The following is a 57,086-nucleotide window of genomic DNA, read 5'->3' on the forward strand; positions in this document are numbered from 1 at the left end:
GTAGAACTTTTCGACGGTGGAGAGGGGGGTGAGGCGGTCCTTCTTGCCGTGAAAGAGGATCATCGGCGGGGCCTTGCGGCGGACCGACTTGAGCGGGCTCATGCGCTTGGCCGTGGCGTGGTCGGGGAAGCGATCTAGGAGCGGGCGTACGATCGGATCGAGCAGGCTGCTGAAAAGCAGGAATGCCGCGGGGGTGTAGGCTGGAGGCTCCGCGTTCTTGGCCGGCTTCGGCAGCGTCATGGCCAGAATGGTGAAGGCGCCACCGGCGGCACCCGCGAAGATCACCTTCGAGGGATCCACGCCGAAGTGCGGTTCGTAGGTCTTCACCCACTTGAGGAACTCCTTCAGGTCTTCCAGCGCTTCGACCGGTCCAGTGCGGTGGACCGAGCCGACCCGCGTTTCCACGGTCACGGTCACCGCGCCGCGTTGGGCGAAGTGCAGGCAGTGCGGCACGAACTGGGTTGCCATCGGCGTGTCCCAGAATCCGCCGTGGAGGAAAATGATCAGTGGCCGCTTGTCGCCGGGCTCAAAGCCTTCGGGCGTGAAAAAGTGGGCCTGCAGCGGGCCTTCCGGCGTTTCCGAATACGTGAACGTGGTGGCCGACTTCAGCATCTCCCGCTGCCGGGCCTGGCCGATCAGCGGGGTTTTTTGGAGCAGACTCATCGAGGGGCGGAAAAGGGAGGGGGGATCGGCGTGCGAAAAGATTTGTTATGTCCGCGGACGGCTTGTCCAATCCATTTCACCGATGAGACGCATCCTCGCCCTTTTTGCCGCGCTGCTGATGCCCGCCGCGGCGCCCGCCCAGGCTCCTGCCGCGGCCGATATCAGCAAGGCGCTCGTGGCCAACTACGGCACGTGGCGCAACGCCATGCTGCGCAAGGACTACCCGGCGTGGCAGCGGACCACGGCCCAGTACCGGCAGGTGGAGACGCGCAATCGCATCGTGTCCGAGAAGCGTCCGTTTCCCGGATCGATCTTCGAGGTTCCCGCGCCGCCGCCGCCGCTCGACGGGCTGAAAATGATCCATCTCTCGCAAAAGGGTGCGACCGCCAAGGCGGCTTTTTTCGGGAAGATCAATTTCGACATCGGCGGTGAGCCGACTGAGAACGTGCTGGTGCTTTCCTTCATCAACGAAGGTGCCTGGCACTACGATCGCGCGGATTTCGTCAATCTAGCGGGGCTGCCGGAAGTCCGGAAGGAACTTGCCGCCGGGGACCTGAAGTATGTCGCGGAGACGATCGACTTCCAGGCAACCGGCGCGGTGCCGGCGACGCCGCCCGCAGTGAATCCCGCGAAATACATCGCGAAGGTGTATGTCTTCAGCCCGGGCCGGGAGGTGCAGGTGCAGGTGAACCAGTTCAGCCGTCACCGTTTCGCGAATGCGAAGGAGGCGGAGATCGTGGTGGGGGGGGCAGTGGATGGCTCGAACTCGGTGGCGTATACGATCAAGGGCCTGGAAGGGGGCACCGGAAAGGAAGCGCTGACGATCCGGGTCTACCTGATGTCGGAGATCGAAGGGACCAAGCCGCTCAAAGCCTTTGAGTATCAGGTGAACGAGGGGGAGCCGGTGCAGGGGTTTGGCAAGGGAACCTTTACGGTGGACCAGGCGACGGCGGCGAAATTGGTTAATTCTTCCCGATAATTTATCGGGATTTGCAAATTTTTTTTATTTCGGGGCGCTTTGGCGGTGCCTTGATCCCTTATTAACAAAAGGAAATTGGCGGCGACAGCTGTTAATCAGGGACGTTCAAAACTTATTCACAGATTTGCTTGTTAAGATTTCCGGATCTTTTAGGATGCCGCAAAGGTCAAACCTTCTAACGGGATTTGACCCAATGGAACGGTTCCATGAAAAGCCCCGGCATCATCGCCAGCAACCCCGTGATTTTCCAAGGAACGAAGCCATCTAACACCCGCACGGGTGGTGGCTTCGCGATCGCGCGGGGTGTGGTGGTGCCAATGAAACGGGCGGGAACCCCCGAAGCTTTCAGAGATCGCAACCGGAATACTCCGATTCCCCCGGAGTGGACGGCTACCTGCCCGGCAGGAGCCTCCAGCAGGTTGTGTTTCGCCTGCCCCCCGCGGCCACGTCGAGGGCCGCGCCACGTGAAACCGAACCCCTATCGCCAGAACGATGAACCATTTGGTCGCCGCCAATAAAAAACCCCCACTACCCCTCGCCCAGAAACTCCCCAAGATCCTCGCCGCCGTCTTTGCCGCGGCCCTCAGTTTCGCCGGAAGCGCTTCCGCTGCCGGGACGAATTCCGTGTCTTTGGCCTGGGACCCGAATCCCGAGACGGACCTTGCCGGCTACCGCCTGCAATATGGGCTGACTCCGGGGAGCTACCCGAATGTCATCGACGCTGGCAAAACGACCTCGGCGACGGCCACCGGCCTGAACCAGGGGACGACGTACTATTTCACGGTGGTGGCCTACAACACCGCCGGGCAGACCGGGACCGCCTCTTCGGAGGTTAGCTACACGGTTCCAGGCACGCCGAACACGGCGCCCGCTGCGAGTGACTTCTCGCTCACGGTGGCGGAGGACGGCCAGGCGACGGCGACGCTTTCCGGCACGGACGGGGAAGGTGATCTGCTGACTTACAGCATTGTTTCGGCTCCAACGAAGGGCACGCTGACCGGCACGGCACCGAACCTGACTTACAAGCCGGCTGCCAACGCCACGGGCAGCGATAGCTTCACTTATCGCGCAAACGACGGCGCGCTGAATTCCGCCAATGCGACTGTCAGCATCACGATCACGCCGGTGAACGACCTCCCGGTGGCGAGCGCGAAAAGCGCCACGGTTGCGGAAGACGGGCAGGTGGCGATCACGCTTTCCGGCAGCGATGTGGATGGCGATGTGCTCACCTATGAGATCGTCACCGCCCCGACGAAGGGCACACTCAGCGGCACCGCGCCGAACCTGACCTACAAGCCGGCGGCCAACCTCAATGGCAGCGACAGCTTCACCTATCGGGTGAACGACGGCACGGCCAACTCGGCCGCGGCGACGGTCAGCATCACGATTTCAGCCGTCAATGACGTCCCGGTCGCGGATGCGCAGACACTTAGCGTGGCGGAAGACACGCCGCTCACGATCAAGCTCACGGGATCGGACGTGGAGAACAGTTCGCTCACGTATTCCATCGTCACCCAGCCGACCGGCGGGACGCTTTCGGGAACGGCTCCCAATCTCACTTATACGCCGAAGGCAAATTTCAACGGAGCAGACAGCTTCGCGTTCAAGGTGAACGATGGCAGCGCCAACTCGGCGGCTGCGTGGATTTCCCTCACGGTCACGCCGGTCAATGACGCTCCGGTGGCTACGCCGATTACCTTGGGCACGGCGCCGAACACGGCACTGGCGGTCACCCTGGCGGGCACCGATGTCGAGGGCAGTCCGCTTACCTATGAAGTCGTTACTTCGCCGGTGAATGGCACGCTCAGCGGCACGGCACCGGCTCTGACCTACACGCCGAATCTCAACTACACCGGCAGCGACAGCTTCACCTACCGGGTGAACGACGGCACGATCAACTCGGCCACGGCGACGGTCAGCATCACGATCGCGGCTGGCAACATCGCTCCGGTGGCGAATTCGCAAAGCCTGACCGTGGAGGAGGACTCGACGCTTTCGATCAAGCTCACTGGTTCCGATCCGGAAGCAAAGCCGATCACGTATTTCGTGATCACCCAGCCGACGGGCGGGACGCTTTCGGGAACGGTTCCCAATCTTACCTACACGCCGGCGGCGAATTTCAGCGGCGCGGACAGCTTCGCCTTCCGGGTGAACGACGGGAACTCGAACTCACCGGCGGCTTGGATTTCGATCACGGTCACACCGGTCAATGATGCGCCGGTGGCGACTGCGCGCACCATTTCCACGACACCGGGAGTGGCTGTGGGGGTTACCCTGGCGGGCACCGATGTCGAAGGCAGCGCTCTGACCTATGTGATCGTCAATGCTCCGGCGAATGGCACGCTCAGCGGCACGGCGCCGAATCTGACCTATACGCCCAATACGAATTTCAGCGGCAACGACAACTTCACCTACCGGGTGAATGACGGGACGCTGAACTCGGCGAATGCCACGGTGGCGATCAGCGTGGGTGTCTCGAACCGGGTTCCCCAGGCTCACACGAAATCGGCAACGACGATGAAGGGCAAGGCGGTGAAGGTGACGCTCAGCGGCACCGACCCCGATGCCGACACGCTGTCCTATCGCATCGTCAGCGCTCCCGAAGACGGCACGCTGACGGGCACGCCGCCCAACGTGACTTACACGCCGGTGGCCAAGTGGACTGGCAATGACAAGTTCACCTACGTGGTGAACGACGGAAAGGCGGATTCGCCGGTTGCGACGGTCAACGTGAAGGTGAAAGACGCCAATCAGAAGCCGACGGCAACCTCGCGGAGCGTGGCCGTGAATCAGAACACCACGGTGACGATTTCCGTATCGGGAACCGATGCGGACGGTGACAGCCTGACCTATGCGATGGCCGCGGCTCCCAAGTTTGGGACGATCGTCGGCAACGGGGTGGATTTCCGCTACACGCCCAACACCGGCTTCAAGGGCAAGGACAAGTTCACCTTCGTGGCCAATGACGGGACCATCAATTCCGCGGTCGCCACGGTTGAGATCAACGTCGTCAATCCCAACAACAAGGCTCCGTCCGCGCTCTCCCAAAATCTGGGCGCACCGGCCAAGAAGGCGGTGGCGATTTTCCTCCAGGGCACCGATCCCGACAGTGATCCGCTGACCTTCCGGGTGGTCACTCCGCCTGCCAATGGCACGATCACGGGCAAGGGAGCGAACCTCAAGTTCAAGCCTGTGGCCACGTTCTCCGGCACGGTCAGCTTCACGTATGTGGCCAATGACGGCAGCCTTGATTCGGCGCCGGCGACGGTGACCATCACGATTGCTCCGCCAGCTCCGGCGGTGCGCAGCATTGCGGCCAAGTCGAAGGCAGCCGCCGTGGGAGAAGCGGGGCCGGTTCCGGGATTGGTCGTCAACAGCACGCCAACCGGCGGGATGATACTCACGGTGACCGGCGTGCCGGGCCAGCGCTACGCGCTCGAGCACTCTGAGAATTTGACCGGCTGGTCGAACCTCCAGGAGGTGGATATTCCGGAGACGGGTGCGGTCGACCTGGAGATGACCGTGCCGCCCGGAGCGGTGCGTGTTTTCTTCCGCCTGCAGACACCGGATTGATGCTTCGCCTTGGCAGATACGGCTTTCATCGGCAGGATTGCATCGATGAAAGCCGTGATTGTCCTCTCCCTGGTGCCGCTGGTCCTGACCGCAGGGCCGTTTGATGTTTCGCTGTTGCAAGTGCAGGCGGGGCGACCTCTGGGTGAGGATGTGCCGTTCGAAGTGAAGCCGATGGGCTATGAGCCCGGGGCGAAGCTATCATTCCTGGTGCGCGGGGAGAACCTGGTGGCGTTCAAGGACGACTCGGTGGAGATCAAGTCGTTCAAGCTCGGCGACGGCCGCGAGTGGTCGCGGACTCGCAGCGGGAAGGCGAATTGGAAGCAGGAGAGCTTTTCCAAGGTGGGCGAGGACGGGAAGGTGGGGAGTTTCACGGTGGGGTTTCCCGGCGATCTGTTCGGATCGCTTGAGGGGGCGTCGCTTGATGGGACGATCACGGCGGTCACGGCTTCCAAGGCGGAGGAGAAGAAGATCGAGCTGACGGCCGGGGATAAGACCAAGAAGCCATTGGGACCATTTGAGATCTCTGCTGCGGAGGGCGGGGGATTCTTGGGTGGTGGTGGCGATGGGACTTCCATCACGATCACGGGTGATCACAAGGCGGTGGTGGAGATCACCGTCATGGATGGTGGGACGAAGCTCGATGGCAATGGCAGTTCCTCGATGAACGATGCGAAGACGTATCACTTCGACAAGGCGAAGGGCGAGAAGCTGGCGGTGACGGTGCGTTATTGGACGGACCTGAAGGAGGAGGCGGTGCCGTTCAAGATGGAGCCGGTGAAGAAGTAGGGGCGGGTGGTTTGTGTCCCGTGGCGATGGAATTGTTAGACGCCGCGGTGGTGCTTCAGGCGTGGCTGGAGTCCCTCCGGGATTCCTTTCGCGTTCCATGGGGTCCGGTGGTCTTTGCCGCTGCGCGGCTGTGACCACCGGCTACTCGCTTTGATCCCTCCGGGATCGTGGGGCTGCGTTTAAAAGAGAGGGTGGCGCGAAGGCGGCTCAATTATTGATAGAGAAATCAATTTCGGTTCTCTGCTTTTCAAACCGAGTGAATGCTCCGATCCCGAAGGCCTTCACGTCATTTTCAGGAGCAGCTACCGACCATTTCTTCTCGCCTCCTTGGAAGACCGCAAAGGTGATCTGTCCGTCCTTTTTCGCGACACTCCAATTGTAGTCCACGCCCTTCTTGAGATCCATTGAATCGGTCTTCAGCTTGTCGTCAGCGACTTCGAGAACGATGATGTAACGGACGCTGCCCTCGATGGCAGGCTCGCCTACCTTCAGGGCGCCAGCGCGCTCCGAGATGGGAATCATGGCAATTTTTCCGAGGTGAAGAACCGGAGCTCCTTCGATTTTCCCGTCGGGATTTTTCATTTCTCCCTTGATGCGGATTCTCGTCTGTTCCTTGGCAGCGGTAACGGTCACTTTATGCTCATCGAAGATGCCTTTGGTCTTCGGATCAATTTTGACGTTAGGGCGGTTATTGCTGTAAGGATAAATGCTCACATCCTTCGCCAGTATTGGAGCGAGCTTTTCAGTCTTAGCTTCTTGGGCTGACGAAGGCAGGCACGACAGGAAAAGTGCCGCTACTGCTGTCAATCTGAGAAGGGATCCATTGACCATGGGATAACCTTATTTCCTACCTGCGAGCAGCGAAACTAAAATCCTGTCAGTAGCCAGCCTCCCGGACGTGGCTTCTCATTTCCCCGAGTGGAGAACGTACGGGCGGTCCAAGGTGGCTGGATCACCTATAAAGCTCCTAAAGTGCGACCACGTTAAAGACGTATCAGCCGAGCGCTAGCTCCTCGCAGCCCTTGAGGTCGAGCTTGCCGGAGGCGAGGACGGGGATCTCTTGGACGGGGACGATGATCTTGGGGCACCAGAGGGATGGGAAGCCTGCGTCCATGAGCTTGTAGCGGAGGTCGATGCATTCCTGTTCCAAGGCCGGGCCGGCGATGGTGGAGAGGAGGACGATGGCTTCGCCCTTGGCTTCGTCGGGGATGCCGACGATGGCGATCTTGCGTTCGGCTTCGGCGTCGAGGCCGAGGGCCTTGTTGATCGCGGCTTCGACGGTCTCGTGCGGGACCATTTCGCCGGCGATCTTCGAGAAGCGGGAGATGCGGCCTTCGATGTAGAGGAAGCCATCATCATCGATGCGGCCGACGTCACCGGTGCGGAACCAGCCGTCCTTGGTGAGGACTTCTTCCGACTTTGTGACGTTGTTGAGATAGCCGTTGAAGATGTTGGCACCCTTCATCCAGATCACGCCTTGCTTGTCGGCGGGCTGGGGTTTTTCGGTGGCGGGATCGGTGAGGCGCACCGCGATGCCGGGAAGGAGTTGTCCGACCGAGCCACGGCGATGTGAGGGCACGACGATGGCTTCACCGGATGGAGAAGGATCGGGCAGATTGACGTTGGTGGCAGGCGAAGTCTCGGTGAGGCCGTAGCCTTCCTGCGGTGCGATGCCGAAGCGCTCCTGGAACGATTGCGAGAGGTTCTCCGGCAGCTTCTCGGCACCGGTGACGACGAGTTGAAGGGAGCGGAGTTGTTCAGGCTCCACGCGCTTCATGTAGCCGCGGAGGAAGGTCGGCGTGGCGAGCAGGACATTGACGCCCTTCTGCGCGATGAGCTCGGCGAGGCGCTTCGTTTCGAGCGGATTCGGATAGGTCACGAGGTCGATGCCCTCGATGATGGGATACCACAGCGTGACGGTACAGCCGAAGGAGTGGAAGAGTGGCAGGCAGCCGAGGATGGCGGAGGATCCGGGGACGAGATCGAGGCGAGTGCCGAACTGGCAGACATTGCCCAGCACGTTGCGATGGGTGAGCGGCACGCCCTTCGGTTCGCCGGAGGAGCCGGAGGTGAAGAGCAGGATGCACTCGTCATTGCCGCGCTTCTTGCCGATGCCGAACAGCGTCGCGATCACCGACGAGGGCAGGAGCTTTCCGAGGATGGTCCAGGTGACGACCTTCTTCTTCAGGGCGGGCAGGGCGCGCTCGATGAAGATCATGTCGCGGTTCGGCGGCCATGGGAACGAGGCGAGCTTTCTAACAAACGGGTCCGCGGTGATGTAGCGATCGAGCTTCGACTGGCGCATCGCCGAGCGGACGGCTTCGTGGCCGGCGGTGAAGTTGAAGTTCACCGGGGTCTTGCCGGCGAAGACCGCGGCGAGGTTGGCGATGAGGCCGGCCTTGCCCGGCGGCAGGATGATGCCGATGCGGGGATTGTCGGTGGACTCCTTGAGATACTTGGAGAAAACGAGGGCGGCGCCGAGGATGCGGTCGAAGCCGATCGAGGAATCATCCGAGCCGTCGTGGACCTTGTTGCGCGAGTGCTTCTTGAGGCCTTGGAGCAGGGCAATGCCGAGCGAGGACTTGAGCAGCGGGCGGCGGGAAAAGGATTCTTCCACCAGCTCCATCAAACTCTCGCGGTAGGTCGCGGGGCTGGCGGTGCCGGGGGCGAGCAGGGTGCCGATGCCGATCACGGCCTGCGGCATGGAGCTGGTGCGCTCGATCGACAGGGCGGCATCGCGCGGGTAGTCCACCATGACCGGCAGCACCGGCAGGCCGAACGAGCACAGGGCGCGCAGGGTCTTGCCGGGAATGGTGCAGGGGATGGCCTTGCGGGAGACGGCGCGGCCGGGGATGTAGATGATCACGCCGCCGTTTTCGAGCGCGCCGCGGAGTTCCTCGCCCATCGCGTGGGCATCGTCATCGTCCGCGAAGGCGGCGGCAGCGCCGGAGCGCTCCAGATTTGCCTGGGTGGTGGGGTCCAGCTTCGACTTTTCCTCGACCAGCCAGGTGATGCGGCGGCCGGCGAAAAGCTTCTCGATCTGTGGCAGCTCGTGGGTGCCGATGCGGCCGGGAACGACAAGGCATCCGGTGGGTGGAACCCGGTCGGCGTGAAGAATCTGGATGGACATGGGCGCTGGAAAGACGTGGCGGAATCGCTCGCGGCGTATTGAAGCGCATCAGCCGGGGCAGGCACGGATTTTTTGCGCGCTCCGGTGAATCCGTTGTCGTCCGGCGTGTCTTTTCGGGCGTTCTCCTTCGGGTTGGTTGGGGATTTCAACCGCAGATGGACGCGAATGAGGGGATTTGACCGCGGATTTCGCGGATGGCGCGGATGAAAGGCGAAGAAGATCGGGACCGGGATAGATGGGATATGAAAAAGAAGAAGCAGCCGGACCCTGAGATCCGGCTGCTATCTGTGATCACTGTCTGTCTGCGGCTGCGCGGCCGTCCCGGGGGCAACTGAAAAGCTGGCCGGGGCGGGCCCCTTTTAGTGATTCAGCTTCAGCTTTTCGAGCTTGGGCGAGATCACCATGCGGCAGTAGCCGTTCTTGTTCTTGTTCTGGAAGTAGTAGTCCTGGTGGTAATTCTCGGCAGGGTAGAATTCACCGGCCTTGGTGATCTCGGTCACGATGGGGGACTTGAATTCCGACTGGGCCTCTTTCTTCGACTTTTCGGCGACGGCCTTTTGGGCGTCGGTGTGGTAGAAGATGGCGGAACGGTATTGGGGGCCTTCGTCGGCACCCTGCTTGTTCAGGGTGGTGGGGTCGTGGAGGTGCCAGAACCACTCGAGGAGCTTCTCCGTGGAGAGTTTCTTGGGGTCGTAGACGACCTGGACCACTTCGGCGTGGCCGGTGGAGCCGGTGCAGACCTGCTCGTAGGTCGGCTTGGCGACGGTGCCGCCCATGTAGCCGGAGACGGCGGCTTCCACGCCCGGGATCTGGCGGTAGACGGCCTCGACGCACCAGAAGCAGCCGGCACCGAGGGTGATGACTTCGGAACCTTCGGGGACCTTCGGGAGGGGGGCGGGCTTTTTGGCTTCTTCGGGCATGGCGTCTTTCGGTTCGCAGGAGGCAATGATGGGGAGGGAAAGCAGGAGCGCGAGCAAGTTGCGGCGGTTCATGGCGTTGTGAGCCGCTTCCCGCGGCAATATTCCGCACCCTAGGCGTGCTCCGCGGGAGGTAAAGTGAGGATTCCGGCGGATCTGCGGACGGCGATATGCTCGGGGAATGCAGAATTCTCCGACAACTTTTGGATCGCGCGGTGTTTTCCGAGTCGTAAGGGTTCGCCCAGCAACCCAAGTGAATCACTCATGAAATACCAAAACGTTATCCGCCGACGGGCGGCCGCCGGTTTCACCCTCCTGGAAATGGTTATCGTGCTCGGGATCATCGCCGTTCTGCTCGGCGGTTCGATCGCCCTGATCGGTGGCGTGGGTGAGAGCGCCAAGGTGCAGCGGGTGGAGCAGGATTTCCTGGCCATCGGCAATGCCCTGAAGTCGTACAAGATCAACGCCGGCACGTATCCGAGCACCTCCCAGGGCCTGAAGGCGCTGGTAGAGAAGCCGGGTGGCCAGCCCGCGCCGCGCCGCTGGGTGCAGGTCATGAAGAAGCTGCCGACCGATCCATGGCAGCACGAGTACGGCTACATTTTCCCGGGCCGCAAGGACCCGAGCGAACCCGAGATCATCTCCAAGGGCAAAGACGGGGTTGAAGGCGGGGACCAGGATTTCAGCAGCCAGGACGAATAAACCAGCGGCCCGTCCAAGCCAAGCGGTCCGCGTAAGACTTCATCATGAAATACAAGAATGTCATTCGCGGCCGCGTCGCCGCCGGTTTTACACTGCTTGAGATGGTGATCGTGCTCGGGATCATTGCGGTCCTGCTCGGTGGCTCGATCGCCCTGATCACGGGAATCCCCGACGTGGCGAAGACGCAACGCGTGGAGGCGGATTTCCGAGCCCTCAGCAGCGCGCTGAAGGCCTACAAGATGAGCGCCGGAAACTACCCGACCACGACCCAGGGCCTCGCGGCGCTGGTGGCCAAGCCGGGTGCTCCGCCGCCGCCGACGCGCTGGACGCAGGTCATGAAGAAGGTGCCGACCGACCCATGGGGTCACGAGTACGGCTACATTTTCCCGGGCCGCAAGGACCCGAGCGAATTCGAAATCATTTCAAAGGGGAAAGACGGAACCGAAGGTGGAGAACAGGATTTCAGCAGCCAGGACGCTTAAGCGGTCCCAAGCAGGATTCACCTTGCTGGAGATCGTGGTGGTCCTCGTGATCGTCGCGATCGTCATCGGAGGTGCATTCGGCCTGATGGTCGCATCCAATGACGAGCGGGCGCTGAACCGTGACTCGACGGAAATCGAGGTCATGGCAAAGCGGGCACGGGCGATCTCGTCCCTCCAGCAGAAGCCGTATGTCCTGGAATTCAACGAGCAGACCGTGACGCTGATGCCTCTGGCGGAAGCCCTGATCGATCCCCGGGATCGTGAAGAGGCGGCAGCCGCGCAAGAGGCCCGGGAGGCCAAGGCGGCCGCGGGAGGTGAATCGGCGAGCAAGGGATTCGCGGCGATGCATGCCAGCTACACCGTGGACCCGGACATCCGGATCTTCATCCGCCGCTGGGCGAGCGATACCTGGCTGCCGGTGAACGCGAAGAACCGGCACCTGTGGCGCTTCGATCCCCAAGGCTTCTGCGAACCCGTCGGGGTCCGCCTGGAATTCGGCCGCAGCTGGATTGAAAACGAGTTTCATCCCCTGACCGGAGGCATCCGGGATACGGCCAAGGAAATCTACTGACCGATCCGATCTCACTCTCATGAAGTCCCCGCAACGCCGCAACCGGCACCAGCGCCGCCACGCCGCTGGCTTCCTGCTCATGGAAGTCATCCTGGCGATCGGCGTGTTCGCCATCGCGGTGACCGGCTTCACGCTGGCACTCAGCCGCACCGCCGACCTGGCGGAACAAGGGCGGCGCGAACTGACCATCACCCGGCTGCTGCAAAGCTCGCTGGCGGAAGCGATGTCCTATCCGGTGCTGGAAGAGGGCAAGACCTCGGTGGCGGTGGACGAGATGAAGGAGGCGGGGATGGAGATCGAGACGATCGTGGAACTGCTGCCGGAAATGGAGAACGAGGACGGCCAGCTTTTGCAGGAGATGTATCGCATCGAGGTGGCGGCCCACTGGGTGGAGAACGGGGTGCCGCAGGAACAAACGGCCGAAACCTGGCGGTACTCGCGCCTTTACCAGCCATGAAGAATTCCACCGTCCAGCGCCCGGCCAATCGTGGCGGCTTCACCTTGCTAGAGGTGGTGCTGGCGATGGGGCTGCTCGCCCTCTTGAGCGGGATGATTTTCTACGCGGCGAATGCGAATCTCCAGCTCGGCAATGCCGTGGTGGAGCGCCAGAACGAGGAGGCTGAAAAGCACGCCTTCATCGAGCTGATGTCGCAGCAATTTGCGTCCCTGCCGGGCAACACCCGGATGGAGCTGCTATCGAAGGATGCGGGCACCCACTATACTTCCGACCTGACGCTTCAGAACGTGCCGATGACTTTCACGTGGGCGGGGGCGGAGAAGGTGGCGAAGGCGGTCCAGCTCTCCACCGTGCTGAAGCGGGACGGCTATCTGGACATCGTGCTGCGCTACTATGAGGAAGAGATCCTCGAGGACAGCGACAACGCGCAGAACAACAAGAAGGTGGATCCCTTCGCGGAAGTGGTGCTGCTGCAGGACGTCCGCACCTTCGAGTGGCGGGTGCTGGATGGCCGCACGATGGAGTGGAACTACGACTGGGATCTGGTGGGGCGCTTGCCGCTGCAGATGGAGCTGACGATTGCCTTCGGCAAGGAAGGCGAGCCGATGCGGCAGATTTTCTGGATCACGCCGAAGCAGGACCCCGAGGTGGCGATGCGCACGCTGCAGCAGCAGGCGATGACGGGTGGGATTGGCGGAGCGGGTGGCTTGGGTGGTGGTAACGGTATTCAAATAGGCGGTCCTGGAGGTCAGGGCGGTGGAGGCAGGGGACCTAATGGAGGCGGCGGTGGTCGCGGTCCTGGCGGCGGAGGTGGTGGCGGTGGCCGCGGTCCGGGTGGTGGAGGCGGCGGCGGCGGTGGTCGTGGCCCTGGAGGTGGTGGTGGCCCTGGAGGTGGTGGTGGTCCATTACAAGGAGGTGGCCGATGAAAAATTCTCGAACCAAGTCCAGGGGCTCGGCCCTTGTCGCGGTGCTGTGCCTGATCGCAATCCTTGGGATTGCCTCGATCGCTGCGATCCGGGTGGTGGCCTTTGATTCGGACGTGGCCACGTCGCAGATTCACGGTTTCCGCGCGGAGCAGCTGGCGGAGATGGGGATCGCGGTGGCGTCGAATCCGGCGGTGAAGCGCACGGATCCCTTGCTGAAGCAGTTTTCCGGAGAGAGTGGCGAGGGCTTCGAGGCCCGCATCATCTCCGAAGGGGAGAAGTTCAACATCAACGCGATCCTGCTCCGCAAGGACGAGCAGTTCCTGAAATCGCTCTTCAGCGACTGGGGGCTAACCCTCGAAGAGTCGCAGATGATGGTGGACGGGCTGATGGACTGGGTGGACCAGGACGACGAGGTGGGCCTCAATGGCGCCGAGTCGAAGTGGTATCTGGACCAAAAGCGGCTCAACCAGCCCTTCAACCGGCCCTTCTACAATCTCGACGAAATGCGGCTGGTGCGCGGCATGGACTACGTCGAAGCCGTCCGGCCGGACTGGCGGAATTGGTTCACGATCTGGAGTGGTGGCGCGCTCGACCTGAACGAGGCCTCCGCCGAATTGATCGCCGCGGCGTGCGAGATCACGCCGGAGGACGCGAATGTGATTCCCGAGACCGTCCGCGGTCCGGATGGGATCCGCGATACCGATGACGACGCACCGTTTCAATCCGTCGAACAAGCGCTTGCGCTTCTAGGCGTGGACGCCAGCCTGCGCCCTGAAATTTCCGCCCGCGTGACTGTGAACGATTCAACCACCCGCTTGGAAAGCATCGGCACCGTGGCCGGGGCGAAGCGGAAAATAACAGTCATCGTGCGCAACCGAACCGGAAGACCGGCGGTTTTGGAACGAACCGAGGAGGTGATGCCTTGAGCAAACAACAGGAAATGTCGCTGCTAGTCCCGGGTGCCCGGGGCTGGGAAATCTGGAAGCAAGCTACGACCGGCGGCTTTGTGCTGCAATCGGCCGACGGTCCTGCGCGTGCCTCGGAGCTGAGCAGCCTGCCCACGGGCAATCTGGCGATGCTGTTCCCGGTGCGCGGCTATCACGCGCTGCCCTTCAAGGCGTCCAGCACGGATGACTCGCTCTTCGACGACCTGGCGGCGATGCATGCGGAGCGGCTGGGCGTGCGCGCCGATCCGATGGCGGGCCAGCTTTCCGATACTTTCGTTGTCACCAAGGAGGAAGAGTCCGCGACCTTGCTCGGGGTGGTGCTGAAGTCACCGGGCGATGGCGACTTGCCGCCGCGCAGCCCGAAGGAGTTCGATATTTCCGCGCGTGCCTATGAGGTCCGCGGCGAGGCGGTGGCGGTGTGGATGGAATTCAGCCGCTGGGTCTTCGCCTTCTACCGGAATGGCAAGCTGCTCTACTCGCAGGCCACCTCAAGCGGTGGTGCCGCGCCGGATGCGGGGTGCCTGAAGGATATTCACCTCGCGCTCGGGCAGATGGCCATCCAAGGCCTCCAGCTCAAGCCCGAGGCGGTGCATGTCTGGTCGCCGGAAGGCGATGCGGGCAGCGCCGGCAGTCTGGCGGGCGGCTTCAATGTCCCGATCAAGGTAACGCCGCGCCCGGATCCGGTGCTGCCGGAGCCGCGCAGCAAGCTGCTGCCGGCCGACGTCCGTGCGGCCCGCCGCGCGGCCAAGTCCCGCCAGCAGAAGACGCTGGCGGTGGCCGCGGTGGTGATCGCCTACCTCGGCGCGGCAGGCTGGTTCGGCTACGGGCTGTGGAAGGATCAAAGCCAGATCAAGAAGCTCAAGGCGCAAGCCGAGTCGATCGCCCCGGCGGCGGACCGGCTGGCCTACGAGCAGCATCTGGCGATGTGGACCGAGCTCGATCTGGTGGTGGATGGCAACAAGGCGCCGGTGGAAATCATGTCCCGGATCGCGAAGGCGATCCCGCCGAATTCGGGCCTGCGCCTCAAGGTGGCCGATATTTCCGCCAACGAAATCAAGATCAACGGTGAAGCGCAGCAGGCCCAGCCGGTCAGCCAGTTCAGCGTGAACCTGATGAAGAACATGTCCGAGTTCAAATGGGAGAACCCGCCGCCCTCCAACTCCAACAAGGGCTGGACTTTCACCTTCACCGGGACCCGTCCCGATCCCAACGCCACCAAGTGATGTCGATTTACCGACAAGATTCCCTTCCGGCGGCATTTTCCTCCCGTTCCGACCTTTCATGAGCGACCGCGAAAGAAAACTGGTGCTATTCTTCGGCCTTGCGGCGTTCCTGCTGGTCAATTTCTTCGTCATCTCCTGGTTCCAGAAGCAGAAGCTGAAGATTTCCAACAATCTGATCGCTGCGGAAGCTGAGGTGCAGCACGCCGAGGCGGCGGCTGGCAACTACGAGACCGTGGGGGAGGAAATGACCTGGCTGAACAACAAGATGCCGAGCCCGAAGGCCGGCCAGCTTGTGGCGACGGAACTGGAGACCTACGCGACGAATCAGGCGGGTACCCACCAGCTGACGGTCGAGAAGAAGGATTTCAAGCCGAACGACGAGACGGGGGCGCATTTCCACCGTGCGAAGTTGCAGTACAAGGTGAGCGGCCGTGAGGACTCGCTCTACCGCTGGCTGGATCGCCTGCAGATGCCGGATCAATTCAAGGCGGTGACCGCCCTGCGCCTCCAGCCGGATGCAAAGGACGACACGCTGATCGATGCCACCGTCGATGTGGAACAATGGTATGTGCCCGTGACCGAGGGCTCCGATGCCACGCCTTCCGATACGCCTGAGCCAAGCCCGGATGCCGCCCCGGCACCGGAAGCAGCTCCCGCGCCCGAGTCCGATACCGATTCGGCCCCCGAAGCCATCAAACCGCCGACCCAATGAAAACGATCGCTTTTCTGACGCTCCTTCTTGCTGGGACGACCGCCTTTGCCGCGGGACCGCCGGTGAAAAAGCCGGTGACCAGCTATCTGCACCTTTCCCAGAACTCGCCCTTCACGACCAAGCCGGTCGTCACGGCGGAGCATCGGGAAGATACCACATTCGAAGACTGGGCGCTCGGTGGCGTCTCGGAGGTCGAGGGCGGTTACATGGTGACCCTGGTGAACAAGAAGAACCAGGGTGAGACCCAGGTGATCAAGCCGCGCGGTACCGTCCACAGCACGAAGGACGAGATGAAGTGGATCAACCCCGGCGCGCCCGGCAGCTTCAAGGTCGACAAGGTCGAGTTCGGCAAGAAGAGCTGGAAAGACACCATCGTGATGGTCTCGGTCGGCGACAAGAAGGGGACGATGAAATTTGACGACAAGCAAATGGCTCCGACCGCCGCGGCGGCCGCGCCGGGCGGAAACCGTCCGCCAGGTCAGCCCGGTCAACCGGGGCAGCCCCAACCCGGCCAGCAAGTGCCGCAAGTCCAGCAGCCCGGTCAGCCGGTGCTGCCGCCCAATCCTGCCGTGGTGGCTCCCCAGCAGCAAGGTGGTGGCAACAACCAGCAAGGAAACCGCCCGCCTCGCCAGCGCGTGCTGCCGCCCGCTCCGAACTCCTCGGGCCGTCAAAATCGCTAACTTTCTCCCATGTTGTCGAAATCGCATTTCCTCTTGGTCGGCGTGATCGCGTCCGGGACCGTGCTTGCCGAGCCGCCGGCGGACAAAGGGCATTCGCACCTTTGGTTGAAGTCGCCGTTCACCAATCCACCGCTTCCGCCCGTCCATGACGCCCCCGATCCCCTCAATGATTGGGCGCTCGGTGGCGTTTCCGAGGTCGAGGGCGGCTACATGGTCACGCTGGTGAACACGAAGAACCAAGGCGAGACCCAGGTCATCAAGCCACGCGGCACCGTCCACAGCACGAAGGACGAGATGAAGTGGCTCAATCCCGGCGCGCCCGGCAGTTTCAAGGTCGAGAAGGTTGAATTCGACAAGACGAACTGGAAGGACACCACCGTGCTGATCTCGTCCGGTAGCAATAGCGCGACGATGAAGTTCAGCGACACGTTGCTCGCTCCAACCGCCCCGGCAGCGCCGGCCGGCGGAAACCGTCCATCAGGCCAGCCCGTGCTGCCTCCCAATCCTGCAGTTGTTCCGCCCGCCCCACAGCCGGGCAATCCAGTCAAACGCCCGTCGCACCCACCTGTTCTGCCTCCCGCTCCGCACTCCTCAGGCCGTTCCAACCGCTAAGTTTCTCCAATGTTGTCCAAATCGCATTTCCTCCTCGCCGGCCTGATCGCTACCGGGACCGCGCTAGCCCAAGTGCCACCGCCGCCACCGGCCGGGGCTCCCGTGCAACCGGGTGCCATCCCGGCCGCCCAGCAAGCGGGTTTGAAAACGCCTGATCCGAGGTCGATCAAACAGGAAGGCTATCTCGAACCAAAGATCAATGGCGAGCGTCTGGCGGAAATCTACTCCGAGCTGACCGGCCGCCGCGTGACCGTGAGCAACGCCGCGATCACGGCCGAGTTCCGGTTCGTGCAGCAGGGTCCGATCACCTACGGGGAAGCCGCGGAACTGCTCAAGGTGGCCGCGGTGATGGAAGGATTCGTTTTCATCCCGTCCGGCGAGAATCACGACCGGCTGGTTTATTCGCAGAACGTCGCTACCCCGGGTGGCGAGCACCTGCGCACCGTGACCGATGCCGCGGACCTGCCGGAGGGTGAGGAGGTCGTCACCTATGTGATGCAGCTGAAGCACATCAAGCCGGATGAGGTGGTGCGAACCTTCACTGCGGTCGTGAAGCAGTTCGGAAACTTCGGCTCGGTGGCCGCGGTGCCGAATGCGGCGTGCGTCCTCATCACGGAGAAGTCCTCGCTGATCCGCCGCCTGATCGAGCTTCAGGACGTGATCGACGTGCCGAAGAGCGATGTCGGCACGAAGTTCATCAAGGTCCAGTACGCGGACGTGCAGGAGCTTTCCGAGATCCTCAACGAGATTCTCAACACCAACAACCAGCAGCAGAGCACGGCCGGCGTGCAGCGCGTCCAGAACGGGGCTCCTGCACCGGTGGTAGCACCGGGCGGCGCCGTTCCAGCAGCGGTGCCGGGGGTGACGGGTGGTGAAGGCGGCGGGGCGGGGGAAGATGTGCCGATCCAGATCGTGCCGAGCCCGCGGACCAACCAGATCTTCGCGATGGGACGACCGGTGGACATCGTCTTCGTGGAAAGCCTCGTGGCAGGCTTTGACACGCCGACCGACACGCGCAACTACCTGCGCCGCAAGCTGAAGTTCCTGGCCGTGGCGGACTTCCTGCCGGTGGCCGAGCAGGCCCTGCAGCGTGCGTTCGGTGGTTCGAATAACCAAGGCGGCGCTACCGGTGGCACGCAGGGCGGCGGTCGCTCCGGCGCGAACTTCGGCGGCGGTGGTGGTGGCAACAATTCCCGCACCAACCAGGCTTCCTCTTCTCGCAGCAGTGGTAGCAGCCGCTCGGGAAGCAGCGGCAGCAGCAACGGCTTCGGTAGCAGTCAAAGCGGCAGTGGCAGCAACGGCTTCGGCGGTAGTGGCGGTGGCAGTGGTGGCGGTAGTGCCGGTGGCGGTGCCAGCGGTGACACCCTCGTCAACAACGCCCCGACTGCCCAGCTTGTCGGACGCACCTTGCTGGTGGCGGACAACATTACCAACTCACTGGTGGTCCAAGGTCCGCCAGCGAGCCTGGAGGTGATTGGCCAACTGCTCGACGAGATCGACGTGAAGGCCGAGCAGGTGATGATTTCCTGCATCTTCGGACAGCTCCAACTGAACGATGACCTGAACTACGGTCTGGATTTCCTCCGCGAAGTGGAAAGCCGCGGCGACAACAAGATCGGCGGTCGCGGGGGCAGTGGCGCGGGTCCGACCCTGCCGCTCGATGGCAGCGCCTTCGATCCCGGCGACCTTGCCGCGACGGCTGGCCTCGGCCTCTACGGGAAGATCGGTCCTTACCTGAATCTTTACCTTCAAGCGCTGCAGGCGACCACCAAGTTCAACATCGTTGCCCGTCCGACCGTGTTCATGGCGAACAACCAGACGGGCCGGATCCGCAGCGGTCAACAGATCGCAGTGCCGACCAACAGCTTCAACAGCGGCACCACCGGCCAGAGCACCAACATCGACTACCGCGACGTGGTGCTCGATCTGGAAGTGACCCCGCTGGTGAACTCGCCGGATGAAGTCACGCTCCAGATCTCGGTGCTGAATGACGAAGTCGTGGGCAGCCAGGTGATCGAAGGGGTCGGCGAGGTGCCGACCATTTCCACCCGCGAGTTGCTGACGACGGTCACCGTGCCGAACAACGAGACGATCGTGCTCGGTGGCTTGATCACCACACGCAACAACCAGAAGCGCTCGGGGATCCCGCTGCTCAGCCAGATCCCTTACATCGGGGGGATTTTTGGTTCGACGACGAACGAGACCGACCGCGAGGAGCTGCTCGTCTTCATCCAGCCGAAGATCATCAACGACAAGGGCACGCTCTATGACGGTCAGGCGGACGTTGACTCCCGCTACAAGTTCGACGACGAAAACCGCGAATTCATCGATGGTCCAGGCGTGCTGCCGACCAAGGAAGCGCTGGGCAAGCCGGCTACCTCTGGCAAGGCGAAGAACGCTGCGCCGGTGCCGGTGGTGGAAGAGCAGGTGCAGGCTCCGCATCGCGTTTCCAGCCGTCCGAAGGGCTTCGTTAAGAATCGCTGAATAACGGCGAAAAATCGATTCACAGGGGCCGCAGAGATGCATTCTGCGGCCCTTTGTATTCCGGGACTTGCCAAAATCCGGGAACGGGTCTCAGTTTGTCGCGCAGAACTCCGGAGACGCCCGGAAACTATCAAAAACCTCGCAATTTTAGCTCCATGCCTGAAATGAACGAAGCGGACCTTCCACCGAACGTGAAGGCCCTGTATCTGAAGGCCCGCAGTGCCGTTCAGACCAATAATTACGGCTACGCCATCAAGCTGCTGCAAAGCATCCTGAAGGATGCTCCAACCTTCCTTGTCGGGCGCCAGGCGCTCCGGCATTGCGAGCACCTCCACACCGGCGGCCCGAAGAAGACTGCCAAGGTCTTCGGTTTCAAGACCGGTGGCGTGGGCCTCATGAAGGTCGCCAGCCAAGTGAAGAAGGATCCCGCCGCCTCCCTCGTGATGATCGAGGAGGAACTGGAGAAGGATCCCTACAACCCGGAAGCCAACGATTTGCTTTTCGAAGCCTTCAACGCAATGGGGCTGCCGGATAGTGCCGCCTTCGCGCTGGAGACCGTTCGCAAGGGCCATCCGGAGGAATCCAAGCTGCTTCACAAGCTCGCCGAATTCTACCTTCACCGTGAGGATCCGGCGAAGGCTGCCGAGGTCTACCGCGACATCATCAAGCATCACCCGACCGACTCGGTCGCGATCAAGGGTGAGAAGGACTGCACCGCCCGTGCCTCGATGCAAAAGGGCGGCTGGAGTGAAACCGCCAGCATGGCGGACCTTGCGCGCAACAAGGGTGAGGCTGCCGAGCTCGATGCCGCCGGCAAGACCGGTCTGACCCGCGATCAGCTCGAAGATCGCCGCGATCGTCTCATCCTGAAGTACAACGAGGATCCGAACCAGCTTCCGATCGTCAAGGATCTGGCCAGCATCTTCGAGCAGCTCGAAGACTGGTCCAACTCGCATACCTTCTACTCGTGGGGCTTCAGCCTCAGCAACGGTGACGTGGCGCTGCAGACCAAGGCCGGCCACATGAAGGACAAGATGGAGGAGCAGCAGCTCAAGGATCTGGAAGCGCGTGCCGCTTCCAATCCCGACGACCCGGAAGTCCAGGCCATGCTTGCCGAGCGCAAGTCGTCCCGCGTCGCCGAAATGGTTGAGGAAGCCAAGGCTCGCGTCGACGCCAACCCGACCGACCCGACGCTCCGCTATCAGCTGGGTCAGGCTTATTTCAATGCCGGCGACTACAGCAATGCCATCCCTCACCTCCAGCAGGCCAAGCGCAACCCGCACATCCAGTCGAAGGTGCTGCTGCTGCTCGGCCGGACCTTCAAGGAGAAGGGCATGCTCGACATGGCTGCCAAGCAGCTCGCCGACGCGCTCGGCGACCTTGTCGGCATGGACAACGTGAAGAAGGAAGTCCTTTACGAGAAGGGCCTGATTCACGAGCAGATGGGCGACAAGCAAGGCGCGCTCGATGCCTTCAAGCAGATCTACGAAGTCGACTACGGCTATCGTGACGTGGCCCAACGCGTCGAGTCGTCGTACGGCGGCTGATCGCTTCTGAATTCAAATTTGAAAGGGCGCGGAGGTGAGAGCCTCCGCGCCTTTTTTTGTGGGATGGGGAGGTGCTCCGCTGTCGACTAACAGCTCTGCAATGCTGGAAGGCCTCAGGCTTTTCGCGGCCTGCGATCATGAGCTCGTCGAACCGGGAGAATATGAGCGTTACGAGTGTGATGGGATTCTGTTCAGTGGTGGCCAGTGAAGAGGGTCGACATTGAAGACTGCGAATTAGGTGACGACATGGTCCTTTTTGAGGGGGTGCCCTTCAGCGGCATTCTCTTCGCGTTGCATGACGATGGAATCATTGCCTATGAACATGAATTCCGAGACGGCTTTCCAGACGGCATCTCCAAGGATTGGCATCAGAATGGAGTGCTGCGGAGAGAGGCGTGCTTCAAATGGGGGCGCGTGGATGGGTTGGTAAAAGAGTACTACCCGAACGGAGAAAGGATGCTGGAAAAGGAAGTCGAGTTTGGTGCGACAGTCGCCCTGCAGCGATGGGGTGAGGAGGGCCGGTTGGTGGAAGATTGGGTCGTGGATCTGGACTCGGCCACGGGGAGATACGTGGAAAGATGCCGGAGGGAAGTTGCCGAGCTTGGCTCGCGCTTGAACGTTGGTTCAAGGCCGGGGGAGGATTGATCCGCTGCATCCGAGATCCGGGAAGGATGCCGAGGCGATCCTTTCCCGGCAGCTGATCACTTTTGGATTCAAATTTGAAAGGCGCGGAGGGGGATGCCTCCGCGCCTTTCTGTTGGGACGGGGAAAGCAGTCAAAATCACTGCGCTTGATAGCGGAAGGGATCCTGAAATTTCTCGTCGGTGGTCACCGTGGTATCGGTGAGGGTCTTGAGGAAGGCGACGAGGGCGGCCTTCTGGGCGTTGGTCAGGTTGAGGCGGCGGGGTTGTCCGCCGTTGGGGCCGCCGGGGGGATTGCGGAGCGGGGCGGAGAGGTTCGGGTGGTTCACCACGCCGCTGTTATAGAATTCGACGACTTGCTCGAGCGTGGCGAAGCGACCGTCGTGCATGTAGGGCGCGGTGAGTTCGATATTTCGCAGCGACGGCACCTTGAAGAGTCCTTCATCCTGGATCCGGCCACTGATCGCGCCAACGCCCTTGTCGATGTAGGGGTTCTCGAGGCCGTTGTTGAAGATGAGGTTGCCGGGCACGAAGTTATCGCTGCCGTGGCAGGCGTTGCAGTTGCCGGCGCCATTGAAGATGGCGCGCCCCTGGTTCTCCTGGGCGGTGAAGTTGTTGAAGTTGGGGACCCCCAGGTCATACTTCGAGCGGCTGGAAATGATCGAGCGGACGAACTGTGCGAGCGCCTTCGAGATGCGGTCGCTGGTCACGGCGGGTGTTCCGAAGGCGTCGGCGAACAGCTCGGCGTAGAAGGGTTCGGCTGACAGTCGTGTGACCAACAGATCGAGGGTCATGCCCATCTCGACGCTGTTTTGAATCGGCTGGAGTACTTGGTCTTCGAGCGTCGCGGCGCGCTCGTCCCAGAAGTAGTGTTCGCGGAGGTAGTACTTCGCGCTGGTGAGTCCCATCGAGTTGCGACCGGTCAGGCCGCCGGCGAAGCCGACGCTGAATGTCTTCGGATCCGAGAAGCCGTGGGCGGCCTGATGGCATGAGGCGCAGGAGATGGTCTGATTGGCCGAGAGCCGCTTGTCGTAGAAGAGTGCGCGGCCGAGGGTGGCACCGGCGTTGGTGGTGGCGTTGTTGGCCGGGGTATTGTCCTGGGCCACGATGGGCGGTGCCAGCAGGTGGGCGGGCAGGGTGGGATTCGCGTAGTTGAAGAAGGTCGCCGGCAGGAGCAGGGCTGAGTCCGCATCCGAGGAAACGGTGCCGGCTTCGTCGGAGTTCAGGCGGAAAAAGCGCCGCGAGCCATTGAGGGGCATGGGAATGCTCAGGGAGCCATTGAAGACCCGGTAGGTGGCTCCATTGGTCCAGTCGCCAAGGTGATCCGAAGTCTGGACGCGCCAGGCGTGATTGCCCGGGTCCTGGACATCGAGAACGAGCTGATTGCCCGCCCTGCGCGTTTGCACGGTGGCCGCTTCGGCGGGGGCCTGCACGGGCACCTGGGCTGCGGCGGGGAGGGCGGTGACAGCGAGAAGGAGGAGCTTTTTCACGGTGTCACCGAAGCCCCAATCCCGCCTCAAGGGCGAGGAACTTTACCTTTCCTTCACATCCGGGCGGCGACTTTTACTTTCGCCTAACGGGAGAGCCCGCGGACTACTTCGCCAGCCGCTTTTCGAGGGCGAGATCCGGTGCCGCGCCGCGCTCGAGGGCATTGTGGTAGAACTCAAGTCCCTGCTTCTTCTTGCCCTGCTTGGCGTAGAGGAAGGCGAGGTTGAAGTAGGGATCAGGCATGGCGTCGTTGAAATCGATCGCCGCCTTGAATTCCTTTTCAGCTTCGTCTTCCTGACCCATGTCGAAGCAGAGCTTGCCGAGCACGACCCGGCCTTCGGCATGGGTCGGGGCGAGTGTCACGCTGCGCTTGAGGGCTTCCTGAGCCTCCGCGTAGTCGCCGGTCTGCATCAGCGAGTAACCGAGCATGCGGTGGGCGTACGGGTTGTTGCTGTCGATGACGGTGGCGTTGCGGAAGGCCTTGGCGGCTTCGGCAGGGTCGCTGAGTTTCAGCTGGACCACGCCTTGCATGCACATGGTGCCGGTGTCGCCCGGGTTGTGATCGAGCACCATTTCGAAGAGCTCGCGACAGGATTGATAGCGGCCGGCCACGAAGGCGCGGGTGGCAGCGTCGATGTAGGGACGGTTGCCGCCTTCGAGTTCGGCGATGCTGGCATCGACTTCCGACTGCGGGCGACTGCCTGAGAAGACGAACTCATCATCGACGCGATGGCCGCGGTCCTTCACGAGTTCCATTTCCTGCGGGCTGAGCGCCAACTCGGAGCCCTTGAAGAGGTCGAGGGCTTCCTTGATCTTCTCATCCTTCTCGGCCTTGTCGCCCACGACGTCGACCAAGAGCTCGGCGGATTGACGGCGACGCTCTTGAATCCGGAGCTGCTTTTGGATGATGCCCCGTAGCATTTCCGACTCCGCGGGATCGGCACCCTTGGCGGAAAGGGCGGCCGTTTCGGTACGCAGGCGGCGTTCAAGTTCCTCGATCCGCTGGTCCTGGGCGGCCTTGTCGCGCTTGAAGGCGTTGATGTTGTCCTTCGCCAGGGCAAGGTCGCGCATGGCCTCGATCAGCTCGTCCTGGGTGGCGTTGTGATCCTTGTTGAGGCGCTCGATGGCTTCCTTGGCATCCCGCAACTGGTGGGCGAGATCCATGTTCTGATCGATGACCTTTTGAATCCGGTCGCCATCCTCGCTGGCGAGCAGGGCTTTCATCTGATCGCGCTCGCGAAGCAGGCCATCGCGTTCTTCGCGCAGCGCATCGACGTCCTTCTTCAAGGAAGCGAGGCTGCTTTCGAGGCCGGCGATCTTCTGATTGGCGCGGGCGAGTTCGTCGTTCTTGGCGCGAAGTTCGTCCTGCATCGCGCGAAGCTGCTTCTGCTGGCCGGCGATGACGTCGTTCTGGACCTTGCGCTCCTGTTCCAAGTTGCGTTCCAGGTCGGCGGCCTTTTGGGCGAGGCGACCACGCTCGACATTCAGGGCGTCGGTCTGGGCACGGGCATCGCGCGTTTCCTTTTGGCTTTGGGAGAGCGCCTGGGTCACGGCTGCGCGTTGGCGTTCGGACTCCTGCAGCTTGCCGTTGATGCTTTTCAACTCGTCCTGCATCGGCTGCTCGGCGAAGCGGGAGCGGAGCTGCGCGAGTTCATCCAAGGCGCGCTTGCGTTCGGCTTGGGCGAGATCGCGCTGCCTCGCCATATCGCGGGCGGCGGATGCTTCGCGGTCGGCTGCATTCGGGTTCGGAGTTTGGTTCTGATTCTGACCCTGGCTCTTGTTCGAGTCGGCCAAGTCGGACTCCAGCTCCTTCACACGGCTTTCAAGCTCGGCGATTCTCCGGGTCTCCAGAGTCTCGACTTCACGAGCAGGCTGCACGGGAGCGGCCGGGATGCCATTGTTCAGCGGGCGGGGGGCTTCGCCCTCGATCACGCCGGTCTTGGCTCCGCCTTCGAGTTCGGCGATTGCTTGGTTCTTGCGTTTGTTTTCCTCAAGCGCGAGGGGGCCGACGCTATCGATGGTCTCCTGGGTCTGGGTGCGGCGTCCGGTGACCATCTCCGGCTTCCAGAGCGGGTAGTAGGAGGAGACCTTGCCAAAGAGCTCGCGGGCACGAAGCAGCTTCTCCAAGGCGTCCGCATACTTCTTCTCGCCCTGCAATTTCTCGGCATCGCGAGATAGCAGCCAGCCTTGGAAATAGACGTCGGAGGGGTCGAAATTCGACGGTGCTTCCTTGCTCGGCGTGAGTGGGCCGGGCTGGATCGGGCCGGGCTGTTCCTGTGCGGTCGCGGAGAGTCCGGCCATGCCGATGGCACAGGCTAACAATCCGGCGCGGCCGGGAAAACGGAAGCGGCTCCGACTCATAGGGCGCGCACGCTAGGAAAGCCCGCGCTCCGCAGCAAGGGGGAAATCCGGACCGTTAGAGGGTTTCCGGGGGCTTGCAAATCCCTCGTAATCACATGGTCATCCCGGGTCGCGCGCAATGCCCGATGGCTTTGGGATTCAAATGCTTCCGAGGGCGAGTCTGACGGACTCGGAAAGCGGGGTGGTGGGGCGTCCGAGCAGCGTGCCGAGCTGGCGATCGTCATCAAAGAGAGCCCCGCGAGATGCGGCTGCATCGCTGTCTGCGAGGAGTGCTGCGAAGTGCTCTGGCAAACCGGCTTTCAGGAGGAATTCGCGATAGTCCGCTTCCGGCAGATCGCGGTAGGGGATCTCCTTGCCGCTTTGCCGGGAGAGCTCCGCGGCGAGCCCGGCGAGGGTGTAGGCCTCGTCTCCCGCCAGCTCGAAAATCTGGCCCGGCTCGACGGGGCTGGCGAGAACGACGGCCGCGGCTTCCGCATAGTCCGCCCGTGCTGCGGAGGAGATGCGGCCACTACCCGCGCCGCCCACCAAGGCTCCGTGGGCGAGTGCCGAGGGAATCGAGGCGGTGTAGTTTTCCGTGTACCAGCCATTGCGGAGGAGCGCGAAGGGGAGGCCGGAGGCTGACAGGTAGTCCTCCGTCTGCCGGTGCTCGTCGGCGAGGCCGAGCAGCGAGCGATCCGCGTGGAGCACGCTGGTGTAGGTCAGGAACTTCACTCCTGCGGCTTTGGCGGCATCGATGACGTTGCGGTGCTGGCTGAGGCGCTTGCCGACCTCGTTGGATGAAATCAGGAGGAGTTTCTCCACGCCGGACAGCGCGGCTTCAAGCGTGGCGGGGTCATCGTAGTCTGCCTGACGCACCGTGATGCCGAGGCCGGCGAGGTCGGTTGCCTTCACCGGGTCGCGGACGAGGGCGACCACCTGGTCGGGACGCAGGCGGTTCAAGAGGTGGTCGATGACGAGGCGGCCGAGCTGGCCGGTGGCTCCGGTGATGGCAATCATGGTGGGTAGGATTCGGGTTGATGTAGCATCGCTGGGATGCTTGGTTCCTATTCGATACCGAGTTCCCGAGGTGCCGCAAGAGGGGCTTTTTTTGGAACCCGGTTACTTTGGAGTAACTGCCATGAGCCTGCCTTTTCCACCTGTGGCCCCGGGGTCGGACCTCGCGTGCAAGTGTCCGGTCCGGGATGTGCTGGATCGTATCGGCGATCGATGGAGCCTGCTTGTCCTGCTCGTGATCGCGCCAAAGACGCTGCGGTTCACGGAAGTGAAGCGGGCGATCGGCGATATTTCGCAGCGGATGCTTTCCCAGACGCTGAGGACTCTGGAGAAGGATGGCTACGTCTTGAGGACGGTCTATCCGACCGTGCCGCCGAAGGTGGAATACTGCCTGACGGATCTGGGCCGGTCGTTGCTGGCAAGGATCGATCCACTGGTGGAGTGGGCGAATGCCCACCACGACCAAGTCCGCCAGGCACGCGAGTCGTACGTCCCGCCGCCGGCGGCCACGCCTTTGTGAGGCTCAATTGTCTTTTTGAGGAAGCGAAGAAAGGACCTCTTTCGTTTGCTTGAGCCGCCCTTTCACCATCTCCGGCTTCCAGTCAGGGTTGTTGCTGGCGACCTGCTCGAAAAGCTTAAGCGCCCGCTCTAGCTTCTGACGACTGTCTGTGACCTTGCCTTCCGTTTTCAACTTCTCGGCATCGCGAGAAAGCAGCCAGCCTTCGAAGTAGAGGTTCGACGGATCTGCCAGAAGTTCGCTGTCGGCATCCTGAGGGACGGCAGATTTGTCCGACTCTGCTGCTTGGAACTTCCGGTTTTCTTCTATCTGCGCGTCCTCCAGGCGCTGGATCTCGCGTTGCAGTTCCACGAGCCGGGTCATGGCTTCCTTGGTGTTTCCGGTCCTGCCGCGCTTTTGATCCTCCATCACACGTCGGGAAAGCTCCTTGCTCTCGGCGAGCAGGCGGCGCAGGGCTTCATTGCGCTCATCGTAGGCACGGCGGTCGTAGGCCGGTTTTTCGGTCTTTTCCTGGGCTGGGGGAACGGGAGGCTCGACTCCCACGGCTAGGTGGGGGCCAAGGGCGGACACGGCGGCGAGAAGGGAGAGGAACCGGGCCATAGGGTGCCCAAGCTAGGGAAAGGCCGGTCGAAGGATCAAGGCGGGACTTTCCAGCCGCCCTACCGCAGGAGCTTCTCCGGGACCTCGATGACCCGGTCGGCGGGCGCGACGAACAGCCGGTCGCCTTCCTCCCGGTCGACGATGGCACCGCCGGTGAACGTGCCGAAGGAGGGGAGGACGAGGATGTTCCGGCGGAGGAGGAAGCAGGGGAGGCGGAGGGAGGTGCGCTTGCCGTCCGCGATCTTGGCGACGGGGTGCCAGTGGGCGGCGACGACCGGGACGCCTTCCGGTGCGTCGGCGGGATCGTGGACGAGATGGACTCCGGAGTGCTCGATGGATGGGACGGCATTCAGCCAGTCAGGAAGGCGATGGAGTTTTCGATCGTGGTTTCCGATCACGAGCTGGAACGGCAGGCCGATTGTGTATAACCACGTTTCCAGCAAACGTTCGATCTCGCTGGAAAGCCCGGCGGGGGAATGAAAGAGGTCGCCATTGATCACAATCCGGGTGGCGCAGACTTGTTCACATATTGTTCCCAATCGGTTCAGATCCGCGCCGCTGTCGCCCTCGGGGATGGCGAGACCTTTCGCTTGAAACGCAGTCGCTTTGCCGAGGTGGAGGTCGGCGACGACGAGTGTGCGGTCGGGAAGGAGGACGGCCTTTCCGGGGAGCAGTTCCAGCGTTTGATTGAAGTGGTTGAGAATCACGAATTGGCGGCTTGTTCGAGCTCTTGAAGCATCTGTTCGAGTTGAGTGGCGGCGTCGCCGCCGGGCATGGTGGCGAAGAATTGTTCGGCCCAAAGGGGGAATGCCATCGGGGTCAGGTGCTCGGTTTCAATCAATCGTATGGGGCGTTGCTGGAGATCGAGAAGGGAATCACGGAGTCGACTGAATTCTAGCTGCTTCTCTAAAATTTCCCGCTGGGATTGGAGAAGTAGGAGATTCTCGGGGTCGTAGCGTTCCAGTACCTCGAAAAGGAGTCGTGAGCTTGATTGAAGCTCCCGTTGGCCCCGTTGCTGGCGGCCGGGGAGTTGCTGGAGAATGAGGCCGGCGACGCGGGCGACTTGGTGGAACTGGCGGCGAGCCAATTCCGCGGTGTTGAGACAGGCGATCACGTCTCCCAACAGATTTTCAATCGTTAGATTCAAGCGAATGATTTCCTCGCTGAGGTGCAGGCCGCGCTTGGCGGTCAGGCAGAAGCCGTAGTCGTTTTGTGTGACGGTGACACTCTGATTTAAACGAAGACGGTAGGCCATCAGGGCACCCAGTCCTTCGTGGACCAAGCGACCCGCCAAGGGGTAAACAAACAAGTGTTCACCTTCGCGGGTGCGGGCGTGTTCGACCACGAGGGTGCGGTCGTCCGGGAGGGCGGACCAGCGGCGCTGGATTTCCAGAATGGGGGCGACGGCCTTCATCTCCGGTGACGGAGGACCTTCGCCACGGAGGCGGGCGGCGGTGGCGTGGGCGAGTTCGGAGGAGAGCGGCATCTTGTTGCCACCCCAGATGGCGACGTTCCCTTTGGCATCGCGCTTGGCGGCGCGGACGGTGGCGATGCGTTGGTGGAAGCGGATGAGTTCCAATTTGCGGCCGGCGAAGATCAGCAGGTCGCCGGGTTTCAAACGACTGATGAAACCCTCCTCCACGGTGCCGAGCGTCTGGCCGCTGGCGAAGCGGACGCTGACATGGGCATCGGCGGAGATGGTACCGATCGAGAGTCGGTGCTGTTGGATGAGGCGCTTGTCATCGACGATGAAGCGGCCGTTTTCGAGGCGGGCCTTTTGATAGCGGGGGTAGGCGGCGAGGGCGCGGCCGCCGCTGGAGATGAAGCCGAGGGACCAGTCCCACTCGGTATCGGTGAGGTCGCGGTAGGCGTGGGTGGACTGGATTTCCCGCCGCATGGCGTCCGGCTCGAAGGGCTCGCCGATGGCGCAGGTGACGAGGTGCTGGACGAGGACATCGAGCGGCTTGAGGAGCGGGCGGCGGGCCTCGATGTGGCGGGCGCGGGCGGCGTCGCGGGCGGCGGCGAATTCCACCAGCTCCATGGCGTGGGTGGGGACGCAGAGGACGCGGGAGATTTTCCCGGGCTGGTGGCCGGAGCGGCCGGCGCGCTGGAGCAGGCGGGCGATGCCCTTTGGCGAGCCGACTTGGAGGACTTGATCGACGGGGGAGAAATCGACGCCGAGATCCAGCGATGAGGTGCAGACGACGCAGCGCATGCGGCCTTCGCGGAGGCCTTGCTCGACCTTTTCGCGCTCGGCGCGGTCGAGCGAGCCGTGGTGCATGGCGATCACGTCCTGCCAATCGGGCTTGAGCGTGAGCAGCTCCTGGAACCACAGCTCGGTCTGGGAGCGGGTATTGGTGAAGAGGAGGGTGGAGTTGGCCTTTTCGAGCTCCTTCACGACCTGCCGGGCAAGGCGGGTGCCGAGGTGGCCGGACCACGGGAAGCGGTCGATTTCCTTCGGGATGAGGGTGTCGATGCGGATCTCCTTTTTCAGGTCGGCGGAAACGGTGACGGCACCGGGAGCGGCGGTGCCGAGGAGGACATCGCGGGCTTGGTCGAGATTGCCGAGGGTGGCGGAGAGGCCCCAGATTTTCAGATCGGGGAACCATGCCCGGAGGCGGGCGAGGCAGAGTTCGGTCTGCACGCCGCGCTTGGTGCCGAGGAGCTCGTGCCATTCATCGACAATGACCGCGCGGAGGCCGGCGAGTTTTTCGCGCGTGTCCTCGTGGGTGAGCATCAGCGAGAGGCTCTCCGGGGTGGTGACGAGGCCGAAGGGGAGGCGCTTGCGCAGGCGCGCTTTGACGGCGGAGGTGGTGTCGCCGGTGCGGGCCTCGACCTGGAGCTGGGGGGCGAGGATTTCGAGTGGCTCGCGGAGGGAACGGAGGGTGTCTTGGGCAAGGGCCCGAAGCGGCGTGAGCCAGACGACGGAGCAGCCGTCAGGCTTTTCCTTCAGGGCCTCCGCGACGGGACCCAGCCAGACGGCGAGGGTCTTTCCCTGACCGGTGGGGGCGTGGAGCAGGCCGGATTTGCCGGCGGCGTAGGCTTTCCAGGTCTCCTTTTGGAAAGGAAATGGCTTCCAGCCGCGCTGCTTGAAGAAGGGCAGGAGGGGATCGGCGGGCATGGGAAAGGGCACCGATCCATCCGGGATGCGGTGCCCTAGGAATCAGCACGGGGAAGGGGCGGTCGCAAGCGCCGGTTAACGGCTGAGCGAACTCACGGCTGAGACGCTCGCGATCCCTGCGATGACGGCGCCGAGCAGCCCCAGACAGGTCGAAACCAGTGCGAGGATCCCAACAAATTTCCAGAAACCGCGCTGCTGTTCGAGCGCCTGCTCCAGATCCGCTGCGGACTGGCTCGACATCAGACGCAGGATGGCGGAGCCGTATTTCCATAGTTTCAACGATGGGAAGAGGTAAACCACAGACATGGCCAGATAGATCACGCCCATGATCACCGGCACCGCCGCGGCACCGGCGCCGCCACGGCTGCGCATGCCACCGACGGCTCCGGTGGCCATCATTGCCAGTGCAATGAAGATCATCATTCCCGCCGCGATGAAGCCGAGAACCGAGCACAGGCGGACCCATGGCTTGGTGCCGGCAAGCGCTTGGATAAAAGCGGGCGAGACGTAGCCGGTGGCCGTGGGGTAAGAGCTGCCGTAGGCACTAGGTTGATAGGGATTATCCATGTTGGGACCTATCAATCCCAAGCGGGCGGAAATGCCAAGCTGTGTTTGTTAGTTCAGCTTGGCCTGGTCTTCCGCACGACGACGGGGATGGGCTCCATGGCCTTGCCGGTGGCGAGGACGCGGTGGGGGAAGGGGATTTCGATGCCTTCGCGGTCGAAGGCTTCCTTGATGCGGAGGGGGATCTCATTCTTCACCTTCAGGACGTCTTCCTTGATGGTCCATGCGCCGATCATGAAGTTGAGTGATGACTCGCCGAAGCCGTTGAAGACGATGATGGTTTCCGGTTCATCGAGCACTGCGGGGTGAATGTCGGCGACTTCGCGGAGTATGCGCATGACGTGATCGATCTTCTCGGTGTAAGCCACGCCGATGGTGAGATCGACGCGGCGGATGGGGTAGCGGGTGACCGTGGTGACGGTGTTCTTCACCAGCATTTCGTTGGGGATTCGCACCGAGCGATTGTCGAAGGTTCGCAGGGTCAGTGCCATGAGGCCGATCTCTTCGACGGTGCCGGTGATGGTGCCGACTTCGATGATGTCTCCCCTTTCAAAGGGGCGCTCGCCGACGATGAAGAGGCCGGAGATGAGGTTCGAGAGAGAGGTCTGCGAGGCGAAACCGATGGCCACACCGGCGATGCCCGCAGCGCCGAGGACGGCGGCAAGATTGAAGCCGAACTCCTGGAGGATCGCCACCAGCACCATCACGTAGCCGGTGTAGCGGACGATTTTTCCGAGCAGTTCGCCGCCCTGTTGGCCGAGCCGGTGCCGGAGAAGTCGACCGACGATCCGCGAGATCAGCATGACCCCCGGGATGCCGGTCACTGCCACGACCAGCACCTTCGCGATCCGCTGGTAGGTCGGATTGGTCCAGAACTCGGAGATGAGGTCAGCGAGCATCGGATTTCAATCGTGCGGGTGAGTGACTCCGAGGAAAGTGGAGAAGGCCTCTTTCAGCATGCTGCGCCGCGCCCGGCCGAGCCGCGGTTGGGAGAGAGAGACGGCGTCGGCGGCTTCGCCGAAAGGCTTGCTGCCGAAGACCACGCCGCTCAGCGAATCGTTCTTCTCGCCGGTGCGGATGCGGGCGTGATTTGCCCAGAGCCTGCCCTGGTGTTCGAAGACGCCGAGGTGGCCGGTTTCGAAGAAGAGCCGCTCGAAGGGGAGCATGTGCGAGCCAGAGTTCGCAATCTCGACGGTGGAGATGATCGACATTTCCTGCCAGTCCTCCGGGACATACTGGCGACGTGCGCGGGTCTTCACGGAGTAGCACAGTGTTCCGGAGATCGGGGTGCCGTGCCAGGTGTTTGACGGCGGGTCGCTTGGCCAAGAGTGAAGCACCTCATACTGGCCCTCGCTGTGGGCGGTCAGCTCGATGAAGGCGGGGATGCCCACGTAGAACATTGCCTTCGCGCGTGGGGAAAGGTTAAGCGCGGCGCGAGGGCGGATGATGACGGGGCGGTCGGGAAAGACCGGGCGGAAGCGCAGCTTTACATCGTTGTCGCCGCGGTCCCAGCGCTGCCAGGGGAGGTCATCCGGCGGCATCTTGGCGTCATCGAGGCAAGAGCACTGTGCGCCGTAGAGCGGGGCGACGCGCCACTCACCCAGGATGCTGAGCACCACCAGCGTGAGATTGCCGAAATTGGCGCACAGCCACTCGCCATCCTGCAGGGTGCGTTCATGCCAGCGTTCAGTGGCGGCCATGGGAGGACGATGGAAAGCCGGTGGCCTCGCGGCAATGCCGAATCGCTCAGCTGCCAACCCGGATTACCCGCCAGAATCGCTTCGGTCCGGCGGGAATGGGGGCGCTGCGGGTGGTAAGCCCGCGATCCATGCTACCCGCCAGGGTTTCCACGGGTTGCCAGTTGTCGAGTTTGTCCGAGGTCTCGATCCGGTAGGAGCTGCCCGGGTTGCTCTGCCACTCCAGATTCGCGGTGCTTCCCGTGATGGTGAAGCCGGTCATGCGGAAGTCGCCGCTGTTGATATTGATGGCACCGATCGCCTCGAGGTCAAATCCGCCGCTTCCGACCGTGGGCGTGGGATCGTAAATGGGACGGTTGTCGCTGTCCTTGGTGGCTCCGTTGCCGATGATATCGACGATTCGCACGAAGCAGACGTGGTTCTTATCGAGCAATGGCGAGGCCGGCAAGGTGGCGAGGTCGAAGGGTGTGCCGTAGCCGACCTGATGCTTGCCGGCGAGGCCGTCGATGTTGGTGGGATCGACGTTGCCGAAGGCACCCACGGCGCTTGCTGTTAGGGAAGCGCTGGGGAATCGGAAGAAGTTCACGCCATCGCTAGAGACTTCGACGAAGGCGAGTTCGAGGAAGGTGGCGCTGAAGGAATTCTCGAAGACGGCGAAATCCGCGCCTGAGCCATCCTTTAGCGGGAAGGGGAAGTACATCGTGATCCGGCCGCCATTGCCGAGGCAGACGATATCGAGGGTATTGTTGGTGGCGGGACCGGTGGCCTTGGCGGGAGTTTTCCAAGTATTGTCGACGTCTGTGCCGTAGGTGATCTCCGAGTTGCCGCTGGCCCAAGCGACGAAGCGCGGGTCGGTCCTTACGATGGCCTCACTGCCTGCCGTGCCAGCTGCGCCGGAATAGGGACCGGCGTGGAGGACGGCGGGAATGAGGAAGGGAAGCAGGCGGAGTTTCATAGTTCGCGGCGGATGCCGATGAGTAGCTGGCGACCGGCGGCGGGATACCAGAGCCCGCTGTATTTGATCGTGGCGTAGCGCTCGTCGAAGAGATTGTTGATGCGGCAGTAGAGAGAAAGTCCGGGCTTGGGCTCGTAGCGGACCAGCAGGTTCGCTACGCCGTATGCAGGCAGCTTCTCGTGGGTGTTCTCGAAGTCGTTTCCTTCGAAGGAATCGCCGACGTGCTGGTATTCGGCCTGCACGGTGAGCCAGTCCTTCGGATGGCAGGCGAGTGTCGCGGTGAGCTCGCGATTGGGGACCAGGTAGACTTCTTTTCCGTCGTAAGGACCGCTGCGGAATTCGGCTTGTAGTGCCGTGAAATGAAAGGCGGCATCCCACATCCCGGTGTGGTAGCCGAGCGAGGTTTCAAGGCCTAGCCGGCGGGTGTCGGCGAGATTTACGTTAAGATTCTGGAGGTAGTCGTAGATGATCTCGCCTTCCAGCCACTGGGCGAAGCCATTCACGCGTAGCGTCCACGCATCGGGTGTCCATTCCGCGCCGAGTTCGATATTGTGGCCGGTTTCGGCCTGCAACTGGTCATTGAAGGGGACCGTGAGGGGGAAGCCCTGATAGGAGGCGATTTCGTCGGTCGAGGGTAGGCGATAGAGGCGATCGTAGCGCAGCCAGACGGAGATGTCGTCATTGGGTTCCCAACGGATGCCTGCCTGGAAGGCGGTATTGGATTCGTCCGTGCTGCGGGAGAAATTTAGCGCGGGATCGTTCGGGAAGGTGTAGCTGCGGGCGCTGGCATCCACGGATGAACGTTCCCAGCGCGCGGAAGTACTAAGGTGCCAGTATTTCCATGGCTCCCACTGGGCGCCGGCGAAGATGCCCACGATGTCGCGCTCCAAGGAGGCGTCCGTGGTGCGGTTCAGTCGCTGGATTTCGGCGTATTGGGAAAGATCGAGCGTGTCCCGCCGCAGGGAGAGTCCGGCCTCTGCCGACCATGAGTCGCCGGAGATCTGGAAGCGGGGGGATAGGGTGAAGGTGTCGAGAAGGTTGTCCGTGTGGAAGCCCGGTCCGAAATTCCAGGCGAGGTCGCGCTGATAGATGGAAAGCGGGATCTCGAAGGTCGGGCCTTTGTTCGTCCCGAAGGTCAGCTTGCCGTCCGCGTTCCAGCGCGTTTGTTCGCTGAAGTATTGGTCCCCCTGGCCTGATTGCGCGTAGATCGATTGGCGGGGATCGAGAAGGTAGCGCTGCTTGGTGAGTGGGCCGGGAAAGCCGCCGCTTTCATCCGCCCACGACACGCCGAAGTCCGCGCCGATCCAATCGACGAGCTGCTTGTCCCAGCGGAGGGACGCGGTTTGCAATTCGCTGAAGGCATTGTCCCGCCAGCCATCGGTGAAATTCCGCTCGGCATCGAAGGTGATGCCGTTGCCATCGATCAGGCTGCGGTGGCTGAGCCTGGCCAGCGTGTAGCCATCGCTGCCGCCCGCGGCTTCAACTACGGTGGACTCCGTACTTCCGCCGCGCGTGACCAGATTGATCACGCCTCCGACGGCATTGTCGCCGAAGCGCGCGCTCTGGCTGCCGCGGAGGATTTCCACTTTCTCCAGCCGAGCGATGGGGACTTCCAACCATGACACGCCGGCCATGTCCGGGCGATTGATCGGGCGGCCGTCGATCAAGACCAGCACGCGGGACGACGAGTTCTCGCCGAACCCGCGCAGGTGCACGGTGCTGTCCGCAGTATTGCCCGTGGAACTGGTGAGCCGGATGCCGCCCTGTGTCGCCAATAGGTCGGCCACGGAGCGGACGCCGGATTTCGCGATCGCTTCCTGATCGATGACCGTGGCGCTGCCGGCGAAGTGCTCTGGCACCACCGAGTCGCGATCCGCTTCCACGACCAAGTCAGGCAATGCTTCATCCTCTTCTCCCGGTGCGGTGACCGGGAAAAGCGGAAGAAGCATCACCGCAAGCGCGGAGATGGAAGCACGGCGCATGGCGCGTTAGCTTAGCGGCGGCGACGGCGGGCCAGCAAGGCCAGCCCGGCGAGCGATGCCAGCGCCGTGGATGGCTCTGGAATGGACAGCAGATTGTCCATCGCGAAGTAGGCGGGCTTGTTGAGGAAGCCGAAGCTCTGGTCGTTCGAGTCGAAGGAGAAGGTGAGCTTATCCACCGTGCCGAGGGCGGAGAGGTTCACCCACTTCCACTGATCGACGATGTAGTCGGAAGATGCATCGCCCCGGAAGTCGGCTAGATAGAAATTCACGGTGCCGGTGGCGGTGGCGCCATTGTAGCCGTGGATACTCAGGACGAGGTAGTCCGGGCTGGTGCCGTCCGTTCCACCGAAGGGAAGGGAGAAGCCATCGCCATCGCGCACGGAGAGTGCGGTGTAGGTGGTATTCGTGAAATACGCACCGAGGCCGGTGAGATCGGTGGGCGAGGAGAGATTGATGGTCGGTCCTTCTTCTCCCGGGATGGAGCTGCCGGAGGCCACGACGAAGTTTCCGGAGCCGGCGATGCCGCCGCCAGCGTAGGAGCTGTATTGGTTTTCGAAGCCGGGCGTGGTGGTGTCACCGAGATTTGAGTAACCGAAGCCGGACCAGTAGGTGTATCCGGGACCGGTGGTGGCGCTATTGTAGAACGTGGCGCTGCCGGAGCTGAAGGTGGTATTCGCGGTGCCTTCTTCAGCGGGGTAGTCTCCGCTCCAGTATCCCTGCGAGCCGGGGTTCAGCTCATCGAACGTGATGACGGCAGCTTGGGTGGAAAGGGTGGCTGCCAGAGTGATTCCCGCCGCCAGCAGAGGGCGGGGGACCGTCGGGAGCGTCCGGAGGAGGGACGCCGTCTTTGGTTGGTACATGTCGTTGGAAAATCCGTGAACCCGAGATCCGCGGGTTCGGTCAGACGTGTCCTTTCAGGCTGGCGATCTGGCTTTCCCGAGCTGGCTGGTTGGCAGCTTGGGATTACAGTGGCGGTACCGCTCCGGAATTTCACCGGATTCCCCATCGATTTCCTGCCCGTGCCACGGGCTTCCCGAATGGAGCCACGGCTATCCCGCGGCGCGCGGAGGGTGCCGATTCTGGCTCCGATGCCAAGGTGGAAGTGAGAACAATGTGATTCCTTCTCAGCCGCGGCGTGCGGCGTCGATGGCGGCGACGTCGATCTTGCCCATCTCCATCATGGCTGCGAAGGCTCGCTTGGCCTCATCCCCGCCGGCCATCATTGCCTCGCTGAGGGTGCGCGGGGTGATTTGCCAGGAGATGCCCCAGCGGTCCCGGCACCAGCCGCAGTAGCTTTCCTCACCGCCATTGCCGACGATCGCGTTCCAGTAGCGATCGGTTTCTTCCTGGGTATCGGTCGCGACTTGGAAGGAGAAGGCTTCGGTGTGCTTGAACTGCGGCCCTCCGTTCAAACCGAGGCAGGGAATGCCGAGAACGGTGAAAGTGACCGTGAGGACATCTCCTTCCTTGCCCGATGGGTAGTCGCCGGGCGCGTGGTTGATCTCTCCGACCTCGCTGTCCGGAAAGGTGGCGGCATAGAAGCGCGCCGCCTCGAGGGCGTCCTTGTCATACCAGATGCAGATCGTGTTTTTGGCGATGGGCTTTTTCATGATGGGGATGGGATCTCGAAAAGGGATACCATGAGCCGGGATCGCGCCACGGGAAATTTGCGATCAGGAAGCGGGCTCTTCGAAGGGCTCCAGCCACTTCACGGAGTCGATCAGGGGTTCGCTGAGGAGCTTGCGCTTGGCGCCATCGGTGCCGATGAGGTGGAGGTTCTTTCCATCGCTCCAGGCGATGCGGCCATCGGCGGCGAGGTCGTAGGCGAGGACGTGGCGGGCCAGCACGGATTCGGTGCCGTCGCTGGTGCGCTTCACGAGTTCCCAGTCGGCAGGGGCGAGGGCACCATCGGGGGAATTGGAGTTGCTGGCTTTCTGGACATCGATCATGCGGCCGGCGATCCACATGCGGACGGGTTCGGGGCCTTGTTGCTTGGGTCCGCCTGCGGTGGTCAGTGGCTTCTTGCTGACGAGGTGGGAGAAGATCTGGAAGAAATCGATGAAGGCGCGGAAGACGCGGAAGGGGAACAACAGTGTGTCTTTCAGCGTGACCCAGAGGGAGGGCTTGGGGCCGCCCGGGCCTTCGTAACTACGGCGGATGTAGTAGAGGTTGCCGGCTGAGTCGGATTGTGGGGAGAGGTAGTCGTGGTGCGGGCTTTCCAGGACGGTTTCGAGGTCGCCATTGGCGAGGTCGATGCGATGGATGGCGAAGGAGCCGAAGCCGAGGACGCAGCCCTTTGGATCGCGTGACAGGCCGGCGGAGTGATAGAGGATGGCTTCCTTGCCCGGCACCCACGAGGGAGATGCGTCGATGGAATCGCCTTCGGTGACCGGCTTGGCGTGGCGGCCGTCTGGCTCCAGCACGGCGAGATGGGAAACATCTTCGTCACCGAAGCGGCAGGCGATGCGGCCGTCGACGGGATGGCGGTCGAACTCGGAAACGTGGAAGCGTTCGCGGTGAAAGACGCGGCGTTCGTAGTTCTCGGTGAAATCGAAATCGAGGACCGCGCCGACAACGCCGGTCCAGAGGGCGTAGACCATCGACTCCGGGCGATCGCCACCGGCTACGGCGACGACCCGAGGGCGAATGGAGACACCGCGCGGAACGCCTTTTCCACCCCACAGCGAGGAGCGATTGAACATGCCGCCGGGTGCTTCCTGGTCGCCGCGGAGCCATGAGTTCTTCTCGGCGGAGCGTTGCTCGCGGCGCTCGATTTCGGCGGCAAATTCGCAGTCGTGCCGCTTCGATGTGCCGTCGGTGGCGGCCACGATGAGGCGGCCGTCGGCGAGGAGGGCGATGCGGTCGGTCATGATGGCTGTGGTCTAACACGGGCGGCGGGCTACGAACGAGGAAATTGCGAGTTATGTCGCGGGCGTTTAGTGCGTCGATAGATGGAGCTGGCAGCGACGGAGTGGAGGTGAAAGCTTTGGTCGATCCCATGAAAAGCGAGCTGGAGAAATTCGACCGGGTTCTTGGCGCTTGTCGCGACAGCTACCTTAAAAAGGGGGCTCAATCGTTGTTCTGGGTGAGCTCGGAGGAGGAGCGGGACGAGGTGCGAGCGCGACTGCAGGGGATCTTCGGCAAGGAGTATCCTTACGCATTCATCGGAAACTTTCCCAACGGGGATATGGTGGCGATTGCCGAGGATGGGGCTCTGGTCGCGGTCCTGCATGACTGCGGTGAGGTCTGCCCCAGTGCTCTGACAATGGACGAATTTTTGGAGGCCGTTCGGGAGGATGAGGAGCTAGAGGATCGGTTTTACCTGTTGGAGGAGAGCGACGACGATTTTTGAAGCGCTTTGCCTTGCCGGTAAGGGAATCCGGTGAAGCCACGTAGTCCCTCGTTATGACGAGATCGATCTGCGTGTGGCTGGCCTGTGCCGGTGTGGCGATGGCGGAGGTGCATCCGCGGTTATTGTTTCCGGCGGCGATGGAGGGGGAGGTGAAGCAGCGGATCGCGAATGATCCGCTGGCGAAGGAGCTTCAGGAATACGTCGTGGAGCGGGCGGAGAAGGTGCTGAAGGAGCGGACGTGTGAGTATCGGATTCCTGATGGGAAGCGACTGCTTTCGGAGTCGCGGGCGGCGCTGCATCATGTGCTCTATTGCGGCTGGGCGTGGCGGACGACGGGTGATGTCCGGTTCAAGGAGCGTGCGATCCGTGAGCTTGATGCGGCGTGTGCGCTCAAGGATTGGAATCCATCGCATTTCCTCGATACGGCCGAGATGGCGACGGCGGTGGCGATCGGGTATGACTGGCTGTATCCGTCGCTGAGCGATGAGCAGAAGAAGCGCTATAAGGATGCTCTGTTAGAGAAGGCGCTGAAGGTGGTGGGCGAGCAGCATGCAAAGACGGGCTGGTGGGTGAAGGCGTCGAACAATTGGTCGCAGGTCTGTGGGACGGGGATGGCGCTGGCGGCGGAGGTGGTGAAGGAGCGCGATCCGGGCTTGTGCGAGCCGCTGGTGGAGCACGGGAAGAAGATGATCGAGAGCTGCGAACGCTTCTACGAGCCGGATGGGGCGTATCCTGAAGGGCCTGCGTATTGGCACTACGGGACGAACTATGAGGTGCTGCTGCTTGCGCAGCTTGGCAAAGGGATCGAGGTGCCGGATGTGCTGCGTGGGAGCGGAGATTTCATGCGGCATGTGACCGGGCCCAGCCGGGTCTCCTTCAACTATGCCGACGGCCATCCAAACGCCGAGGTGCCGTCACCGGCGCAGAGTTGGATTGCGACGCATTTCAAGGATGCGGGGCAGGCGGCGCATGTGAGGTCGATGTTAGAGAGGTCTTTGAAAGAGGGGACAGGCAGCGGTGCCACGGGAGACCTGCGGTTTTTCCCGCTGCATTTGCTGTGGTTGCCTGAAGCGCAAGATGCGGGAGGCGCGATATCGAAGATCGCGAAGTTTGGTGGTGAGCAGTCGTTTGCGTTTTTCCGCAGTGGATGGGATGCCGATGCGTCGTGGCTGGCGATCAAAGGCGGGACCGGTGCGGCGAGCCATGGGCACTTGGACGCGGGGTCGTTTGTGTATGAGGCAGGTGGAGTCCGGTGGTTCCACGATCTCGGATCGGATGACTACAACATGCCGGGGTATTTCGGGAAGCAGCGGTGGGATTACCTTCGCTTGAACAACTTCTCGCACAACACGCTGGTGATCGATGGGAAGCTGCAGGTCGCGCCGGGCGAGGGTTGTCCGGTTCGTTGGGTGGAGCCGTTCGGGAAGGATCAGGCGGAGGCAGGCATCGATCTCGGAACGGCTTATGCTGGGCAGGCTAAGGAGGTGCGTCGTGCAGTGGTTTTCGATTTCACACTCGGCGTGAGTGTCAAAGACACGATCGTCAAACCAACGGGGCCGGTGCGTTGGGCGGTGGTTACCAAGGCAAAGCCCACGTTCGAGGGAACGCGGGTGGTCTTGGAAGAGAAGGGGAAGCGTTTGGTCATGGAGCGCCGCGATCAAGCGGGAGGATCGTGGGAGGAGTATTCGCTTAAGCCGAAGACGGAGAGGGAGGAGCAGAACGAAGGGTTTCATCTCATCGGTTTCACCGTGCCGGTGGCGGAGGAGGTGAAGTTGGAGGTGGGGTGGAAGGTAGAGTGAGGCTGCTGCCGATTCCTGTGTCGCTACGCGACACCATCCCTGCACGTGCCTAATCCGTGGACTGAAGTCCACGGCTACCCTCCTTGACCGCTACGCGGTCCACCGAGCTTAAAAGAAAACGCCCGCCTCCGGAGTGACCGGAGACGGGCGGGGTGAGAGGGGGGCGCGGGTGCCGCGGTTGTCAGCGGGAAACCTTTGCTTTGCTTATTCGCCGAGGCCGAAGCGGACGAAGCGCTTCACCACGAGGGTGTCGCCGACTTCCTTGCCCTTGGCTTCCACGAGCTTCTTGATGGTGGTTTCGGGATCCTTCACGAAGGCCTGCTCGAGGAGCACGGCTTCGGAGAAGAACTTGCCGATCTTGCCTTCGACGATCTTCTCGATCATCGCTTCCGGCTTGCCTTCGGCGGCGAGCTGGGCGCGATAGACGCTCTTCTCGGCTTCGACGATTTCGGCGGTGATCTCGTCGCGGGACAGGCCCTTCGGAGCGGCAGCGGCGATGTGGAGGGTGATGTCCTTCACGAGGTCGCGGAACTCTTCCTTGGAAGCGGTGTCGCCGTTGGAGGCGGAGACTTCAAGGAGCACGCCGACCTTGCCACCCATGTGGATGTACTGGGCGATGGCGCCGCCGTCCTGAAGGTCGAAGCGCTCGAACTTGCGGAGGCGCATATTTTCGCCGAGTTCGAGGGTCTTGGCCTTGATGAAGTCTTCCACGGAGATATCGCCGATCTTCACGGCGAGAGCTTCGTCGAGATTCTTCGCGCTGGAGCCAGCGAGGGTGTCAGCGATCTCACCGACGAAGGCGACGTAGTTGTCATTGCGGGACACGAAGTCGGTCTCGCAGTTCACTTCGATGAGGATGCCGGTCTTGCCGTCGCCGGAGAGGCGGGCGGCGATGATGCCTTCGGAAGCTTCGCGGTCGGCCTTGGCGGCGGCCTTCATCATCCCACGCTCGCGGAGGTAGGTCACGGCGGCGTCGATGTCGCCAGCGGTTTCAGTGAGGGCCTTCTTGCACTCCATCATTCCGACGTTGGTCTTCTTGCGGAGTTCGTTGACGAGGGATGCGGTGATCATGGGAAAAAGAAATGTATTGGGATTCGAATGAAAAAGCGGATCGGCGTTTGAAGGCCGGATCCGCGGAAGAAAACCGGCTGCGGCACTGGTCCGCAGCCGGGAAAGAGTGACGGATCAGCCCTTCTTGGCGACGACGATGGCGTCGACCAGGTTCTGGAGGATGATGCGGATCGAGCGGACGGCGTCGTCGTTGCCTGGGATCGGGTAGTGAACGATCGACGGGTCGGCGTTGGTGTCAACGAGGGCGACGATCGGGATTTCCAGACGGCGGGCTTCGGCGACGGCGATCGACTCACGGGCGGAGTCGACGATCACGATGGCGTCCGGCTTGCCTTCCAGACCGCGGATGCCGCGGAGGTTGCGCAGGAGCTTTTCGCGCTCGCGGCCAAGAGCGGAGAGCTCCTTCTTGGACATCGACTTGAACTCCGGCTGCTTCTCGATGTTTTCGAGCCACTTGAGGCGTTCGATCGACTTCTTGACGGTGGTCATGTTGGTGAGCATGCCGCCGAGCCAACGGTGGTTGACGTAGTATTGGCCGGTGGCTTCCGCGGCTTCACGGACAGCGTCCTGAGCCTGGCGCTTGCAGCCGACGAAAAGGATCTTCTTGCCCTTGCCGGCAAGGCCCGAGAGGAAGTCGGAGGCCTTGTCCAGGCACTTCACGGTCTGCTCGAGATTGATGATGTAAATGCCGCCCTTGTCCTTCATGAGGTAGGGCTTCATTTTCGGGTTCCACTTCTTGGTCTGGTGACCGTAGTGGACGCCGGCGTCCACCATATCGCTGATGAGTTCGTTGATCATTGTAACAGGTTGTCCCGCCTTGATTCAGGCCGGGCGATTTTGGAAGACCCACCGCGTGTTTGGTCCCTTCGGTCTCCCGTTGATTGGGCGGCGGCGCTGGAAGGGGCGGACGAGATAGGGAGGGGCAGGGGGCTTGGCAAGGGAAAAGCCTCGGATTTTCAAGGGGATGGGGGGTCGGTGGACCCGTCATTCCTCGTCCCATTCTGCCGGCAGGTACATGACCCGCACGAAATTCTCCTTCAGCTTCTCGTCGCGGAGGTGGCGGCCGGTCTTGCGTTCCATGACGCGGCGCCAGATCTCATTGGTGCGGAAGAATTCGCCGGCGCGGCGGAGGAAGCGGTGCTTCTCTTCGTAGATCTTGTAGGTCTCGGCGATTTCGCGGTCGGAGCGGAGCTCGCCCCAGAGGTCGGTGGCGGTCATCCAGATCTTGAACTGGAAGGTTTCAGTGGTGTCGTTTCGGAAGCAGAGGTCGACGTAGTTGTAGAAGACCGCGCAGCCGGTGCCGAAGGGCATGCTGCGGTTCTGGTCGGGGAAGGGATCGAAGCTGTGGGCGCTGCGCTCGGTGACGGTAAGGGGGCTGTGGAGGGCGAGCCAGTGGAGTAGATTGGCCATCTGGCAGATTCCGCCGCCGACGCCGGAGCGTGCTTGCCCCATCGAGAGTTCCATTCCTTCCAGGAAGCCGCGCTCGCGGGTTGGTTTGCCGACGAGGCGACAGAAGGAGAAGACTTCGCCGGGGGCGATCCGCACGCCGTCGATGAGGGGCGTGACGATTCCAAGGTTCACGACCTTGTTGAGCTGTAGCTGGAGGTCGGAGTCGCCGAGGATCTTGATGAGGCGGGAGGAGTGGCGCTTGACGAGGCAGGGGAGCATTTCCGGATGACGGCGGGCCATGCGGTTCCGGTCGCGGTGCCAAGCGATCCGCCGTTTCAGCCGGTGGTAGCCCACGGCGAGTCGATAGAGCAACGGATGCCGGTGGCTGAGAAGCTTTCCCATGGGGCGACGAAGGCCCCAGTGTCTCCCGTGCCGGTGGGTCCGGGCAATCCAATCGCTTTTCCTTCACCAAGAATTCACGGCTGGTGAATTCCTTGAATGTTTTCGGTGATTTTCGTCGTTTTAATGGCGTGAAATTGACCTTGGCTGCCCTGTTGCTTGCTCTGCCTCTCCATGCGAGCCCTCAAGACGAGATCGCTGCCCAGGTGCCGGCGGCGAAGGCGATTCTGGATGCGTGGCAGGCGAAGGATCCGGTGCGGGCGGAGAAGAAGGTGCACATCGTTTACTGGACGCCTGCCGACCGGGAGCCGGCACCGCACTACCGCGAGCGGCTGGGGACGATCATGGAGAATATCCGGGACTTCTATGCGAAGGAGATGAAGGGGCTCGGTTTCGGGCCGATGTCGATCCGGCTCGACTATGCGGACGACGGGAAGATGAAGGTGCACGTGGTGAAGGGTCGGCAGCCGTATGCGAAGTATGAGGTGCAGTCCGGCGGGCCGATTCGCAACGAGTGTCTCGCGACCCTTCGCGACGCGGGGATCGATCCGGAGAAGGAGACGATCGTGATCTTCTGCAACATGTCGAATTGGGACGCGGGGAAGGCGATCATTTCGCAGAACAGTCCTTACTATGCGAGTGGCTCGAATCGACAGGGGACGGCGTGGCAGGTGGATTCACCGATTCTGAATCTGGATTCGCTGGCGAAGAAGGAGCCGCGGGTGAAGGACGGGCAGTATGGGGATATTTCGATTGGTCGCTACAACTCGATCTTCATCGGTGGGATTGCGCATGAGCTTGGGCATGCGCTGGGCTTGCCGCACAATGAGGCGCGGCCTGACGAGGAGGCGATCTGGGGAACAGCGTTGATGGGAAGCGGAAATCGCCGTTACGGGGAAGAGCTGCGTGGTGAAGGAAAGGGCTCTTTCCTCACGCTGGCCCATGGCTTAAAGCTGGCGTCGCATCCGATCTTCTGTGGGTCGGTGAAAGGGATTGATCGCCCGGCGAATGCGGTCTTGAAGGATGTTTCGCTTGCTGCCGAGGGGAAGGCGTTCACCTACAGCGCCACCGTTACGGCGGATCCGCCGCCTTATGCGGTGTTGGGTTACATGGATACCGAGGGCGGCGATGATTATGACGCGACGACTTGCTCGGCGGTCCCGGATGCATCGGGGAAGTTCACGCTGGAGGCTACTGCGTTGAAGCCGGGCAAGGCTGGGGTCTTCCGGGTGGTGGTGATGCAGGCGAATGGGGCGGCGAGTTCATTCGCGAATGCCAGCACGCCGTTCACCTATCCCTATCTGGTGGCGAAGGATGGGACGGTTGATCTCTCTGCGAGTCAGGCGCGCAAGCAGCTTGCTCCGTTGATCGAGGCTGTGGCCAAGCATGACATGGCGGCGACGGCGAGTGCCTTGGCTGCGGTTGACGCGGCCAAACCGACAGCGGCGGTGTTAGAGGCGGCGAAGGTCCGTGCGGCCACGCTTTCGGCGACGCCTGCGCCTTCAGCGGTTGAGGAAGCGGGGAGTGTATGTCGGCTTTCCGAGGCCAAGCCGGCGTCGGCCAAGGTGGGTTGGGGGCGGCCTGCTTATAATATCCTGCCGGAGAGCGATCTGTTATTTTCGTGCGGGTCGCGGTTGTTTGCGCGCGGGATCTATGCGCATGCGCCAGCGGTTCATACGTGGCAGCTTGGGGGGAAGTGGAAGACTCTTCGTGGAAGCGCAGGTCTACCTGATGGCAATGATGGAGGCTCCTGCGTTTTCGTGGTGAAGGCTGATGGCAAGGAACTATGGCGCACGAAGAAGACCGAGTCTGGAACGCTGCGAAGCTTCGATCTCAAGGTGGAAGGGGTGAATTCCTTAGAGCTGGTGGTTGAGGATGCAGGGGATGGCAAAAGTTCCGACTGGGGCTGCTGGTTTGATCCGGAACTTTCCCGGTGAGATCAGGTGATTCTGGATGGAAAGATCAATAATGGGTCATTTTTTCGCGAGTGTTTAAATCACTGATTCTCCTAAATGGGTAGTATGGGCTTTTTTCTGACGATTTGATGCTTGTGGCGTAGTGGCTGCTTTCGCGCGTTGCTCGCCCGTCGGGCGAAAACTCGTTTTCAGACCCCTACTCACGTGACCTCGACCTTCAAAAAACTTTCCATCCGGACCGCTCTCGTTTCCCTGTCCGTCCACACCGTTGTCGCGGCCAACGGCACCTGGACCAATCCCGCCGGAGGATCCTGGGCAGACACTAACAACTGGCTCTCTGGAGTTGTGGCCGGAGGGGCTGACTCGGTCGCCTATTTCTCGACCCTGGATCTCAGTGCGAATGCCACCGTCACACTCGATGGAGACCGGACCATTCGCGGAATGCTGTTCGCGGATACCGCTCCCAGCAATGGCTGGATCATCAATACGGGAACGTCTGGAACGTTGACGCTGGCAGATACCCTTGCAACCCCGGTGCTTTCCGTCGCGGACGGGACGAGCCAAATCGGGGCAGTGGTGGGAGGCACAAGCGGCATTCAGAAAACCGGTGCCGGGACCTTGCTGCTTTCGGGAGCGAATACGTTCACCGGGAACCTGACGGTTTCCGCAGGAACGCTTAGTGCCGGGAATGCTGCAGCGCTGGGGGCGGCAGGGGCGGGAAATGAAACGGTGGTTGCCAGCGGTGCGACGCTCGACATCAACGGCCAAGCCTTAACCAACACGGAGATCATCAAGCTGGGTGGCACGCTGCTGAACAATGGTGGTGCCCAGCAGAATGCGCTTAACAAGGTGGTCCTCACGGGCAATGCCACGGTCAGTGGCACCGCGCGCTTTGACATCCGTCCGGGCACGACCCCGACTCTCGATCTGGCCGGTTTCACGCTGACCAAAACCGGTGCGAATCAATTCAGCATGGTGGGCACGGCGATCAGCGCGGGCAACGTGGTGATCAATCAGGGCATCTTCAGCGTGGAGACCACCAGCACGATGACCGGCACGGGCACCACGACGATCAATAGCCCCGGCGTCCTCGGTCTCTACGGCAATGGCGATACCTTGCTCACTCGTTCGATCGTTTCCAATAACGGCACGATCCAGAATCTGGGCAGCGACGCGAACATCAACACGCCGATCTCGATGGCGACCGGCACCACGCTCACTCTCACGGGCACCAATACCACGAACCTGCGCACCGGTGTCATTTCCGGGACGGGCTCCATTTCGAAGACAGGCTCTGGCACGTTTGCCACGAACTTGAACCACACCTTCGTCGGCAAAACCACTGTCACCGGCGGTTACATGGGCATGCATGGGGATGGCGCGCTCGGGCCGAACCCCGCCACCTTCCAGGCGGACCAACTGACGCTTGATGGGGGTGGCATTTATGACGTGGCGGCCGGTGTTTATTTCATCAACGGTGGCCCGGTCTTCAGCGGCACCCGCGGGATCACGCTCGGCCCCGGCGGCGGCATCTTTGATGCGTATGGTGCTGCCAACTCCCGCTCGCGGATCGGTCTCGCCAGTGTGATCAGCGGCCCCGGCAAATTGACCAAGAACGGTGGCGGCTACATCGAGTTGAGTGCTGCCAACACTTACGCGGGCGGCACCACCATCGGCGGTGGCCCGGACGTTACGGACACCATTCCCAACAGTGCCTTCAATCTTTCGAACTACGGCGGCTTTGGTCCCGGGCCGATCAACTTCGTCAATGGCGGTGCGATCAATGGACTGCGCTTCACGACGACGGGGACTCTTGCCAATGAGATCAGTCTCAACTCCGTCGCAGCATCGACGACCCGCTTCAACGTGGACAGCGGTGCGATCGCCACCATCGGCGGCGATTTGTTTGGCGGAGCTTACCCCGGTCCGAAGTTCCAGGTCGGTGGGGCCGGTGTGCTGGTGTTGGCTGGTGACAAGGGCTACTCCAGCGATACCGAGGTAATCAGTGGCAGGTTGCTGGTGAACGGCAACGTGCTCAACTCCGATACCTACGCTCGCGCTGGTGGCAGCATTGGTGGCAGCGGCGTCGTTCGTTTGCTCACGCTTGACGAAGGATCGAACATCATCGCGTCCACTCCGCCGCTGGGAACCATCTTCGGCGTTTACGCGAACAAGACCGACAAGGGCGTGGGTGTCATCGTGCCGAACAGCTCACCAACGCCCGGGTTGAAGACCGTGGACGTGGTCTACTACGGCGACGACGTGGATGGCTTCGCACCGGATACCGCAAACTTCAACACGGCGGCTTACCGGGGTGCGAGCGTGGCCAACAACACGGTCACCAACAAGATCACCATGAGCTACACCAGCTCCGCGCTCACCTGGAGCGGTCTAGGCACGGTGTGGGACGTGGCCACGACGGCTTCGTGGGTGGAGGGCAACAATCTTTTCTATCAGGGCGACGCGGTGACTTTCAATGAGCCTGCCGCCGCGGCGACGGTGACCATGACCGGCCTGCTTGCTCCTTCCTCGGTCACGGTCGCCAATACGACCAACGCATACACCTTCGGTGGCACCGGCTCGATCATCACCGGTTCGCTGGTGAAGAACGGCTCGGGCATGCTGGTGATGCCCAATGCGAATTCCTTCGCGGGCGGCACCACCATCAACGGCGGCACCGTTTCACTCAGCGCCTCCACCACCGCTTCCGGGAGCAACAACCCCGGCGCGCTCGGCTCCGGTCCGGTGACGGTGAATACCGGCGGCCTGCTGAAGCTCTGGATCAACAACGGTACCACCAACTACCTCAGCAACCCGGTGACGCTTGATGGCGGTCGCATCCTCGGTGAAGACGGCATCAACGTCCTGAAGGGCGGGCTGACCTTGGCGGCGGGCGGCGGCACGCTTTCCGCGAAGTGGAACAACAAGAACACGGTGGTGGACAGCCTGCTGTCCGGCCCCGGTAAGCTCACGGTCTTCCGTGAGACGCCGAGCGGCGAGACCGGTGCTTCTGTCGTTCTCAATCAGGCAAATACCTATACCGGTGGCACCGATCTTCTTTCGGGTTTCCTCCGCGCGGCCTATAGCGATGCCGCGCTGGGCACGGGCACGCTTACCTTCACCGGTGCGGGCACCTTTGCCACCGCAGTCGGAGGGGGCGCGCGCACCATCGCGAACCCGGTGGTGATCAATACCGGGATCATCGGTTCGCTCGATGGCGGGCAATTCCCGCTGACGATGTCCGGCCCGATCAGTGGTCCGGGCACGCTGCAGTCGACGTCCTCTGGCTTGATCGTGCTCTCCGGGAACAACAGCTACACCGGCGGCACGAACTTTACCGGCACCGGCTTGATGCGCCTGGATAGCACCGGCGCGCTCGGCACCACTGGCACCTTGTCCTTTACCGGCGGGACCATGCAGGCGAGTGCGGCGAATACGACGGACTATTCGGCCCGTTTCTCCACCGCGGCGAACCAGCAATACAAGATCGACACCAATGGCCAGACGGTGACCTGGGCATCTCCGCTGACCAGCACCGGCGGCAGCATCCAGAAGTTCGGCACCGGCACGCTGATCCTCACCGGAGCCAGCACCTATACCGGTGGCACGAACATCAAGCCGGGCGGTGTTTTGGAAACCGGGCTGATCTCGGACACTGGCGCGACGCCGATCGGGACCCTCTCGACGGCTGCGGCCAGCTACATCAGCCTCGATGGCGGGACCTTCCGCTACAGTGGCGCGAGTTCCGTCGCGACGACTCGCTACCTGTGGAACGATCAAACGACCAGCACCGTGGAGGTGGTTAATGCGGGGGTGACGCTGGCTTTCAACAGCACCGGTGGCACCATCAACAAGCCCTTCATCAAGACCGGTGCAGGCACGTTGACGACGATCGATTCGATCGACGGCGCTGGGACGACAGTCACGGTGAACGGCGGCACCCTGAATCTCAACGGCACGAACACCTACACCGGCGACACCATCGTCAATGCGGGATCCTTGTCGCTCGGCATCGCCTCGCTGCCGAATGGCGCGGATGTCCGGTTGGCTTCCGGGGTCAACCTGAACCTGGCATTCACGGGGACCGATACGATCGACCAACTCTTCATCGGCGGGGTCGAAATGGCGTTGGGCACGTGGGGAAGCCCGACTTCGACCGCCACCAACAAGAGCCCTCTGATTACCGGCACGGGCATTCTCAATGTCACGACCGGTCCGGTCGGCGGAGCCTATGACACATGGGCGACGGCAACGGGCCTAACAGAGGCTAACAAGGGCAAGGCGCTTGATCCGGATGGCGATGGCATGAGCAACCTCGGCGAGTTCGCCTTCGACAGCCTGCCGCTTGCCGGAGCGAGCAGTGGCAAGATCGTTTCCAAGATCGCCACGATCGGCGGACAGCAGGTGCTGACGCTCACGCTGCCGGTCCGGACCGGTGCGGTCTTTACCGGTGCCACCGAGAAGACGTCGCAGCTTATCGATGGTGTCGTTTACCGGATCCAAAACTCGGGAAATCTGCTGACCTTCCCGCTGGAAGTGATCGAGGTGACGGGTGCCGATGCGACGGCCATCCAGGCCGGTTTGCCTGCTCTGACACCAGGGGGCGGTTGGGCGTATCGCACCTTCCGCGCGGCGGGGATCGTTTCCTCAGCGACCAAGCAATTCCTCCGCGCCAAGGCTGACGAGAGCTGAACACCATCTGCTAGTGGCGGCTTGTGGAAGTCACGAGGCGGTCCGCCGTTCCGTGACTTCCAGGCCGCCGTGGAGCTTGTGGGAAAGGACGAACTCTTCGCGGGTGGTCTCGTGCTTTTCATTCGAGCCATACTCGAGGCGCACGGTTACAAGGCCCGCTTCATTCGTGATGCTGAGGATGCGGAAGACGGGTTCCCTTCGCAGGCGGATGAAGCAGAACAGTGGGACGTCCGGATGATGAGCGTTCCACAGCCAATGCGCCGGGAGGAAATCCGGCACGTCCGCGAGGGCGGAGAAGATCGCGCGGATTCGTTTTTCGCCGTGGCGCCCGGCGAGGCGTGAGGCGGACTTCTTGGCGAGCAAACCTTCCCACCAGGCGGCGAGCGGGTTCTCCTGCGCCTCCACCACCTCCTCGATCAAGCTCCGGGCGTGAAAGGCCATCGCCACGTGCAACTGCTCCCGGGTCATCAACCCGGCTTCGAAGTCTTCGAAGAGTTGTGGCGGGGTGCGGAGCATCGTGAGGATTAACGTGCTGGCACTCTTTCCCTGAGCGCTGCGGCGATCTGTTGGAAGGCTGCTGCGACCGGATGCTCGGCCGCGGGGATCAGCGCGACCGGCGTGCCGGCATCGCCGCGCTCGCGGGTTTGTGGGTCGATCGGGATCTGGGCGAGGAGCGGGACATTCAGGGTCGCGGCTTCGCGGACGCCGCCGCCTTCGCCGAAGAGGTAGTAGCGCTGGCCGTGGTCGCACTCGAACCATGCCATGTTTTCGACGAGGCCGAGGATGGGGACGTTCACCTTCGCGAACATCGACACTGCCTTGCGCGCGTCGATGAGGGCCATCTCCTGCGGCGTGGTCACGATCACCACGCCATCGACCGCGACGGTCTGGACGATGGTGAGCTGGATATCGCCGGTGCCGGGAGGGAGGTCGAGGATGAGGTAGTCGAGATCGCCCCACTCCACCTGACGGAGGAATTGCTGGGTGTAGCGGGTGGCCATGGGGCCGCGGACGATGACCGGCGAGCGGTCTTCGAGGAGGAAGCCCATCGACATGAGCTTCAGGCCATAGGCTTCGATCGGAATGATCTCGTCGTTGGCATTCGCCATCGGGCGCTCGTGGCTGCCGAACATCTGGGCGACCGAGGGGCCATAGAGGTCGCAGTCGCAGAGGCCGACCTTGGCGCCGATCTTGGAGAGGGCGACGGCGAGATTGGCGGCGACGGTGGATTTGCCGACGCCGCCCTTGCCGGAGGCGACGGCGATGATGCGCTTCACGCCGGGGATGGAGGATTTGCCGGTGACGTCGCCACCACCTGTGCTGCCTTGCTGGCCCTGGGGCTCCTTCACCTCGATTTCGACCTTCACCGAGCCGACGTCTGGCAGGGGATCCAGCACGGCGTGGCATTCCTTGAAAATCTGTTCGGGGACCTTCGGGTCCTTGGTGGCGATCTCGATCTTCACGGTCAGCACGCCGTTTTCATGGCGGATGTCCTTCACGAGGCCGAAGGAGACGATGTCCCGGGAGAAGCCGGGGTAGCGGACGTGGCGGAGGGCTTCCTTGATGAATTCGGGACTCACGGCGGCGGAAGCAAGGGCGCGATCCGGTGTCCTGTCAACCCGTGGAGTTCCGGCGGCTGGCCTTGACGTGAGAGAGGGGAGCCGGAACGCTGGACGGGTGATCGAGGCGAACAACTTGCACCGCAGCTACCGGATCGGGAAGAAGAGCATCGAGGTGCTGCACGGCATCGAGCTGCACATCGCGCGGGGTGAGCGGGTTTTCCTGTGCGGGCCGAGCGGGGCGGGGAAGACGACGCTGCTGTATACGCTGGCGGGCCTGGAGCGGCCGGAGCAAGGCTCGGTGAGCATTGACGGCACGGACCTTTACTCACTGGGGCCGAAGAAGCAGGCGGCCTTCCGCAACGCCAAGATCGGCTACATTTTCCAGAACTACATGCTGCTGCCGGAGCTGACCGCCGTGGAAAACGTACTGGTCCCGGGCGCGATCGGCGGCAGGGATGAGCATCAGGCGGCGATGGCCGCGCTCAAGCGGGTGGGCCTGGCGGATCGCGCGGAGCACTTGCCGGCGGAGCTTTCCGGTGGCGAGCAGCAGCGGGTGGCGATCGCCCGCGCGCTGGTGAATCATCCGCCGGTGCTGTTTGCCGACGAGCCGACCGGCAACCTCGATTCCCGCAACAGCTCGGAGGTGATGGACCTGCTGATGGGGCTCGCCACGGAGAGCGGGACGACGCTGGTGGTGGTCACGCACGACGAGCACCTAGCCGAGCGGGGCGACCGGAAGCTGATCATCCAGGATGGCAGCATTACCGATGGGTCAGCAGTGAAATAGCTGCGGTTCCGAGTGGGCAACCGCCAAAAGACGGCAATAGTCCGTCAAGGATCGCGCTTGCCCTCGGGTCGCCGCTTTCCTTCCCTGCGCCCCGATGTCCGACGACGCTCCTGCCGAAATCACCGCCGCTCCGGAGGCCCCGGAGCCTGCGCCGGGGTTCCGCAGGGACATGATGGTGCTGACGAAGATGCGGCTGAATGTCTTCGTGCTGATCACGACGTTCTTCGGTTTCCTGCTGGCCTCGCGCGGGCATCACTTCGATCTCTGGCGGCTCATTCACACCCTGCTCGGGACGGCTGCGGCGGCTTTCGGGTCCGCGGCCTTCAACCAGCTGATGGAGGTGGATTTGGACGCGCGTATGAAACGCACGGCGAATCGCCCGTTGCCGGCGCGGCGGATGGATCCGCTATTCGCCTTCGGCGTGGGCTGGATACTTTCCGCGGCGGGGATCATCCACCTCGCGGTGAAGATCGGCACCTGGCCGGCGGTTCTGGCGGCGATCACGGTGGCGGTTTACGTGTTCGTTTACACGCCGCTCAAGCGGGTCAGCAGCACGAACACGCTGGTGGGCGCGATTCCCGGAGCAATTCCCCCGATGATCGGGTGGACGGCGGCGGGTGGGGCTTTTGATGGTGGCGCGTGGTTCCTTTTCACACTGCTGGCGCTGTGGCAGCTCCCGCACTTCGTGGCGATCAATTGGCTGTGCCGGGAGGAGTATGAGAATGCCGGCTACAAGATGTGGTCGGATGGGGATGTGAGCGGCCGGCGCAGCGGGATGCTGGCGGCGATCTTTTCGATTGGTCTGGCGATGCTGCCGGTGTGGCCGTGGCTGGCTGGCTGGACGCCGGGCTGGCAGGGCCATGTGGCGCTCGCCGGTGGTGTGCTGGCGGGGCTGCTGATGGCGGCGCTCGCCGGGCGTTTCATGCGGGATGGGCAGCGCCCGTCGTTCCGACGGCTTTTCCTGTTCACGCTGCTCTATCTGCCACTGGAGCTTGGATTGCTTGCCATCGCGTGGGGCTAGTCTAGTTTCCGCCGCCCCATGAGGACGCCTGACGAACCTTTGGTCCCCGCCGAGCGCAATCCGCGCAAGCTGCGGATGACCGCCCTGATCCTGTTTGCGGTGATGATCGTCAGCGGGATCCTGATCCTGATCTCGTATGAGAAGTGGGGGAAACTCCAGGCGGAGAAGGATGCGCAGCATGCGCGGCCGGGCATCGTCGGACGCATCGACAACAAGGCGGAATTCGGGGTGGTCCGGCAGGATGCGTCCGGAGCGAAGGTTTCCGATCTTTTTGGCAAGGTTTGGGTGGTCTGCGGGGTCTCGGTGAAGCAACCGGATACTTGGAAGGCGACGCGCGAGGTGCTGCTGCGCTTGAGCCAGCGCTATGCCGGCAACGACGACTTCCGGATCGTGTGCTTCACGATCGATCCCGATCAGGAAGGTCCTGCCGTGCTGGATACGACGGCGAAGGAACTGGGCGTCGGCCTGCCCGGATGGTGGTTCGCTGCGGCGGGTCAGGAATACGTTCACAAGTTCCTGAAGAACCAGCTCAAGCTCGGCATCATGCCGCACCAGAAGGACGGCAAGTGGATCTACGATTCCTCGATCACGCTGGTCGATCGTGACCGCCACATCCGCCGGGCGATGGTTCCGCAGAAGCGTGGCGGGCCGGAGTATTCCGCGGTATTCGATTTCGCCCAAGCCGCCGAGTGGGACGCCAAAGGCGTGAAGACCGGCATCGACAAGAGCAACGTCGAGCAGCTGGAGTTCCTGCTGGGACGGACCATCGACGAACTCCTCGCCCAACCTGTGACGCCATGAACGACCGAGGAAAAATCTTTGCCATCTACGGATCGGTGGCCGCCTTGTCCGCGCTGATCATCGGCGGGGGGATGTATCTCGGCAACCGGATGCCGGAGCAGCCGGAGCCGGAAGTGATCGTCGAGAATGCCGGAGCCGAGAAGGTGGAGACGTTTTTCCCGATCCAGAAAGACTTCGCCGGGATCAATCAGGCGGGCAAGGAGGTGAAGCTGTCCGACCTCAAGGGCAAGGTCTGGCTGGTCGCGGAGTTCTTCGCGGTGTGTCCGCACTGTGCCGTCCGCAATGGCAAGGAACTGACGGCGCTGTTCGAGCAATTCAAGGGGCATCCCGATTTCCACATGGCGTGCATTTCGGTGGATCCCACGACGGATACCTCCGAGCGGCTGGTGGAATATTCCAAGGCACTGGGTGCTGATCCGGAGCGCTGGTGGTTCATGAGTCACCCGAACGAACAGGAGACTCACGAGTATTTGGAGAAGGAGCTGAAGTTCATCCGCGTTCTGGAGCGGAAGGATCCCGCGGATCGCGAGGCCAATGGGCGCTTCCAGCACGACATGTCGATCTCGCTGGTGGACCGGGAGTGGAATGTGATCGGCAAGTGGAACCTCTACGGCGCGAGTTCCGAGGAGGGGCGCAAGCAGGATCCCGGGGCGTATGAGCGGATGAAGGGTGAGCTCCTCAGCCGCTTGACCGAGGAACTTGAGAAGAACGAAACCGCCGGCATCGATAGCGTGGCGGAAGAAGCGCCTGCCGAGGAAGTCCCCGCAAAATGAGTGAGGAACGCAGGGAGTGGCTGTCGCGTCCGCCGCAGGAGGCGCTTTCGAAGAAGCTCAAGATCGTCGCCTGGATCCTAACAGGTGTGGTGCTGATCCTCGTCGGCCTGATGCGCCGGCCGGAGCTGCGCATCCCGCTGCCGGAGGGCTGGAGCTTTGCGTTTCTGCCGCCGGTTCATGCGGCTTTGAATACCGCGGTGAGCATCGCGCTGGTGCTCGCGCTGGTTGCGGTGAAGCAGGGGAAGATCGCGCTGCACCGGAGTGCGATCTACGCCGCGATGGGTCTCTCGGTGGCATTCCTGCTTTGCTACGTGGCCTATCATTTCACCACTGAGGAGACCCGCTATGGCGGCACCGGTGCGATGCGGGGGATCTATTTCTTCCTGCTGATTTCCCACATCACGCTGGCCGGTGTGAGCCTGCCCTGCATCCTGATGACGTTCATCGCCGGTTTCACGAATCGGTTCGGTGCGCACCGTCGCTTGGCCAAGTGGGTTTTCCCGCTGTGGCTTTACGTGGCCGTCACCGGTCCGATCTGTTATTTGATGCTCAAGCCTTACTATTGACTTTGGTCGTCTGGCCGGGGTCTTTTTGCCTCCCGTTTCTGCCATGAAAATCCTCGGATATCGCGACGCCGACTACGACTCCTTCGTCAAGCGCCTGAATCGCCGCGCGCTGCCGACGCATGATGTGCGCGATCTGGTGAGCGAGATCATCGCTGCGGTGGCGAGGCAAGGGGACAAGGCGCTCGTGGCTTACGCCAAGCGCTTCGACAACGTGGTGCTGAAGGAGAAGCAGCTCTTCGTCACGGCGGAGGAGCTTGATGCGGTGAAAGTCGCGCCTTCCACGAAGAAGGCGATTGCGGCTTCGCTGAAGAACATCACGGCGTTTGCGAAGAAGGGCCTGCGCAAGGATTGGTCGATGCGGAATACCGAAGGGGCGACCGTAGGTGAGCGCTTCCAGCCGTTTGACCGGGTGGGCGTTTACGTGCCCGGTGGCAAGGCTCCGCTGGTGTCCACGGCGCTGATGACTGCGGGTTTTGCGAAGGCTGCGGGTGTCCCTGAGATCCTGGCGGCCACCCCTTGTGGGCCGGACGGGAAGGTGAATGCCGAGCTGCTCTATGCGCTGAAGGCCGCGGGTGTGACCGAGATTCTCAAGATTGGTGGCGCGCAGGCTGTGGCCGCGATGTCGCTCGGGACGAAGACGGTGCGGCC

At 62.4% G+C, this 57,086-nt stretch carries 50 protein-coding genes and 1 riboswitch (2 of these 51 cut by a window edge); of the genes, 27 read left to right on the forward strand and 23 right to left on the reverse strand.

Annotated features, from left to right (window positions below):
- A protein-coding gene (locus tag WKV53_RS05275) for an alpha/beta hydrolase (protein ID WP_341403308.1) crosses the window boundary here: on the reverse strand, positions 1-663 show its 5' portion. It extends 192 nt beyond the left edge of the window; 663 of the gene's 855 nt are visible here — the first part of the coding sequence; it begins with the start codon at positions 661-663; the stop codon falls past the left edge of the window.
- Between the two features lie 82 nt (positions 664-745).
- On the opposite strand from WKV53_RS05275, the gene WKV53_RS05280 reads away from it, so the two are divergent.
- The 3 genes from WKV53_RS05280 to WKV53_RS05290 all read left to right on the forward strand — a co-directional run bounded on the left by WKV53_RS05280 (position 746) and on the right by WKV53_RS05290 (position 6,001).
- On the forward strand, positions 746-1,642 hold the full coding sequence (locus WKV53_RS05280; protein WP_341403309.1) for a hypothetical protein: 897 nt from the start codon (positions 746-748) through the stop codon (positions 1,640-1,642).
- Between the two features lie 492 nt (positions 1,643-2,134).
- Entirely contained in the window at positions 2,135-5,215 is a 3,081-nt protein-coding gene (locus WKV53_RS05285) for an Ig-like domain-containing protein (RefSeq protein WP_341403310.1), read from the forward strand.
- A 45-nt stretch (positions 5,216-5,260) separates the two neighbouring features.
- Complete coding sequence (locus WKV53_RS05290; RefSeq protein WP_341403311.1) at positions 5,261-6,001, forward strand: hypothetical protein; 741 nt, start codon at positions 5,261-5,263, stop codon at positions 5,999-6,001.
- Between the two features lie 207 nt (positions 6,002-6,208).
- Here WKV53_RS05290 and WKV53_RS05295 read toward each other — a convergent pair whose 3' ends face one another.
- The 3 genes from WKV53_RS05295 to msrA form a co-directional block, all read right to left on the reverse strand.
- On the reverse strand, positions 6,209-6,832 hold the full coding sequence (locus tag WKV53_RS05295) for a hypothetical protein (protein ID WP_341403312.1): 624 nt from the start codon (positions 6,830-6,832) through the stop codon (positions 6,209-6,211).
- A 163-nt stretch (positions 6,833-6,995) separates the two neighbouring features.
- Entirely contained in the window at positions 6,996-9,131 is a 2,136-nt protein-coding gene (locus tag WKV53_RS05300; RefSeq protein WP_341403313.1) for an AMP-binding protein, read from the reverse strand.
- 359 nt (positions 9,132-9,490) lie between these two features.
- Positions 9,491-10,123 (reverse strand): peptide-methionine (S)-S-oxide reductase MsrA, encoded by a 633-nt coding sequence (gene msrA, locus WKV53_RS05305; RefSeq protein WP_341403314.1) that lies wholly within the window; start codon positions 10,121-10,123, stop codon positions 9,491-9,493.
- A gap of 189 nt (positions 10,124-10,312) precedes the next feature.
- Between msrA and gspG (WKV53_RS05310) the strand changes: the two genes are divergently transcribed.
- The 13 genes from gspG (WKV53_RS05310) to WKV53_RS05370 all read left to right on the forward strand — a co-directional run bounded on the left by gspG (WKV53_RS05310) (position 10,313) and on the right by WKV53_RS05370 (position 22,036).
- Positions 10,313-10,750, forward strand: coding sequence for a type II secretion system major pseudopilin GspG (gene gspG, locus WKV53_RS05310; RefSeq protein ID WP_341403315.1), 438 nt, complete (start codon positions 10,313-10,315; stop codon positions 10,748-10,750).
- Between the two features lie 44 nt (positions 10,751-10,794).
- Positions 10,795-11,232 (forward strand): type II secretion system major pseudopilin GspG, encoded by a 438-nt coding sequence (gene gspG / locus WKV53_RS05315; RefSeq protein WP_341403316.1) that lies wholly within the window; start codon positions 10,795-10,797, stop codon positions 11,230-11,232.
- Positions 11,198-11,803, forward strand: coding sequence for a prepilin-type N-terminal cleavage/methylation domain-containing protein (locus WKV53_RS05320; RefSeq protein ID WP_341403317.1), 606 nt, complete (start codon positions 11,198-11,200; stop codon positions 11,801-11,803). The genes gspG (WKV53_RS05315) and WKV53_RS05320 overlap by 35 nt, the downstream gene beginning before the upstream one ends.
- Positions 11,804-11,822: 19 nt before the next feature.
- Positions 11,823-12,260, forward strand: a complete 438-nt coding sequence (locus tag WKV53_RS05325; RefSeq protein WP_341403318.1) for a type IV pilus modification PilV family protein — start codon at positions 11,823-11,825, stop codon at positions 12,258-12,260.
- Positions 12,257-13,186: a PulJ/GspJ family protein gene (locus WKV53_RS05330; RefSeq protein WP_341403319.1), complete on the forward strand. Its 930-nt coding sequence runs from the start codon at positions 12,257-12,259 to the stop codon at positions 13,184-13,186. Before WKV53_RS05325 ends, WKV53_RS05330 begins: the two co-directional genes overlap by 4 nt.
- Complete coding sequence (locus WKV53_RS05335; protein WP_341403320.1) at positions 13,183-14,112, forward strand: type II secretion system minor pseudopilin; 930 nt, start codon at positions 13,183-13,185, stop codon at positions 14,110-14,112. Before WKV53_RS05330 ends, WKV53_RS05335 begins: the two co-directional genes overlap by 4 nt.
- On the forward strand, positions 14,109-15,356 hold the full coding sequence (locus WKV53_RS05340; protein ID WP_341403321.1) for a PilN domain-containing protein: 1,248 nt from the start codon (positions 14,109-14,111) through the stop codon (positions 15,354-15,356). The genes WKV53_RS05335 and WKV53_RS05340 overlap by 4 nt, the downstream gene beginning before the upstream one ends.
- Before the next feature lie 58 nt (positions 15,357-15,414).
- A complete protein-coding gene (locus WKV53_RS05345) occupies positions 15,415-16,068 on the forward strand; it encodes a hypothetical protein (protein WP_341403322.1) in 654 nt (217 codons plus the stop codon).
- Positions 16,065-16,748, forward strand: a complete 684-nt coding sequence (locus tag WKV53_RS05350; protein WP_341403323.1) for a hypothetical protein — start codon at positions 16,065-16,067, stop codon at positions 16,746-16,748. Before WKV53_RS05345 ends, WKV53_RS05350 begins: the two co-directional genes overlap by 4 nt.
- Before the next feature lie 9 nt (positions 16,749-16,757).
- Positions 16,758-17,360 (forward strand): hypothetical protein, encoded by a 603-nt coding sequence (locus WKV53_RS05355; RefSeq protein ID WP_341403324.1) that lies wholly within the window; start codon positions 16,758-16,760, stop codon positions 17,358-17,360.
- A gap of 9 nt (positions 17,361-17,369) precedes the next feature.
- Entirely contained in the window at positions 17,370-19,844 is a 2,475-nt protein-coding gene (locus WKV53_RS05360) for a type II secretion system protein GspD (RefSeq protein ID WP_341403325.1), read from the forward strand.
- A 164-nt stretch (positions 19,845-20,008) separates the two neighbouring features.
- The gene (locus WKV53_RS05365) at positions 20,009-21,391 is read left to right on the forward strand and encodes a tetratricopeptide repeat protein (RefSeq protein WP_341403326.1); all 1,383 of its coding nucleotides are present in this window, start codon (positions 20,009-20,011) and stop codon (positions 21,389-21,391) included.
- A gap of 204 nt (positions 21,392-21,595) precedes the next feature.
- Positions 21,596-22,036, forward strand: a complete 441-nt coding sequence (locus WKV53_RS05370; RefSeq protein WP_341403327.1) for a toxin-antitoxin system YwqK family antitoxin — start codon at positions 21,596-21,598, stop codon at positions 22,034-22,036.
- 136 nt (positions 22,037-22,172) lie between these two features.
- Here WKV53_RS05370 and WKV53_RS05375 read toward each other — a convergent pair whose 3' ends face one another.
- The 3 genes from WKV53_RS05375 to WKV53_RS05385 all read right to left on the reverse strand — a co-directional run bounded on the left by WKV53_RS05375 (position 22,173) and on the right by WKV53_RS05385 (position 26,877).
- Positions 22,173-23,522, reverse strand: a complete 1,350-nt coding sequence (locus WKV53_RS05375; RefSeq protein WP_341403328.1) for a cytochrome-c peroxidase — start codon at positions 23,520-23,522, stop codon at positions 22,173-22,175.
- Between the two features lie 103 nt (positions 23,523-23,625).
- A complete protein-coding gene (locus tag WKV53_RS05380; RefSeq protein WP_341403329.1) occupies positions 23,626-25,881 on the reverse strand; it encodes a tetratricopeptide repeat protein in 2,256 nt (751 codons plus the stop codon).
- A 138-nt stretch (positions 25,882-26,019) separates the two neighbouring features.
- Positions 26,020-26,877 carry an SDR family oxidoreductase gene (locus WKV53_RS05385; RefSeq protein WP_341403330.1) on the reverse strand — a complete coding sequence of 286 codons (858 nt, stop codon included), beginning with the start codon at positions 26,875-26,877 and terminating at the stop codon, positions 26,020-26,022.
- Between the two features lie 121 nt (positions 26,878-26,998).
- On the opposite strand from WKV53_RS05385, the gene WKV53_RS05390 reads away from it, so the two are divergent.
- Positions 26,999-27,394, forward strand: a complete 396-nt coding sequence (locus WKV53_RS05390) for a winged helix-turn-helix transcriptional regulator (RefSeq protein ID WP_341403331.1) — start codon at positions 26,999-27,001, stop codon at positions 27,392-27,394.
- Between the two features lie 3 nt (positions 27,395-27,397).
- Here WKV53_RS05390 and WKV53_RS05395 read toward each other — a convergent pair whose 3' ends face one another.
- The 11 genes from WKV53_RS05395 to WKV53_RS05445 all read right to left on the reverse strand — a co-directional run bounded on the left by WKV53_RS05395 (position 27,398) and on the right by WKV53_RS05445 (position 39,180).
- Positions 27,398-27,991 (reverse strand): hypothetical protein, encoded by a 594-nt coding sequence (locus WKV53_RS05395; RefSeq protein ID WP_341403332.1) that lies wholly within the window; start codon positions 27,989-27,991, stop codon positions 27,398-27,400.
- 59 nt (positions 27,992-28,050) lie between these two features.
- Positions 28,051-28,698 carry a ligase-associated DNA damage response endonuclease PdeM gene (gene pdeM / locus WKV53_RS05400; RefSeq protein WP_341403333.1) on the reverse strand — a complete coding sequence of 216 codons (648 nt, stop codon included), beginning with the start codon at positions 28,696-28,698 and terminating at the stop codon, positions 28,051-28,053.
- On the reverse strand, positions 28,695-31,112 hold the full coding sequence (locus tag WKV53_RS05405; protein ID WP_341403334.1) for a ligase-associated DNA damage response DEXH box helicase: 2,418 nt from the start codon (positions 31,110-31,112) through the stop codon (positions 28,695-28,697). Before WKV53_RS05405 ends, pdeM begins: the two co-directional genes overlap by 4 nt.
- 75 nt (positions 31,113-31,187) lie before the next feature.
- Positions 31,188-31,679 (reverse strand): DUF5362 family protein, encoded by a 492-nt coding sequence (locus WKV53_RS05410; RefSeq protein WP_341403335.1) that lies wholly within the window; start codon positions 31,677-31,679, stop codon positions 31,188-31,190.
- A 53-nt stretch (positions 31,680-31,732) separates the two neighbouring features.
- Complete coding sequence (locus WKV53_RS05415) at positions 31,733-32,575, reverse strand: mechanosensitive ion channel family protein (RefSeq protein WP_341403336.1); 843 nt, start codon at positions 32,573-32,575, stop codon at positions 31,733-31,735.
- Between the two features lie 6 nt (positions 32,576-32,581).
- Positions 32,582-33,376: a DUF432 domain-containing protein gene (locus WKV53_RS05420; protein WP_341403337.1), complete on the reverse strand. Its 795-nt coding sequence runs from the start codon at positions 33,374-33,376 to the stop codon at positions 32,582-32,584.
- 46 nt (positions 33,377-33,422) lie between these two features.
- Positions 33,423-34,328, reverse strand: coding sequence for a hypothetical protein (locus tag WKV53_RS05425; RefSeq protein WP_341403338.1), 906 nt, complete (start codon positions 34,326-34,328; stop codon positions 33,423-33,425).
- Positions 34,325-36,310, reverse strand: a complete 1,986-nt coding sequence (locus WKV53_RS05430) for a TonB-dependent receptor (protein WP_341403339.1) — start codon at positions 36,308-36,310, stop codon at positions 34,325-34,327. Before WKV53_RS05430 ends, WKV53_RS05425 begins: the two co-directional genes overlap by 4 nt.
- An 11-nt stretch (positions 36,311-36,321) precedes the next feature.
- Positions 36,322-37,170 (reverse strand): DUF4465 domain-containing protein, encoded by an 849-nt coding sequence (locus tag WKV53_RS05435; RefSeq protein ID WP_341403340.1) that lies wholly within the window; start codon positions 37,168-37,170, stop codon positions 36,322-36,324.
- A 40-nt stretch (positions 37,171-37,210) separates the two neighbouring features.
- Positions 37,211-37,362: riboswitch (cobalamin riboswitch) on the reverse strand.
- Positions 37,363-37,434: 72 nt separating this feature from the next.
- Positions 37,435-37,908 carry a VOC family protein gene (locus tag WKV53_RS05440; protein ID WP_345789642.1) on the reverse strand — a complete coding sequence of 158 codons (474 nt, stop codon included), beginning with the start codon at positions 37,906-37,908 and terminating at the stop codon, positions 37,435-37,437.
- 75 nt (positions 37,909-37,983) lie between these two features.
- Positions 37,984-39,180, reverse strand: a complete 1,197-nt coding sequence (locus tag WKV53_RS05445; RefSeq protein ID WP_341403342.1) for a TolB-like translocation protein — start codon at positions 39,178-39,180, stop codon at positions 37,984-37,986.
- Between the two features lie 128 nt (positions 39,181-39,308).
- Between WKV53_RS05445 and WKV53_RS05450 the strand changes: the two genes are divergently transcribed.
- Together WKV53_RS05450 and WKV53_RS05455 are read left to right on the forward strand one after the other, a co-directional pair.
- Positions 39,309-39,662: a hypothetical protein gene (locus tag WKV53_RS05450; RefSeq protein WP_341403343.1), complete on the forward strand. Its 354-nt coding sequence runs from the start codon at positions 39,309-39,311 to the stop codon at positions 39,660-39,662.
- A 53-nt stretch (positions 39,663-39,715) separates the two neighbouring features.
- A complete protein-coding gene (locus WKV53_RS05455) occupies positions 39,716-41,461 on the forward strand; it encodes a heparinase II/III domain-containing protein (RefSeq protein WP_341403344.1) in 1,746 nt (581 codons plus the stop codon).
- A 204-nt stretch (positions 41,462-41,665) separates the two neighbouring features.
- Here the strand turns inward: WKV53_RS05455 and tsf are convergent, their stop codons facing one another.
- From tsf to WKV53_RS05470, 3 genes are all read right to left on the reverse strand, one after another.
- Positions 41,666-42,532: a translation elongation factor Ts gene (gene tsf / locus WKV53_RS05460; RefSeq protein WP_341403345.1), complete on the reverse strand. Its 867-nt coding sequence runs from the start codon at positions 42,530-42,532 to the stop codon at positions 41,666-41,668.
- 114 nt (positions 42,533-42,646) lie between these two features.
- Positions 42,647-43,330 (reverse strand): 30S ribosomal protein S2, encoded by a 684-nt coding sequence (gene rpsB, locus WKV53_RS05465; protein WP_341403346.1) that lies wholly within the window; start codon positions 43,328-43,330, stop codon positions 42,647-42,649.
- A gap of 186 nt (positions 43,331-43,516) precedes the next feature.
- Complete coding sequence (locus WKV53_RS05470) at positions 43,517-44,323, reverse strand: VanW family protein (protein ID WP_341403347.1); 807 nt, start codon at positions 44,321-44,323, stop codon at positions 43,517-43,519.
- A 128-nt stretch (positions 44,324-44,451) separates the two neighbouring features.
- Here WKV53_RS05470 and WKV53_RS05475 point away from each other — a divergent pair, with 128 nt between their 5' ends.
- Positions 44,452-46,257, forward strand: a complete 1,806-nt coding sequence (locus WKV53_RS05475) for an NPCBM/NEW2 domain-containing protein (RefSeq protein WP_341403348.1) — start codon at positions 44,452-44,454, stop codon at positions 46,255-46,257.
- A 183-nt stretch (positions 46,258-46,440) separates the two neighbouring features.
- Entirely contained in the window at positions 46,441-50,928 is a 4,488-nt protein-coding gene (locus tag WKV53_RS05480; RefSeq protein WP_341403349.1) for a beta strand repeat-containing protein, read from the forward strand.
- Between the two features lie 30 nt (positions 50,929-50,958).
- On the opposite strand, the gene WKV53_RS05485 is transcribed toward WKV53_RS05480, so the two are convergent.
- Both WKV53_RS05485 and WKV53_RS05490 read right to left on the reverse strand, forming a co-directional pair.
- Positions 50,959-51,444: a hypothetical protein gene (locus WKV53_RS05485; RefSeq protein ID WP_341403350.1), complete on the reverse strand. Its 486-nt coding sequence runs from the start codon at positions 51,442-51,444 to the stop codon at positions 50,959-50,961.
- Positions 51,445-51,452: 8 nt separating this feature from the next.
- Positions 51,453-52,508, reverse strand: a complete 1,056-nt coding sequence (locus WKV53_RS05490) for an Mrp/NBP35 family ATP-binding protein (RefSeq protein ID WP_341403351.1) — start codon at positions 52,506-52,508, stop codon at positions 51,453-51,455.
- A 97-nt stretch (positions 52,509-52,605) separates the two neighbouring features.
- On the opposite strand from WKV53_RS05490, the gene WKV53_RS05495 reads away from it, so the two are divergent.
- From WKV53_RS05495 to hisD, 6 genes are all read left to right on the forward strand, one after another.
- Positions 52,606-53,277, forward strand: a complete 672-nt coding sequence (locus WKV53_RS05495; RefSeq protein WP_341403352.1) for an ABC transporter ATP-binding protein — start codon at positions 52,606-52,608, stop codon at positions 53,275-53,277.
- 94 nt (positions 53,278-53,371) lie between these two features.
- Complete coding sequence (cyoE, locus tag WKV53_RS05500) at positions 53,372-54,298, forward strand: heme o synthase (protein ID WP_341403353.1); 927 nt, start codon at positions 53,372-53,374, stop codon at positions 54,296-54,298.
- An 18-nt stretch (positions 54,299-54,316) separates the two neighbouring features.
- Complete coding sequence (locus WKV53_RS05505; RefSeq protein ID WP_341403354.1) at positions 54,317-55,099, forward strand: hypothetical protein; 783 nt, start codon at positions 54,317-54,319, stop codon at positions 55,097-55,099.
- The gene (locus tag WKV53_RS05510) at positions 55,096-55,872 is read left to right on the forward strand and encodes an SCO family protein (protein ID WP_341403355.1); all 777 of its coding nucleotides are present in this window, start codon (positions 55,096-55,098) and stop codon (positions 55,870-55,872) included. The genes WKV53_RS05505 and WKV53_RS05510 overlap by 4 nt, the downstream gene beginning before the upstream one ends.
- Complete coding sequence (locus WKV53_RS05515) at positions 55,869-56,438, forward strand: DUF420 domain-containing protein (RefSeq protein WP_341403356.1); 570 nt, start codon at positions 55,869-55,871, stop codon at positions 56,436-56,438. Before WKV53_RS05510 ends, WKV53_RS05515 begins: the two co-directional genes overlap by 4 nt.
- A gap of 43 nt (positions 56,439-56,481) precedes the next feature.
- Positions 56,482-57,086, forward strand: partial view of a histidinol dehydrogenase gene (gene hisD / locus WKV53_RS05520; RefSeq protein WP_341403357.1) — the beginning only. 676 nt of this gene lie beyond the right edge of the window; 605 of the gene's 1,281 nt are visible here — the first part of the coding sequence; it begins with the start codon at positions 56,482-56,484; the stop codon falls past the right edge of the window.

Source organism: Luteolibacter sp. Y139 (assembly GCF_038066715.1).
GTDB lineage: Bacteria > Verrucomicrobiota > Verrucomicrobiia > Verrucomicrobiales > Akkermansiaceae > Haloferula > Haloferula soli.

Excerpts from the sequence above, each read along its gene's own strand:
- WKV53_RS05280 (WP_341403309.1), top strand. The coding sequence starts at position 746 with ATGAGACGCATCCTCGCCCTTTTTGCCGCGCTGCTGATGCCCGCCGCG.
- WKV53_RS05285 (WP_341403310.1), top strand. The coding sequence starts at position 2,135 with ATGAACCATTTGGTCGCCGCCAATAAAAAACCCCCACTACCCCTCGCC.
- WKV53_RS05290 (WP_341403311.1), top strand. The coding sequence starts at position 5,261 with ATGAAAGCCGTGATTGTCCTCTCCCTGGTGCCGCTGGTCCTGACCGCA.
- WKV53_RS05295 (WP_341403312.1), bottom strand. The coding sequence starts at position 6,832 with ATGGTCAATGGATCCCTTCTCAGATTGACAGCAGTAGCGGCACTTTTC.
- WKV53_RS05300 (WP_341403313.1), bottom strand. The coding sequence starts at position 9,131 with ATGTCCATCCAGATTCTTCACGCCGACCGGGTTCCACCCACCGGATGC.
- msrA (WP_341403314.1), bottom strand. The coding sequence starts at position 10,123 with ATGAACCGCCGCAACTTGCTCGCGCTCCTGCTTTCCCTCCCCATCATT.
- gspG (WP_341403315.1), top strand. The coding sequence starts at position 10,313 with ATGAAATACCAAAACGTTATCCGCCGACGGGCGGCCGCCGGTTTCACC.
- gspG (WP_341403316.1), top strand. The coding sequence starts at position 10,795 with ATGAAATACAAGAATGTCATTCGCGGCCGCGTCGCCGCCGGTTTTACA.
- WKV53_RS05325 (WP_341403318.1), top strand. The coding sequence starts at position 11,823 with ATGAAGTCCCCGCAACGCCGCAACCGGCACCAGCGCCGCCACGCCGCT.
- WKV53_RS05330 (WP_341403319.1), top strand. The coding sequence starts at position 12,257 with ATGAAGAATTCCACCGTCCAGCGCCCGGCCAATCGTGGCGGCTTCACC.
- WKV53_RS05335 (WP_341403320.1), top strand. The coding sequence starts at position 13,183 with ATGAAAAATTCTCGAACCAAGTCCAGGGGCTCGGCCCTTGTCGCGGTG.
- WKV53_RS05345 (WP_341403322.1), top strand. The coding sequence starts at position 15,415 with ATGAGCGACCGCGAAAGAAAACTGGTGCTATTCTTCGGCCTTGCGGCG.
- WKV53_RS05350 (WP_341403323.1), top strand. The coding sequence starts at position 16,065 with ATGAAAACGATCGCTTTTCTGACGCTCCTTCTTGCTGGGACGACCGCC.
- WKV53_RS05355 (WP_341403324.1), top strand. The coding sequence starts at position 16,758 with ATGTTGTCGAAATCGCATTTCCTCTTGGTCGGCGTGATCGCGTCCGGG.
- WKV53_RS05360 (WP_341403325.1), top strand. The coding sequence starts at position 17,370 with ATGTTGTCCAAATCGCATTTCCTCCTCGCCGGCCTGATCGCTACCGGG.
- WKV53_RS05365 (WP_341403326.1), top strand. The coding sequence starts at position 20,009 with ATGAACGAAGCGGACCTTCCACCGAACGTGAAGGCCCTGTATCTGAAG.
- WKV53_RS05380 (WP_341403329.1), bottom strand. The coding sequence starts at position 25,881 with ATGAGTCGGAGCCGCTTCCGTTTTCCCGGCCGCGCCGGATTGTTAGCC.
- WKV53_RS05385 (WP_341403330.1), bottom strand. The coding sequence starts at position 26,877 with ATGATTGCCATCACCGGAGCCACCGGCCAGCTCGGCCGCCTCGTCATC.
- WKV53_RS05390 (WP_341403331.1), top strand. The coding sequence starts at position 26,999 with ATGAGCCTGCCTTTTCCACCTGTGGCCCCGGGGTCGGACCTCGCGTGC.
- WKV53_RS05395 (WP_341403332.1), bottom strand. The coding sequence starts at position 27,991 with ATGGCCCGGTTCCTCTCCCTTCTCGCCGCCGTGTCCGCCCTTGGCCCC.
- WKV53_RS05405 (WP_341403334.1), bottom strand. The coding sequence starts at position 31,112 with ATGCCCGCCGATCCCCTCCTGCCCTTCTTCAAGCAGCGCGGCTGGAAG.
- WKV53_RS05410 (WP_341403335.1), bottom strand. The coding sequence starts at position 31,679 with ATGGATAATCCCTATCAACCTAGTGCCTACGGCAGCTCTTACCCCACG.
- WKV53_RS05415 (WP_341403336.1), bottom strand. The coding sequence starts at position 32,575 with ATGCTCGCTGACCTCATCTCCGAGTTCTGGACCAATCCGACCTACCAG.
- WKV53_RS05420 (WP_341403337.1), bottom strand. The coding sequence starts at position 33,376 with ATGGCCGCCACTGAACGCTGGCATGAACGCACCCTGCAGGATGGCGAG.
- WKV53_RS05425 (WP_341403338.1), bottom strand. The coding sequence starts at position 34,328 with ATGAAACTCCGCCTGCTTCCCTTCCTCATTCCCGCCGTCCTCCACGCC.
- WKV53_RS05430 (WP_341403339.1), bottom strand. The coding sequence starts at position 36,310 with ATGCGCCGTGCTTCCATCTCCGCGCTTGCGGTGATGCTTCTTCCGCTT.
- WKV53_RS05435 (WP_341403340.1), bottom strand. The coding sequence starts at position 37,170 with ATGTACCAACCAAAGACGGCGTCCCTCCTCCGGACGCTCCCGACGGTC.
- WKV53_RS05445 (WP_341403342.1), bottom strand. The coding sequence starts at position 39,180 with ATGACCGACCGCATCGCCCTCCTCGCCGACGGCCGCCTCATCGTGGCC.
- WKV53_RS05450 (WP_341403343.1), top strand. The coding sequence starts at position 39,309 with ATGAAAAGCGAGCTGGAGAAATTCGACCGGGTTCTTGGCGCTTGTCGC.
- WKV53_RS05455 (WP_341403344.1), top strand. The coding sequence starts at position 39,716 with ATGACGAGATCGATCTGCGTGTGGCTGGCCTGTGCCGGTGTGGCGATG.
- tsf (WP_341403345.1), bottom strand. The coding sequence starts at position 42,532 with ATGATCACCGCATCCCTCGTCAACGAACTCCGCAAGAAGACCAACGTC.
- rpsB (WP_341403346.1), bottom strand. The coding sequence starts at position 43,330 with ATGATCAACGAACTCATCAGCGATATGGTGGACGCCGGCGTCCACTAC.
- WKV53_RS05470 (WP_341403347.1), bottom strand. The coding sequence starts at position 44,323 with ATGGGAAAGCTTCTCAGCCACCGGCATCCGTTGCTCTATCGACTCGCC.
- WKV53_RS05485 (WP_341403350.1), bottom strand. The coding sequence starts at position 51,444 with ATGCTCCGCACCCCGCCACAACTCTTCGAAGACTTCGAAGCCGGGTTG.
- cyoE (WP_341403353.1), top strand. The coding sequence starts at position 53,372 with ATGTCCGACGACGCTCCTGCCGAAATCACCGCCGCTCCGGAGGCCCCG.
- WKV53_RS05505 (WP_341403354.1), top strand. The coding sequence starts at position 54,317 with ATGAGGACGCCTGACGAACCTTTGGTCCCCGCCGAGCGCAATCCGCGC.
- WKV53_RS05510 (WP_341403355.1), top strand. The coding sequence starts at position 55,096 with ATGAACGACCGAGGAAAAATCTTTGCCATCTACGGATCGGTGGCCGCC.
- WKV53_RS05515 (WP_341403356.1), top strand. The coding sequence starts at position 55,869 with ATGAGTGAGGAACGCAGGGAGTGGCTGTCGCGTCCGCCGCAGGAGGCG.